Below are 57671 nucleotides of genomic sequence, written 5' to 3'. Positions count from 1 at the left end.
TTTGATAAACCGGTTGAACGTGTGAAAATGACGCGCCGTCGTCAAACAATTGCAAAAAACCTTGTAAATGTACAGCATGAAACAGCAATGCTTACGACGTTTAACGAAGTGGATATGACTGCTGTTATGGAACTACGTAAACAGCGTAAAGATAAATTCCAAGATAAAAATGGTGTAAAGCTCGGCTTTATGTCTTTCTTTACAAAAGCTGTTGTAGGAGCACTAAAAGAATTTCCATTACTGAATGCAGAAATTCAAGGTAATGAATTAGTTGTGAAGAAATTCTATGATATTGGTATTGCAGTATCTACGGAAGAGGGGCTTGTCGTTCCAGTAGTACGTGATGCAGATCGTCTTGACTTTGCAGGCATTGAAGGAGCAATTGTAGATCTTGGTAAGAAAGCCCGCGATAATAAACTAGGCTTAAAAGATTTACAAGGTGGTACGTTTACGATAACGAATGGCGGAACATTCGGTTCCATGATGTCTACACCAATTTTAAATGCACCACAGGTTGGAATCCTGGGAATGCATAATATTGTTAAACGAGCAATGGTAATGCCTGATGATTCAATTCAAGTCCGTCCAATGATGTACCTTGCATTATCCTATGACCATCGTATTGTCGACGGAAAAGAAGCTGTTCAATTCCTTGTACGCGTAAAACAGATGTTAGAAGACCCATATGATTTATTATTAGAAGGCTAATAGTTGACTAGAATAAATAAAACCTTTGCTGTGTAAAATAATGGCAAAGGTTTTATTTTTGTATCGGTCATATTAACTGGCTTCTCAGCTCATGATACAATATGAATGACTTTTTCTTTTACCCCTAAGCCCAAAATGAATTGTCCATGGCTGTAACTAATCCTAGCAAAGTTGAGTAATGCAGACTCCAGTATAATCACATTACTTCCATATTTCCTGTTTACAAACAATTCAAATTAAAATAATCCAAAAAAACAGTGACAATTAAGCTTAAAACTTAATTTAACCATTGCAAAATACAAATGAAACGAATATTATAGTAAACGTTGGTAAAAATATACGGAAAGTAAGGGGTATTATATGGAAAAAGGCTTTAAACTAAAACAAAATAATACAGATATCCGTACGGAGGTTGTTGCTGGAACAACAACATTTCTGACGATGGCCTATATTGTTGTTGTAAATCCTGCAATCTTATCTTCTGTTGGAATTCCATTTGAACAAGTATTTATGGCAACCGTTATCGCTGCTATAGTAGGTACTTTGATTATGGGCATATTCGCGAATTACCCAATAGCAATTGCTCCCGGAATGGGGTTAAATGCATATTTTGCTAGTATTGTTGCAACACAAGGTTTATCCTATCAGGTGGTATTTGGAACTGTCTTTTTAGCTGGAATTATTTTTATTATTCTTAGCTTGACAAAGCTGCGTGAAACATTGATTGGTGCTATTCCACCATCATTAAAATATGGAATAACTTCTGGTATCGGTTTGTTTATTGCCTTCGTAGGATTGCGTAATTCAGGAATTGTTGTAGCAAATCCAGAGACGATTGTAGGTCTTGGAGATTTACATGATCCGATGATTGTATTAACCTTAGTAGGCTTGTTAATTACACTGATTCTTTTTGTAATGAAGATAAAAGGTGCATTATTTATTGGAATGCTGGCCACAGCAATTATTGCCTATTTTACAGGACAGCTAACTGTGACGGGTGTTCTATCTGTACCTCCTGCACCAGTATTTTTTGATATGGATATAGGCGGCGTTTTTGCAAATGGCCTGTATACCGTCGTATTTGCCTTTTTATTGGTAACATTATTTGATACAACTGGAACAATGATTGGTGTTGCTGAACAAGCAGGTTTTATGAAAGACGGAAAAATGCCGCGTGCAAAGCAGGCACTTCTAGCAGATGCGACCGCGACGACTGTTGGCTCGGTGTTTGGGACAAGTCCTTCAACAGCTTATATTGAATCTACCTCAGGAGTTGCAGCTGGTGGGAGAACTGGATTAACATCGATTGTTGTTGCTGTACTATTTGCACTTTCGATTTTCTTTACACCAATTATTTCAGCAATCGCTGGTTTGCCAGCAATTACATCTCCAGTTTTAATTATAGTAGGATGCTTTATGATGGAAGGGTTGGCTAAAGTTAACTGGAAAGCATTTGATGAAGCATTTCCAGCTTTTGCTGTTATATTAACAATGCCGTTTACTTCAAGTATTGCAACAGGTATTGCTATTGGTTTTATTACATACCCAATACTAAAGCTTGTAAACGGAAAAGGGAAGGATGTACATTGGATTTTATATGTATTTGGAGTCATTTTTCTTATCCAAATGGCCTTCTTCCCAACACATTAATTGGAAAAAACCATCATTTACCAAGCGTTTATATATATCATGCAAATAAGTATGTTTAGACATTCTTATCTGCCAAATGAATACTGTCTCTACAACCAATGGAAGAGAGACAGTATTTTTACGGCTCAAACAGGAAATTCATATGTTAAAAAAGATAAAAATAGGGAAAAACTATTTTAATACAGTTACAAAAAGGAGGCTTTACCGCGATGGGTATACTTCTCGGTATCTTAGCAATAATTGTTACCTTAGGCTTAGCCTATTTAATGTCTAATGATAAAAAAAATATTAATTATAAGGGTATTGGCATTATGCTGGTCTGTCAGCTGTTAATAACATGGTTTATGTTTTCCACACAGATTGGAAAAGCAATCATCGATGGTATTTCTGCTGTATTTAATAAACTAATTGAATTTGGTGCAGAAGGAATAAGCTTTGTACTTGGAGGGTTTGTGTTTGAAGAAGGCAGCGGCGGTATATTCTTCTTCAATGTATTACTGCAGATTATCTTTTTCGCAACACTTCTTTCCGTGCTTACGTATTTAAAAATATTGCCGCTGATTATTAAATATATTGGCGCAGCTATTTCTAAAATTACTGGTTTACCTAAAATTGAATCTTTTAATGGCGTTAATAGTATCTTTTTCGGTCAGTCAGAGGCCTTAATTGCAATTCGCTCCCAATTCCACCACTTATCAGAAAATCGTTTGTTCATTGTCTGTGCTTCAGCTATGAGTTCGGTGTCAGCAGCTATAGTTGGGGCATATATTTTAATGCTACCGCCACAGTATATTTTAGTAGCACTTCCTTTAAATATGTTCAGCGGGTTAATGATTGCTTCAATCGTTGCACCAGTCCGAGTACCAAAGGAAGAGGATTATGTTGATATAAGTAATGTATCGCAGGATAAAAGTGTTTTTGAAGCGATGGGAAATGGTGCATTAGAAGGCGGTAAAATTGCTTTGATTGTTGCTGCAATGCTAATTGCTTTTATCGCTTCTTTATCCTTGGTTAACTGGATTATTCAATTTATCTTTGCAGGGGTAACATTGCAGCAAATTTTAGGTTATATTATTGCTCCGCTTGGTATTCTAATGGGGATTGCTCCAAGCGAAGTTATAGATGCTGGAGCAGTTATGGGTATGAAAATAGTTACCAATGAATTTGTAGCAATGCGTGAATTTCAGCCGTTTCTGGATACAATGTCAGAAAAAACAATTGGTATTGTGACAGTATTCTTAACAAGTTTCGCTAACTTTTCATCCATCGGCATTATTGCTGGGACGGTAAAAGGTATCGATGCGAAAAAAGCAGTACAAGCTTCGGGATTTGGTATGAAATTATTAGCTGGTTCGATTTTAGCTTCGATTCTATCTGCAACTGTCACAGGACTGTTTCTATAATTTAAACCTGACACTGTGACTTGTTGTGTCCAAACATCTGATGTTCTTAACAAAATATATAGACTTCGAACTAACTACTGAGGTAAGGGGAAGCCTCGCCGTCCGGGATCGTTCCGGGCGGATGCGCACCTTAGGGCACGGCTTCAGCCTCTCCGGAAGAAAACCACTTCCTACGAGCCTTCAGACACATGCTGTTCCCGCAGGACAAGGAATGCTTCGTCAGCATTTACATCCTATTTTCAAGGAGTCACCGCCCTATGCTCACCCGGACTGGTTAGAATACAATACTGTTTTTATTTTTTAATCTATATCATTTATAGTGAACCAATATTTCCGGAGCGGGTTTACGTATATTCCATAATTGCATATTAATCAGCAGTTTCTTCCAACTATAACTAAAAAACGTACGAATAAAGCCGCATTAAAAGCACATCCATTCAATTGGATGTGCTTTTTTCAGATGAAGCATATTTCTTCTGAATATAGAGAAGTCGCCATAATAATGCAACTGCACCAGATGTAAGGCCGACAATAATCCCTACCCAATAGCCAAATGGCTCCAGAACAGTGTGATTTGCTAATAGCCAGCCAAATGGAAGTCCGATGACCCAGTAGGAAATTAATGCGATAATTAGTGTCATATTTACATCTTTATAGCCACGAAGTATACCTTGAATTGGGGCACCAAATGCATCTGCCAGCTGATAGAAAATAGCAAAATAAATAAATTGCTTCGTCAGCTCAATCACTTCTGGGTCGGAATTGTATAGAGCTGCCACTGGACCATTTAATATGTACAATATTCCACCTGCAAAGAGAGCGATAAATATGCCCCCGCTCATCCCAAGGTATCCATAGGCACGTGCATCCTTATAGCGCTTGGCACCTGCTTCGAAGCCAACTGTAATTGTCAATGCCATTCCCACACTTAGCGGAATCATATATAAAACACTGGCAAAGTTCATCGCTGCCTGGTGTGCAGCAATTGTATTTGTGCTATAAACGCTCATCAATAGCGTTACAGCAGAGAATATACTTGTCTCAAAGAAAATTGCAGCACCAATTGGGATTCCAATTTTTAGCTGGTTCCGCCACGAACTTAAAGATGGCTTAAACCATCTTGCAAACACTGTAAACTTACGAAATGGCTGAAAATTTTGCAGAAAAAAGAATGCAATGATGCATACGATAAAATACGTAATTGCAGTTGCAATGCCTGCTCCAATACCACCAAATGCGGGTATTCCTAGTTTTCCGAAAATAAATATATAGTTAAAAACAACATTAAGCGGCAGGGACACAAGAATGATGATCATCGAAATACGTGTTTGTCCTAGCCCATCCATAAAACAACGTATCGTATTAAAAATAAACAAGGGAATAATACCAATTCCAAGTGTAAACAAATAATACTTCGCAACATGCCGTACCTCAGGTTCCAGATCCATCATAGATAGTATCGGATCTAATGCAAGTGCACCTGCTGTCATAATAATAATAGATAAAATAATTGCTAAATAAATACCTTGTTGAATAACTTTCGGTATTTCCTGTTCAGCTCTGCCGCCAATCAGATGTGCTATAATTGGCGTGATTGCCAGCACAATTCCATTAATCCCTGTAGAAATAGGTACCCAGAGGCTGGCACCGATTGCTACACCTGCAAGATCTTCAGCACTAGAACGACCTGACATCATTGTATCAAAAAACGTCATCAGATTCATACTGATTTGTGTTATTAAGATGGGGATTAAAATGATGATAAGTAACTTCAGTTTTTCTTTAATCGTTTTTGTTTCATACATTAAAACTCTTCCTTTTTTGCATGTTTTCTAATAGGATAGAGAGTAGTGTAATCCTAATGAGACGTAGCCTCTATTATACTTGGTTATGCTGAATTGTGAAAGAAGGGAAGTACATTTTAATGAAAAAGAAAAGAATCCTTTTTACTGGTGGAGGAACAGCTGGACATGTAATTGTCAACCTGGCGCTGATTCCATTCTATCAGGAAAAAGGCTGGGAAATTGATTATATTGGCTCTTATAATGGTATCGAAAGAGATTTAATTGGACAGGTTGAAGGGGTAACCTACCATCCAATATCGACAGGAAAGCTTCGTCGTTATATGTCTAAGGAAAATATAAAGGACCCTTTCAAGGTACTGAAAGGCACGATGCAAGCATATAAAATAATTGGAAAACGTAAGCCTTCTGTTATATTTTCTAAGGGAGGGTTTGTCTCCGTTCCCGTTGTTGCAGCTGCAAAATTGAGAGCTGTACCATCTGTTATCCATGAATCAGATTATACACCAGGACTTGCAAATAAGCTCTCCATTCCATTTACAAAAAAAGTGCTTGCGACGTTTCCAGAAACAATGCAATATCTTCCTGAGAAGAAGGCTGAATATGTTGGTGCGGTTATTCGTGATGAGCTTTTTAAAGGGGATAAGGAGACTGGCTTGGAGATTGCCGGATTATCTAAAAAATTACCTGTACTTCTAATTATGGGAGGAAGCGGGGGATCGCATAAAATCAACGAAACAGTAAGGGAAAGCTTAGATGAGCTTTTAACAAGCTTTCAAATTATTCATATTTGTGGACGCGATAAAATAGATCATTCCATTCAAAAACCTGGATATGTACAATTTGAATATATTAATGAAGAACTAAAAGATATCTTTGCAGCTACTGACTATGTGCTATCACGCGCGGGGTCGAATGCAATCTTTGAATTTTTGGCATTAGGAATACCCATGCTGCTGATTCCTTTATCAAAAGGTGCTAGTCGTGGAGACCAGATAATAAATGCCCGGTCTTTTCAGGAAAAACGCTATGCGAGGGTTTTAGATGAGGAAAAACTAACGAAACAAACATTAAAAGATGAGCTTTTGCAATTAAAGGAATACGCTCCAATTATGAAAGATACAATGAAAGAATATAAAAGTGAGAAATCACGAGATCGTGTTATCGAAATCATAAATGCGACAAGCAAATAATATACTCCCTGGTTTTTACACCAGGGAGACATTTTGTCTATATTTGTCTGCTATTGAATTGTTCCATAGTGCATTAAATCTACATTTACCTTAAAATCAACCGTAATATCTGGGAATTTCTCACGCCACTCAGCATCTGTAAATTTTCTATTCTTTATTTTCGTACGATAAACCTTCCCAAAACCTAAAGGGTCTGAATCTATTTCTTGTAGTCTGGTCAATAGAGCCTCGTATTGCCGCTTAAACTCCCTCGCTATTTCTTCTTCCAGTATGTCTGCTATTTTTTCATTTTTAACACTGAGTAACTCTGATGTTTCATATAGATCTACTTCCATTTGAACATTAGCTTCAAAGTGAAGATCATCTATATTTTTTAATGTTATATCACTTTTGCCTTTCAAGATTCTCGCTAGTATGGTCAGGTGCTCCCTATCCTCAAGTTTATCTGGATCTGCCTGCATCGTATTCGTCTCGTTATTAAAGATAAAACTTGAAAAAGGCTCTCGTGGAAGTGAAATTTCCAATGGAGTGCCTTTAACGGTCGTTAAAAAGGCATTAACTAGCATTGCTTGATGGATAGGAAGTTCACCAACCAACTTATCATCTGAAAAAGTCCCTACTCCGACAATCGCTGGTTTGTTATTTCGTAAACCAATTAATGGAACGACGGGGTCCTGCCCAATATCTGCTTCAATATGCAAAAAGTTTTGTAAGGAGGTTTTTGGTATACTATATTCTTTTACTTCTTTTTCAATTAAACTTTGGATTAACTGACCGACATCGGTCTTTAACTCTTCTTGCCCTGCCGTAAGAACTTCTTTTGCTGTCGTATTGGTTACGCCTACGAGCATTGTATCGGATACACGTGCATCACGGACTAGCGTACTTAAATATTCTAAAATTCCTTCTTCGGCAGTTTCTTTTCCGTATAATTCAAGTCGAATTTGTCCAGGACTTAATTCAAAATTTGTATTGTAGCCGGCATTTTCACGTGCTCCTTTAATCGTTTTCCCAACCCCGGTAATAGATGTTGTTATTTGTGGGTTTTGCGCGTCAAATTGGTAAGCGATGATTGTTGTTTCAACACGATTGTTTCCTGTTACGTCTACACCACGTGTATTAATGATCCCAAGCTCCTCAAGTTGTTTATAGGGTACACAGGAGGCAAGGATGACAGAGAAAGTCAGCAAGATTATCGTTTTTTTAATCATGATCACTCGGCTCCCTTTCGCTTCTTCAGCTTTTTCTTAAATAAAACAAATGGAAGTAGTACAAAAGGATACACAAATACAAGCCAGAATCCAAATTTTTCGGTAAAGTTAATAACTTGCTGCGTCTCAAAGTGCTTTTCAAAGAAGAATGTTCCTAAAAAAAACAAAATAGACGCTATATATAATGTCCATTTTTGCTTGACTTTATATACTCTTTTTATGCTGTATGTTAATCCCCACATGAGAAAGAGCAGGGATGGAACAACAACCATCATCAATTCAGCGACAACGATGTAATCAAACCGTTCAACAAAGGGAAAGCTTTGCGTTTTAAATAATACAAGAACAGCCCATTCTCTGCGTTCAAGCTGTTCGGCAGCAAAAAAGCCAATAGCAAGCATCGTTGCAGATAATACAAGTAGAGCAGACCAAGATACAGCAAAAAGGCTCGAAAGCCTAACCTTATTTTTATTTTGAATAAAGGGATAAACCAAAAATAAAATTTCAAATCCCATAAATGTATAGGAAGTTGCCCTTGCACCCTTTAGCAGATCGACAAACGAGGCTTGAAAAAGAGGCAGGTAATGGTCGAAATCGATTTGCAATGCAGGATGAATTAATAAAAATAGGATCCAATTAGCCAGGACCCCGAAGACAAAACTAACGCCTATAATAACCCGCAGGCCACCTAAGACCCCATACATAGTGAGACTCATGAGCAGCAAACCCATAACAAAATTGTTTAAGTCAGGAAATACAAATACTCTAACAACCTCGATATACGTTAATAGCACAGAGTATAAAGCAATCGCAAAGTAAAATATATAGACAGTACTGAATAATCTTCCCAGCCACTTTCCGAAAACATCGAGATGAATACCATGTATATCGGCGTTATCATATTGTTTAAGGATGAACAGCATTACGAATAATACGATGATAACGTAAGCGGCCGCAATTAATATGGATATCCAGGAATCTTGCTTCGCCTCAGTAAAAATTAATCGCGGAACGCCTAATATTCCGACTCCAATTTGCATGGAAACGATAATAAAAAATAAATAAAAAGCTTGAATACGCTGATTCATCTTTAATTTTACATTAATTTCCACAGGAGACACCTACTCATCGATATCTTTTTTCTCTTGTGCCTTACGTTTCGAATAACGAATGGAATCTTTTAAAAATAGTGATACAAAGCGTTTATACTGAAAGTTTTGTGGCAATCGATATAACGCCTTGTTTAAATCTTCAAAACGAATCGGATAGATTGGTGACAGGTATGGACGACCTAACGATGTCATTTTTAATAAATGGATAATCAGTGCACACAGGCCGAACATAATTCCAATTAAACCTAAAATACCTGCTAAAACAATCATTGGAAAACGCAGCAGTCTGATGGAAGTACCCATTTGATAACTTGGAGCTGTAAAGGAAGCCAGAGCACTTATCGTAATAAAGATAATTAAAATATTACTCGTTATTCCAGCTTGAACAGCAGCTGTTCCAACTACCACACCACCAACAATACCAATTGTTTGTCCTACCTTTGTCGGAAGCCTTGCACCAGCCTCGCGCAATAGTTCAATCATGAGTTCAAGAAATAATGCTTCAAATATAGGAGGGAAGGGAACTCCTGCTCTCGATTGTCCAATCGAAATAAGTAATTGCGTTGGTATAATTTCATAATGAAATGTAACCGCAGCAACATACATCGGCGTTAGGACGACTGAGATGAACATCGACATAAATCTTATAAACCTTAAAGGTGAACCTGAATTCCAGCGCATATATAAATCTTCAGTTGATTCAAAGAAACTAAAAAAGGTTGATGGTGCTATTAATGCCGAAGGACTGTTTTCCATTAATACAGCGATTTTCCCTTTTAAAATAGCATAAGAAGTACGATCGGGAAGCTCGGTTGTATGAAATTGCGGAAATATGGATGCGGAGTCATCCTCGATATATTGCATAAGTACATTTATATCTTCAACACTATCTACATCTAATTCATTTAAACGCTGTCTCATTGTGTTTACATCGGTTTCGTTTGCAAGGGATTTTAAATAGATTATTCGGACTTCACGTGGAGATCTGCTCCCAACTGTTACCTCTTCTGCGGCAAGATCTGGAGTACGAATATTCCAGCGAACCACATTTAAATTCGTAACCAGTGATTCTGTAAAAGCAATTTTTGGACCGATAACAACAGATTCCGTCTCGGCCCCTTCTAAGGAACGCTTTTCTTTGTTTAAAAAATCATAGGATACGACAGCTGCTTCATCCTCAATATAGATCATAACTTTACCGATTATAAGTTCTCGGAGAATTTCATCCATTTGTTGATATTCTTTACCTGAATTTAACGGTATTTCATTAAGGAGAGCAGTATTTGACCAGTCTTTATTACTCTCTAATAATGGCGTTAACAGCAGATTTTCCACTCTATCTGGCTGTACTTGATAGGGGATGAAAAATACTGCGATTTTTTTATTTTGATGTTCATATTTGCTAAAACTTAAATCTGGACTTTTTTCAAACTCACTTTTCATTATTTGCTCTAGTTCATCAATTTTCAGAGGAAACATGTTTTTGGATGAACGTTTCATTCTTTTTCTCATAGGTCGTCCCTCCATCACAGCTTAGCTTGACTTAGTATGCCGATAAATGAAAGAAATATGAGCAGCAAATAATATTTTATTTAAAAATGTTTTTCGTGGAAAAGTGAATCTGTGTATAAAATAAAACAATAAATACCCCTTTAAATCAAAATATCACCGCTGTTATCTTAATGATAACTTTCTTGCACTTGCACTTTTAATAAATTGAAGATTATCATATAGTTGTTTTAGGTTGGGTTGGATAGTTTATGATAGGACCTCTGATTTGGGGTTCTTAGTAGATAAACGTGATTAGAAACATACTATTATTCAAAAAGAGTTATTTTACATAAAATAAAAATGCTTGCACATAATAAGTCTATCATCGTTTTAGGAGGACCCGTTATGAGTGAGAAGAAAATACACCTGACATCTGGAGAAATTGCTTCGCTTTGGACTGGGTATATGAATGATAGCATGTCGAAGTGTATATTAAGTTATATGCTGAAGCATATTGAAGATCCAGATATTAAACCCGCTATTCAGCTATCCTATGATATTTCTTCTAATCATCTGGAGCAATTGGTGTCCATTTTTGAAAAGGAACAATACGCAATCCCAAATGGTTTTAGTGAACAAGACGTAAATAAAAATGCTCCATGGCTATTCACGGACATGTTTTGTTTAACCTATGTGAACCATATGGCAAAAGTAGGAATGTTAGCATACAGTGGCTTTATTGCCATGAGTGTAAAAGAGGATATACGTAATTATTTTACGAACGGTTTAATTGAAGTTACTAAACTTTATAATCAAACAATCGAAATTGCTGCTCATAAAGGAATTAATGCGAGACATCCTTATATTGAAGTTCCAAAAGAAACGGATTACGTCGACAGTAAGAAATATTTCAGTGGTTTAAATCCGTTCAGCGAAAAACGTCCATTGAACGCCGTTGAAATTTCGCATTTGTATATGAATATACTTACGAATGTAATGGGGGTAAAATTATGTCTTGCTTTTGCTCAAACCTCTCCAACCAAAGAAATACAGGATTTTATGCTGCGAGGAAAAGAAATCTCGCAAAAACATATTAAAATTTTTGTGGATACATTTTTAAAGGATAATATAGAAGCGCCGCAAGTACCTGATGTAGCTGTTAGTGATTCAACAACACAAACATTTTCAGATAAATTGATGATGTTTCATATGTCACTTATAAGTGCAGCAGGAATAGGTAACTATGCCACTGCTTCGGCTGCCAGTCAACGATTAGATTTAGCAGTCAATTATGAGCGATTATCGTTGGAAATTACTCGATTAGCCAAAAGTGGGGCTGATATCATGATTAAACACAGTTGGCTGGAGCAACCACCGGGAATAAAAGATCGGGTAAAATTATCCCGAAACAAAGAAAAAAGCTGATCAGTTTGGTTGGGATTAGCTTTTTTCAATTATTTTCATCATTTCCTGCGCTTCAAGTGTAAGACATAAAATGAAGGTCTGTCGGTAGAGAGAAGCCTTTGAACTGAGACAGAATAAAAACATTTTATCTGACAAAACCAACTATAAAGAATAAACATCTTCTAAAATTGATTTAACGACAGCAAGTTCAAGCCTTGCACTTGTTGAATCTTTTTCTTTGGCTGCTGCGATTAAATTATTAATGCTTTCATGTAAACTCTCATACTCATCTTCATCACCAAGTAACTGAATTTTCCATTTGTTATCTTTGTACATGCTTTTTAGCTCTTCAGCTTGGGTTGAGATTTTATCCCATTCCAACTTATCTATTGAATGTTCAAGCTGGTCAACGTGTTCGAAGAAATACTCACCTCCTACTTGGTTCTCGCACCCCGTAAGTATGATAGTTAAGAGCGTAAAAAATAGAATCAGTTTCTTCATTCCAACTCTCCTCGTTTTATGAATGGTTATACATAGATTGCCCCATAATATAGATATATTACATATCTGTATTCAGAAAGGTTGGGAAGTGGACATGCCTGAAATTGTGTTAATTCTCATTCGTTCAATAGCAGCATTCTTTTTATTATTCTTTATGGCAAGAGTTATGGGGAAAAAGCAAATTTCACAACTAACTTTTTTTGATTATTGTGTAGGAATAACAATCGGTTCTATAGCTGCAACCATGTCAGTTGATCAAAATGTTAAAATAGTTAATGGGTTAGTATCGTTAACTATTTGGGGAATATTTCCCATCATTCTAGCTTATTTTGGTATGAAATCAATGATTTTTTCAAAGATAACAGATGGGAAAGCAACAATTTTAATACGAGATGGAGAAGTGCTGGATAAGAATCTGAAAAAGAATCTGTTAACAATTAATGAACTATTAATGCTATTAAGAGAGAAGGGTACCTTTAAAGTTTCTGATGTAGAAATGGCTGTTTTCGAAACGAATGGTGAACTAAGTATCATGCTGAAAACAGATCAGCAGCCAGTTACCCCAAAAACATTAGGGATTACGCTGGAAAAGGAGCATGGTCCTACAGTTTTAATTATTGACGGGAAAATCCTAAAAAAGAGCATGGAGGATCTTGGCTATTCAAAGGAATGGCTTGAAGGGGAGATAGAAAAGCAGGGAGCTAAAAGCATCAAGGACGTCTTCTTTGCACAAATCGACTCTCTTGGCAATGTTTATGTGGATTTATATGAGGATGAATATTCAAAATCAGTCGTAGAAGAAAGACCACTGCTAGCGGCCACCCTGAAAAAGGTACAAGCGGATTTAGAGGGATTTTCCTTAGAAACAGATAATCCTGAAGCGAAAAAACTATATGCTGAACAGGCATCGGAGCTTCAAAAAACACTGGATACGATTTTACCTTATTTGAAATAAAAGAAAGCAATATATGGTAGTAACTACTGCTTAAAAAAGAAGCAGTAGTTATGATTTTAGACTATTCTCTTGTAACAACGTCTACTTTACCAGTATCAGGATTAATAACCAAACCATGTACTTTTACTTCTTTCGGAAGCAGTGGATGGTTTCGAATAATACCGACGCTTTGCATGACGGACTCTTCTACTGTATCAAAACCGTGAAATTCCTCGTCAAGGTTGATTCCACCATGAGTTAATGTGTTGATTTTCTCTGCATCAATTCCACGTTCAACCATTGTTTTCTTGAGTGCTTCTGTATCCACGTTGGACATTCCGCAATCATGGTGTCCGATAACGACAACTTCATCTGCCTTTAATTTAAAAACGGCAACAAGAATGCTTTTCATAATACTATCAAATGGCTTGCGGATGATTGCACCAGCATTTTTTACCATTTTTACGTCCCCATTATGAATGTTTAATGATTTTAATAGAAGCTCAATTAAACGAGACTCCATACATGTAAAAATAACCATTTTTTTGTTTGGATATGTATCCGTTGTATATGATGTATATTGCTTGTTTTCTACAAATTGTTTGTTATACTCCAGCATTTCATCTAAATGCATCTAATCACTCCTTGTATTCTTTTATAAAACTATATCAGTTTTTTGCTCAATAGGAAATAAATAAGTTGATAAAATTTAAAAGCACCATGACTAAAGTATTATTTTTCTAATAATTCGAAATTGCGATTGTTGGTTGAATAAATTTGATGTATGATGAAGATAATAGTTTAAAGGGGTGAGGAAATGAAAGAATTTGTTCGAAATTGTCGATTGTGTAAAAAGCCGATGAAAAGCAGTCCGTTTATGATGTGCCCAACATGCTTAAGAGACAGTGAACAAATTCGCAGCTTTATTCAAAAAAATCCTCATGTATCGGTTACGGAAATTTCGCGATACACTAAAGTACCTTTAGAGAAAGTAGAAAGTATGGTTTATTTAGGCTATAACAGCAAGAATGAATTAGAATCTGAATTACATTAAGCTAACCACCATCATATACACAAAGAGAATAACTCGATTTTATTGAGTCATTCTCTTTTTTCATGTAGTTGCTAGCAATCTGTTGTCACATTTATAAAATCTGTTTAAAATACGACAACCGCTCTATTTCCGATCTCCACCTAATAAATCAAACAGTCCACCTGCAATACTGCCTTCCCCTTTTGATTCAGAGCCTGTTCGTTGAGGAGCTGCTGCAAATACTCTGCTTGCAAGTCTGCTAAATGGCAAGGATTGTACCCAGACAGTTCCAGGGCCACGTAAAGTAGCAAAAAATAAACCTTCACCACCAAATAATGCCGTTTTAACACCACCAACATATTCAATATCATAATCTATATTGCCTGTCATTGCGACAAGACAGCCAGTATCTACTCGAAGAACCTCGCCAGGTTCTAAATCTCTTCGATGAATGGTCCCGCCTGCATGGACAAATGCTAGTCCATCACCTTCAAGTTTTTGCATAATGAATCCTTCTCCACCAAAGAAGCCAGTCCCGATTCGACGTTGTAATGCGATTCCAACAGAAACGCCCTTGGCAGCTGCTAAAAAAGCATCTTTTTGACAGATTAATTTTCCATCTAATTCACTGAGGTCCATCGGAATAATTTTCCCTGGATATGGAGAAGCAAATGAGACATGTTTTTTACCAGTTCCTTCGTTGGTGAAAGTTGTCATAAATAGGCTTTCTCCCGTAACCAATCGTTTTCCAGCGCCGATCAGCTTACCCATAATTCCGCCGCTTTGCTTGGAGGAACCGTCTCCAAAGATGGTCTCCATCCGTATTTGATCATCCATCATCATCAAGCTTCCCGCTTCTGCAATAACTGTTTCACTAGGATCTAACTCTACTTCTACAAACTGCATGTCATCGCCATATAACTTGTAATCAATTTCATGGTTGTTCAATTTGTCCACTTCCCTTTTTTAATGAGTTAACTATAATACATCTTAGGATACAAAAAGGATTCATAAAAATGAGATTAAATTAGTTTTAAACAAATTATATAAATTAATACTGCCAAAAATAAAAAACTATTGACGAACAACTTTCTAAATATTATAATTACTTGAGAATCAAAAATGGAACGGAAAAGGAGGTCACGACAATGGAAAAGGTAAAGATCATGAACCAAATGAATTGTATATGTACTGTGACCTTCATAAAAGATGCAAGCTAATTTTGCTAATGCATATTGAATGGTTACAGCTGTCTGTGACCATTTGTATTATAATAGGGAGTTCATATCAGAGGGAGAGTTGGATTGATTCTATCTGCATCCGGTTAACCGGGTCGTTTTCCAGCTTCTTGAAGCCTGAGCTTTTCAGCCCATTTATATGCACACGTCATAGGCGTGTGCATTTTTTTGTGTCTTTATCTTGCATAAACGGGCTGTAATATCCTCCCCTCTATATGTGAGGAGGTAAACGCGTGAAGGTGGGTGGACCTTGTATCATAGCCTTGTAGTATAAATAGCTCGTAATTTCCTGATTCTGTTCAAGGGCCTGCGGGTCTCCCTTGCGGTGGTAGCATTTAGTGGCGGTAAATGGAATCTCCGCTAAATGAAGTTTTATTTTATGAAAAAGTAGATGAGAAGGTGAAGAGATGTTTCAGGTATTCAAGAAGTTGGATTGGTTTTTTAAGCTTTATTGGAAGCGATATGTAATAGCAATTAGCTTTTTAATTATTGCAAGTGCGATAGAACTTATCCCGCCAAAGCTTGTCGGGTTTACAATCGACCAAATTCAATTTGGTTCTTTGACGATGCAATTACTAGTTGCGCTTATTTTAGGGTATCTTGCTCTTACGTTTCTCCTTTACGCAGTTACCTATTTATGGGACTACACGTTGTTGGGAGGAGCTGTCATTTTAGAACGCTGGATGCGAAGTCAATTAATTTCACATTTTCTGTGCATGACGCCAACCTTTTATGGAAAGCATCGAACTGGAGACTTAATGGCAAGATCAACGAATGATTTGAAAGCAATTAGTCGGACTGCTGGCTACGGTGTACTGACACTAGTTGATTCAAGTATTTTTATGTTAATGATTATTGCAGTTATGGGCTTTACGATCAGCTGGCAGCTAACATTGGTGGCATTGTTGCCACTTCCGGTAATGGCGGTTGTTATGAATAAATACGGATCAGCCATTCACGCTCGTTTCACAGAGGCACAAGCAGCTTTTGGAGAAATGAACAACGAAGTACTAGAATCCATTCGAGGAGTGCGTGTCATTCGGGCATTTGTTCAGGAAAAACAGGATGCAGATCGATTTGAATCCAGAACAAATCATGTATACGAGAAAAACATTGAAGTTGCAAAAATTGATGCTTTATTTGAGCCAACGATGAAAATTTTAGTTGGATTATCTTATACGATTGGAATCGGCTATGGTGCATTTCTTGTGTTCGAAAGCATCATAACGCTTGGTGATCTCGTTACATTTAATGTGTACCTAGGTATGCTCATTTGGCCAATGTTTGCTGTCGGAGAATTAATTAATATTTTGCAGCGCGGTAATGCATCATTAGACCGTGTAAACGCAACTCTCTCCTATGAAGCAGATGTAAAGGAAGTGGATGAACCTAAATCCGTCTCCACTGTTGCTTCCATTGATTTTAAGAATGTATCTTTTTCCTATCCGTCTGTTGAAAGAAAGCAATTAAGTAAAGTCGTTTTACATGTAAAAAAAGGCCAAACAATTGGCGTCGTAGGAAAAACTGGAGCTGGAAAAACAACATTATTTAAGCTGCTGCTTCGTCAATATCCTGGAGTAGAAGGAGAGATTAAGGTTTCCGATATCAATTTAAATGATATTCGCTTGGAGCAAATTAGAGACTGGATTGGTTATGTTCCACAAGACCAAATGATGTTTTCCAAATCAATTCGGGAAAATATTCAGTTCGGTAAAGCCGATGCAATCGATGAGGAGATTTTCCGTGTGATGGAGCTAGCCTATTTTCTCGATGATATAAAGCAATTGCCGAATGGTCTAGACACACAGGTCGGGGAAAGTGGGATCACACTATCTGGTGGTCAGAAACAACGTGTAGCACTTGCACGAGCTTTTATTAAAGATCCAGAGATTTTAATTTTAGATGATTCGATGTCTGCGGTAGATGGAAAAACAGAAGCGAAAATTCTAGAGCATTTAAGAAAAGAAAGACAGCATAAAACAACCTTCATCGCTGCTCATCGTCTATCTGCAGTGACACATGCAGATCATATTATCGTGTTAGAGGATGGAAGAATAGCCGAAGAAGGAACGCATGAACAATTAATGAAGTTGAATGGCTGGTATAAAAAACAGTACCAACAGCAGCAACTGGAGGAAGGGGAGGTGGCGATGTAATGAAAAAGCCATCAACTGAAAAGCGATTATTTAACTATGCTTTGCACTATAAAAAAGGAATTTTAATTGGTTTGTTCTGCTTAATGATAGCTGTTGCACTGGAATTAGCTGGACCGTTCATTGCAAAAATAGTCATTGATGACCACATACTTGGTGTTGAAGGCTACTGGCAGGAAGTTACGGAAAATGATGATCGATATACGGTGGATTATAACGGTCAATCATACAAGCGGGTAGATCGCTTAACTGCTTCTGATGAGACAATAGGAGAGGCAGTTACATTGTTTCAAATTGGCACAGCCTACCATTTTATTCATGACAAGGTCCCATTAGATGGTAAACCTGAAGCTAATGGGAATCAAATTAGCATTACAACAACAGAAGGAACGTTTCATTATGAAGGTGAACGACTCGCGTTAGCAGAAGCCTATCCTTTCTTTAAACCAGAACAGAGGCCAATTTTAATGTTGCTTGGATTGTATGTGGGATTGCTTGTAATTGCAGGGGTATTTCAATTTTATAAAACATTCCTTTTACAAAAAGCTGCAAATCAAATCGTTAAAAAGATGCGAACTGATTTATTTGCACATACACAACGAATTCCAATCGATTATTTTGTTGATCAGCCTGCTGGTACAATTGTTGCTAGAATTACAAATGACACGGAAGCTATCCGTGATTTATATGAAAGGGTATTAGCTATTATTGTGACGAGTGCGGTATACATGGGAGGTATTTTTATTGCCCTCTTTATCCTCGATGCTAAGCTTGCCACAATGTGTCTGTTTATCTTGCCGCTATTATATGGTTGGATGAAGGCTTATAAATACTTTGGAACGAAATACAATAAGGTTATCCGGAAAACGATTAGCCAAATAAATGGGAATATTAGTGAAGCAATTCAGGGAATGCCGGTAATTCAAGCGTTTAATCGTGAGAAGAAGACAAAAGAAGAGTTTGAAGTATTGAATGAACGCAATTATACGTATCAGAAAAAGCTGATTAAATTGAGTGCGTTGACTTCCTATAATCTTGTAACCGTCATTCGTAATTTAACCTTTGTTGGTTTTATTTGGTACTTTGGTTCTTCATCTCTTGAACTGACAAGTGTTATTTCCATCGGTATGCTCTATGCATTCGTCGATTATATTACAAGATTGTTTGAACCAGTTACAGATATTGTGAACCAGCTGCCACTCTTAGAGCAAGCGCGTGTTGCTGGAACGCGTGTATTTGAATTATTGGATCATGATGGGGAAACGGTCGAGAATAAGCAAATTGAAAAATACCGTGGGAAGATTGTCTTTGATCATGTTTCATTTGCCTATAATGAAACAGATTATGTTCTGAATGATATTTCATTTGAAATAAACGAAGATCAGACAGCTGCCTTTGTCGGTCATACAGGATCAGGGAAAAGCACGATCATGAATTTATTATTTCGCTTTTATGATGCACAGAAAGGTTCAATTAGAATCGATGGTTACAGCACAAAAGAATGGTCGAGACAGCAAGTGAGAAGTCATATGGGAATTGTATTACAGGATCCATTTTTATTCTCGGGTACGATTATTTCCAATGTAACGATGAACGATCCGGAAATCAGTAAAGAAGCCGCAATAAAGGCTTTACAAGCTGTCGGAGCCAACCGGTTTATTGATAAATTACCGAACACTTATGATGAGGTTGTTACAGAAGGAGGCAACACGTACTCACTAGGAGAACGTCAGCTTATATCATTTGCACGTGCACTCGCTTTTGATCCGGCTATTCTTATTCTAGATGAAGCAACTGCAAATATTGATACAGAAACCGAGAATATTATTCAGGAAGCATTAGAAGTGTTAAAGAAAGGACGTACAACACTTGTCATTGCGCACCGTTTATCAACAATCCAACAGGCAGATATCATTTTTGTTCTTGACCGTGGAACTATCAAAGAGCAAGGAAATCATGATAAACTAATTAAACGGCAAGGTTTATATTATCAGATGTACCAGATGCAGCAAGGAAAGGTCAAAACGGCTGTATAAGTTTAGCCTTATGCGCTCTTAACTACGTTTCATGCGAGGTGGCTTATGGATCATAAACAAGATAAAAATGATGATAGACTTGATGCGGACTTATATGAAGAGTTTGATGATGAAGAATTATATGAGCTTGTCCAAGAAGAACGTAGAAAGGCTTTAGAGCGAGCACGTCGTTCTGACGAAGAAACAGCACCGAAGCGTCCATTTCCAAAATGGGCGTTTTGGCTGATTGCTTTTGCTTTAGTGTTTAACCTTTTTGCCTTAATACCGCAAACCTTTTCGATACCTGCAATTGATTTTCTTATTACATCTGCTAAGCTATCAGCTGAAGAAGATATTCGAACGTTTAAAGAAGCTGTTGTCGTTGTAGAAACAGATGACAGTAAGGGAACCGGATTTTCTATTTCTGCAAATGGCACCATTTTAACAAATCATCATGTTATCGAAGGGGAAGAGCAAGTAACTGTTGCATTTCCTGAAGATGGTTTATTCACGGCAGAAGTTACGGAACTATATCCAGAAATTGACTTAGCCGTTCTTGAAGTGAATGAACAAGGACTGCCATCCTTATCATTAGCTGAGCATGCGAATATTGAAGAAAATGAACCCATTCGATTCATTGGTAATCCTTTGCGATTTAATGGAATTGCAAATGAGGGGACCATTATTGGTGACACTCAATTATCCGGTTGGAATGAACGTGTCTTTATGTTAGATGCTCCAGTCTATCGCGGAAATAGTGGAAGTCCTGTTATGAATCAGAATGGTGAAGTAATTGGTGTTATATTTGCAACGCTCGATCATGAGAACCACGGTAAGGTTGGACTGTTTATATCAATTGATCATTTCCCACGCATTAACGGGCTTTAATACCCCCACCTCTAAGCGTGAGAACTATAAATGATTTGGTGGGGATAAACACCCCGTAAATTCCTGATTCTGTTCAACTAACATTCAGTTAACCCCCCACTGAATGAAGTTTCACTTTACACAAGCATGCCCAGGAATAAGTATTCCTGGGTTTTATTGTTTTTTAGAAAGGGTATGTACCTTATAAAACCTTTATGGGGGTGCACGAAATGATGCGTTTAACATCTCAGGCTAAGCATTATAATATTCACGCAACAGACGGTGAACTTGGAAAAATTAAAGACTTTTATTTCGATGATCATAACTGGGAAATACGCTATGCTATTGTGGATACAAGAAAATGGCTTCCAGGCAGAAAGGTTCTCCTGTCACCAAATGCCTTTTTCGAGGTAGATGAAGCTAATGAAAGCGTTAATGTGGAATACGATAAGCTGATGATCCGAAATAGTCCGCCTGTACCAGAAAATGAGGATTTAACCAAGGATAAGGAAAATCACTTAATTAATTATTTTGGATGGAACAGCTATACGGATAATGCATTGCCTCACGCAGGACGTGGACTTTTGGGGACGTTCCCGGTTACAGGGGTCGAGAATGGCCCGCCTCCAGAAGAGCCGCACTTGGATCGAAATGAAGGATACCATGAACAAGATAACTATTTGCGTAGTGAAGACGAAACGATCGATTTTAAAGTGCATGCAAAAGATGGCAAGATAGGACGAATTGCAGATATGATCTATGATACGTCAAAATGGAAAATCGAATATATCGTCGTTCGAAGCAGTAGGAGTATTGTTGAAAATGAGTTTTATATTTTTCACACAAGACAAATAAACACGGCGGATTGGTTTGAAAAAGATTTGTATATAAATGATTCCATTGCCGGTATTTTAAACAACAAGCCGTTTCATCAGAAAGATGAGATTTTAATGAGCTTTAATTAAGGTAATCTATAGCGGTAACGATCAAATAACGCCTCCTAATCTAAAAATACATGGAGGTGTTTTAATATGCCTTACATTACTTATGAATTATTTAGATTAATTTTAAAAATTTAATTAGTGTATTTAATTTCTTTAGTTACTGTTTTTTAAAGGAACTGTAATGGAATTGAGATAGCAACATAATCGGCATTACGTTAACATGGATGTACTGAAAATATTAGCGTTATTTGTCGATATATAACTAAAAAAGACAATTTGAGTAATATGGATGACTGATGCGGGTAAAAAAAGGCAGTAGAAAATCCCTATTTTAAGTGTCCATTTCTGCGGACTTTGAACAACCGTTTATAAAATAAAAATGAAAATGGTGGGAACATCATATGATATATATACAATACAATAGAGTTTTAAATCGTACGCCCAAAAAGAGTATTTTACATACGTATTTTATAATGGACGGAGGTGCTTTTAAATGATAGCAAGCACTTCAGTTCAAGAACAACCTCTTGAAGAGTTGGTAGCATCAATTCAGCAAGGGGATACGGCAGCGCAAAATTATTTACTGCGTACATATCAACCATTTATTGCAAAATGTGTTTCGGAAGTATGCAAACGATACATAGATCCAAAGAGAGATGATGAATTTAGTATAGGGCTTTCTGCGTTTAATGAAGCTATCTTTTCTTTTTCCGCAGACCGGGGAAGTTCTTTTTTATCCTTTGCTAAGCTTGTTATAAAAAGAAAAGTAATTGATTACATTCGCTATAATCAAAAAAGACCTTCATCTATTTCACTTGATGAGAATTTTGACGAGGAGCTTATGGAAAATCCATTAGAAGTTGCCGTTGTAAAGGATAAGTATAATCAGGAATTAGATGCTGTTTATCGTAAAGAAGAAATCATGGAGTTTAAGGAAAAGCTGCGTGAATATAAGTTGACATTGGTTGAACTGACAGAGGTCTCTCCCAAACATAGAGATGCACGGGATTCTGCAGTAAGGACTGCTAGAATTCTTTATCATGATAAGCATTTAAATGAATATGTTTGCCGCAAAAAGAAACTTCCGATTAAAGAGCTTGTAAAAAAAGTAGATGTCAGCAAAAAGACATTGGAACGGAATCGGAAATTTATTTTAGCAATATTCATTGTGTTAAGTGGAGACTACATCTATCTTAAGGATTATCTTAAGGGAGTGGGGCAATGAAAAAAGGAATTGTGATGGAGCTCCATCACAACTATACGATTATTATGACCAAGGAGGGTTCCTTTTTAAAAGCGAAGCCATGTGAAAAAGGTGTAATAATCGGGGAGGAAGTCGCCTATGAACCGCTGGAACTCAATAAGGGGCATATTTCCGTTTTTTATTCTTGGAGTATGTTGAAGACACCGGTTAAAATATTTCTCATGACATGTGTCATATTGTTACTTATACTACCTTTTTATTTGCTTTCAGGTGAAAGTGAATCTTATGCATACGTGACATTGGATATGAACCCTAGTATTGAGATGGAAGTAAATGATAAATTTAATGTGCAATCGATACGGGCTCTAAATGATGAAGCCTTGATAATTGTGGAAGAGCTGACAAATTATCAAGATGAATTCCTGGAAGAGGTAATTGGGCGTATATTAGCTATCAGTGAGCAAACAGGATTAGTGAATGATGAAAAAAATATGGTAGTCGGCTTTAGCTTTGTTGATGGAGTACCTGATCGAAACACCTTTATACCACTGGAATTGGAGAACTTCTTTGAAAGTATACCTGAATGGGAAATAGCTACATTGTTAATTCCGCAAAAAATCAGGGAGCAAGCAAAGGAAGAATCAGCTTCAATGAATGAAGTAATGGCTTTAGAAATCCTGGATGAGGATACAGCTGCAGATGATTTACCATCAATTTCTTCTGATGATAGAGCAATTATTGATACTTTTTTTAATGAGGAAGATTCAGATGATAAAAATTCGTCGCGGTTAGAGAATAAAAAAAACTTTACCAGAATTTACGATATTGTAATTACCAAAATATGATTAAAAAGGAAAAGCACTTGAAGCCGTGCTTTTCCTTTTTTATATTTCCATCATGACTGGTGGGGTATATTTCATCGCATGGTCTATATAATAAAGCAATGTATCATGCGTGTTAATTACTTTAGACTCATCGAGTGAATAGTGATAAGCATTTAAAAATTGTTCAATCTTTTTGGAAAGAATATCATCCTTTGTTCGAACCATTAGTACGAGTAGATCATCCCATTGGCCCCACAGTGTATAATATAAAGCTTTGTCATAGTCTGGAATCAACTTTTCCCCCTCCTTCATTTAAAGGGTTACTAATTAGGCTTCCCGCTTTTTATATATAATGCGTGTCATTTATTTGGTGTGAATGCCAATTAAAGGATGCAGGAATTCAAGCATAGGAATGCATCTCCGTTACATACTAAGAGCAAATGCATAAGGAGGAATTCATGATGAAATGGAAACTCATAAGTATCGCTGCTGCGACTTTTTTTACTTTAACAGCTTGCCAAGCAACAGATAATAATGCTCGAGATAATGCAACAGGTCCCAATGACAATATTGAACAAACAAGGTTTTACAACAATGCTGGTGAAGGAATGACGAATGTTCGAAATTATGCATTGGATCGTGATTCCGAACGGTTCCAGAATCGGGATAACGATGGAAACCGAGCAAATGAGCAAAACCAATATGATATTTCAGAAGAGGCTGCAGAGCGAATTACGAACGAGATCAAAGGTATTGACCGCGCATATGTACTAACAACAGATAATAATGCATATGTAGCTGCAACTCTTGACACAAACCGCGATACAAATCGTGGAACACGTGATAATGGTGAAGAACTTACGGATGAAGTAAAAGAAAAAATTGGAGATGTTGTAAAGTCTGTGGATCGTGACATTGATAATGTATATGTATCCACGAATCCTGATTTTATTGATTTAACGAATAATTATGTTGATGATGTTAACAACGGCGAGCCAGTTGAAGGGTTTTTCGATCAGATGGGAAATATGATTGAACGACTTTTTCCGCAGAATAGACGATAATAATAAAGGGTGTTCCATAAATGGAGCACTCTTTTCTTATGGTTTTTAATAAAAGCTTTGTCACAAATCGGAACCTGTGGTATAGTACATACATATAATCCTTAGTAATCTTAGTTAGTTACTTTGATTTAATAAACTTCGGAGTTGATAAAAAATGGGGAGAGAGTTTATTGAGTTATTTGAAGAGTGGGCGGAGGATTATGATAAAAGTGTAGTTGGGGAAGATCCGCAATATGCTGAGGTTTTTGTTAATTATGATGCAATCCTGAATGAAGTAGTGGAACAGAGTGTTGGCAGGGTATTGGAATTTGGGGTTGGAACAGGAAATTTATCCAAGAAGCTTTTACAGGCCGGGCACGATATTATTGGAATTGAACCTTCGAAAGAAATGAGAACCATTGCAAAAAAGAAAATTCCAGGTTTGACTATTCTTGATGGTGACTTTTTAATCTATCCGACACCTGCTGAAAAGATTGAGACGATTACAAGTACGTATGCCTTTCATCATTTAACAGATGAGGAGAAGGCGATTGCGACTAAACAATTTGCAGAATTACTACCACCAAATGGAAAAGTTGTTTTTGGAGATACGATGTTTAAAACGGAAGCTGATAAAGAAATGCAAATAAAATACGCTATGGAAAAAAGACATTATGACCTGGCTGAAGATTTAAATCGTGAATACTATCCCACATTGGATACAATGAAGAATGCTTTTGAAAAGCATGGATTTGATGTATCATTTAGGCAAATGAATAATTTTGTTTGGGTATTAACCGCAAGCAAAAAATAAAAATGTGGGGAGTAATGAAATAATGACAAAAAAAATGAATGTGGAAAGCTTTAATCTTGATCACACAAAAGTAAAGGCGCCATATGTAAGATTAGTTGGTATTACAGAAGGTTCAAATGGTGATAAAGTTCACAAATATGATATCCGTTTTAAACAGCCAAATAAGGAGCATATGGAAATGCCAGGCCTTCATTCTTTGGAGCATTTGATGGCTGAGAACATTCGGAATCATGCAGATAGTGTTCTTGATATTGGACCAATGGGATGCCAGACTGGCTTTTATTTATCATTAATCAATCATGACAATTATGATGACGTATTAACGATGCTTGAAAAAACGCTAACGGATGTACTTGAAGCGACTGAAGTACCTGCATGCAATGAAGTGCAATGCGGCTGGGCTGCAAGCCATAGCTTGGAAGGTGCAAAAGAAATCGCTAAGGAAATGTTAAGCAAGCGTGACGAATGGCATGAAGTATTTTAATAACCTCTAAAATGTAATGTGAGGCGAAACGAAATGGCTCTGTATAAATCCATACATGAACTGATTGGGGATACCCCGTTATTAGAGATTAGAAATTTTAATTTGCCAGAAGAAGTACGTTTATTTGCAAAGCTTGAATATTTTAACCCAGGTGGCAGTGTGAAGGATCGATTAGGTGTTGCTTTGATTGATGATGCAATAAAACGTGGGGCATTACCAGAAGGCGGTGTAATTATTGAGCCAACTGCAGGTAATACCGGTATTGGACTTGCGATTGCAGCCCTTAATAAAAGAATTTCTGTCATATTTTGTGTTCCAGAACATTTTAGCAAAGAAAAACAGCAACTGATGCAAGCATTAGGAGCGGAAATTGTTCATACACCGCGTAAACTGGGAATGAAGGGTGCTATTGAAAAGACAGAACAATTACTAAATGAAATTCCAAATAGTTTTTCACCAAGACAGTTCTCAAATCCAGCTAACCCAATGACGTATTATCAGACACTTGCTCCAGAAATCTGGAGGGAGCTTGATGGGGAATTGGATGTATTTGTTTCTGGTGCTGGGTCTGGTGGAACATTTACAGGTATAGCATCATTTCTAAAGGAAAAAAATCCTGACGTTAAAACGGTCATCGTTGAGCCGGAGGGTTCTATTATCAATGGCGGCCAATCAGGTCCACATTTAACGGAAGGGATTGGGATGGAATTTCTTCCAGATTATATGAATCGCGAGCATTTTGATGATATTTATACGATTACAGATAAGGATGCTTTTACGATGGTGAAGAAGCTTGCAGCAAAAGAAGGACTTCTTGTTGGAAGTTCTTCAGGTTCTGCGATGGCTGCAGCCCTAAATGAGGCAAAAAATGCTAAACCTGGAACCACAATTGTTACAATCTTTCCTGATTCGAGTGACCGTTATCTAAGTAAGCAAATATATGAACAATTTTAGAAATTAAGGGGGAATAATCATGCGAGCAAAAACGAAAATGATTCATGGTGGTATAACGGGGGATGAACAAACAGGAGCTGTTTCTGTGCCGGTTTATCAAGTAAGTACGTATAAGCAGGAGGAAGCAGGTAAGCATCGAGGGTATGAATATTCAAGAACAGGCAATCCTACTCGCCATGCCCTGGAGACAGTGATTGCCGACCTTGAAAATGGCAAAGCAGGCTTTGCCTTTGGTTCAGGAATGGGTGCTATGACATCTGTTATGATGTTATTTAACGCTGGAGATCATGTTGTATTAACTGACGATGTCTATGGTGGCTCTTATCGTTTGATGTCAAAAGTGCTTAATCGTTTTGATTTAGGGCACACGTTTACTAACACAAGCTCTGCTGAAGCAGTTGAAGCTGCCATACAAGAGAATACAAGGGCAATATTTGTAGAAACACCTACAAATCCATTATTGAAGATTACGGATATTCGAAAAATGGCAGAGATTGCAAGAAAGCATGATGTACTTTTGATTGTGGATAATACGTTTGCAACACCGTATTGGCAGCGTCCATTAGATTTAGGTGCAGATATTGTACTTCACAGTGCAACGAAGTATATCGGGGGACATAGTGATGTTGTGGCTGGGTTAGTGATTGTAAACACAGAAGAGCTTGCAGAACAGCTTCATTTTATCCAAAATTCAGTTGGTGCTGTACTTGGACCGCAGGATTCCTGGCTCATTATGCGAGGGATTAAAACACTGGCTATTCGGATGGAAGCAATTGAGGCAAATACGAAAAAAATCGTTTCGTTTCTGGAAAAACACGAAAGTGTCTCCACTATTTATTATCCGGGACGTGAGCGTCACCCAGGACATGAAATTGCTAAGGAGCAGACAACTGGGTTTGGCGGAATGGTGTCATTTGATGTTGGAAGTGCTGAAAAAGCAGATGAAGTACTTGGTAAGGTAAACTATTTTACATTAGCCGAAAGTCTTGGTGCTGTCGAAAGCTTGATTTCTGTCCCAGCTAAAATGACACATGCTTCAATTCCCGCTGAGCGGAGAAAAGAGCTTGGAATTACAGATGGATTAATTCGTATATCGGTTGGAATTGAGGATGCTGATGACTTAATTGATGATTTAAAATTTGCATTAAGCAATAAACAGGAACAGCTCATTTAAGGAGCTGTTCTTTTTCTTTTCCATTATGCTAAAATAGGCTATATATTAATTTGATTGTGGAGGAATGTCTAATGAGTGAAAAAGCTTTGGACTATTTGAAGGACAACCGAGAACGTTTATTAAACAAATTAAGTGATTTCCTGGCGATTCCGAGTGTAAGCACCGATAGCGCATATAAAGAAGATGTCAATCGGGCGGCAGACTTTATTGTTACATATTTAAAGGAGATTGGCTTTGATGAGATAGAAAAGCAGGAGACAGAAGGACATCCGCTTGTATATGCTGCCTACAATGGAGCAGGGGAAGATGCGCCAACAGTACTTTTTTATGGACATTATGATGTTCAGCCAGTGGATCCGATAGATCAATGGAAAAGTGATCCTTTTCAGGCAGAGGTTAGAGATGGCCGCCTGTATGCACGTGGTTCAAGTGATGATAAGGGACAAGTATTTATGCACTTGGCAGTATTTGAAGCGTACATGAAAACAGAAGGAAAATTGCCTCTCAATGTAAAAGTTTGTATTGAAGGGGAAGAAGAAATTGGAAGCGAGAATTTATATAACATTTTACAAAAGAAAAAAGAGCAATTCCAAGCAGATTTTGCAGTTATTTCTGATTCCGGTATGGCTGCGAAAAATCAGCCTACGATACTATATGGGTTAAAAGGATTTACAGGCATTGAAATCACTGTAAATGGACCTGACCATGATTTGCATTCTGGGATGTATGGTGGGGCAGTAAGGAATCCAATTATCGCATTAAGCCATATCCTCGCATCGATGAAGGATGAAAATGAAGTAATCACAGTAGATGGCTTCTATGACGATGTAGAGCCATTGAGTGATGCGGAAAGAAAATTAATGGAACAGGCTCCTAGTGAGGATTTTGCAAAAGCAACTGGTATACCTGAAACTGTATCTGAAAAAGGATATACGGCAAAAGAACATACGATGGGGCGTCCGACATTTGAAATAAATGGAATTTACGGAGGGTATCAAGGGGAAGGAACGAAAACAATCATCCCGTCTTCTGCAACTGCAAAAATAACTTGCAGACTTGTTCCAGGACAAGACCCGAACGAGATTCAAAGCTTACTGGAAGCACATGTAAATAAGGTTGCTCCAGCAGGCGTGACAGTAGAAGTGAAAAAAGAAAAACTATCATCTAAAGCATATAAAGTGGAGCCAAATCATCCGCTTATTAAAAAGGCAGCAACTAGCTATACGAAGGCTTTCGGCAAGGAAACCATATTCATTCGCATGGGAGGTTCGATCCCTGTTGTCGAATGGATAGAAAAAATCTACAATATGCCAATTGTTTTATTAGGGTTTGGAACACCAGAAGATCGATTGCATTCACCAAATGAAAGCTTCCCATTAGATAGCTTTGATAAGGGGATGGAAACACTCGTATACTATTGGCATGAAATTAATAAGTAATAACAAAAGTGCAGATTAGCAACATACAGACTGTGTCCCGTACTGTAGGGGAGTTTGACATGCCGAACATGCTTTTCGCTGGGAGTGGATGTCTGATCCGGTATTAAGCTATACACAGAATACGCTAAGCATTAAAAAAGTTACCCCGTTTCTCAATTTCGGATCCGGGGTAACTTTGTAGTAAAGACAAATTAAATGAGGGGACAGCCTCTGCAAAGGAGAGAGTGGAAATGAAATATGCTATTGTTACTGGGGTTTCTAAAGGACTTGGGGAATCGATTGCTAAGCTGTTCATGGATTTAAACATTCATGTGATAGGTCTTTCTCGAAGTGTTAATAAACAGTTGGAGAATCATGGGGATTTATTCACGCATATCTCATGTGATCTGGCTAACGTTGATACATTGGATTCCGTATGTGATGAAATCAGCGATATTATCTTTTCGGAAGAAACGACAACGATTTATTTAGTAAATAATGCTGCTACAGTAGAGCCGATTGATCAATCGATGCATATAAAGACAGCAGACCTTACAAAGCATGTGAAGCTTAATACGATTGCTCCGATGGCAATAACGAATTATTTTCTCCAGAAGACAACTGAAAAAGGGTTACAGTTAATCAGTGTTGCAATTACTTCTGGGGCAGCCGAAAAACCATCCTATGGGTGGAGTGCCTACTGTTCAACAAAAGCCAGTCTGAATATGTATATAAAAACCGCAGCACTTGAACAAGAAGAATTGGCGACTGGTCATAAAGTAATCGCATTCAGTCCAGGAATTATGGACACAGATATGCAAGAAAAAATTCGATCAAGCTCTGAAGATGCATTTGCCGATGTGGAGCAGTTTAAAGGATTTAAAGATCAGAATCTGCTGAAGGATACAGACTTAGTTGGCGGTGTTGTTGTTGATATTTTAATGGATGATGATGTGGAAAACGGCAAAATTTATCATGTTAGGAATTATATTTGACAATATTACAGGAAAAATAATGAGTAAATAGCCCTCCCAATTTAATCGACGCTGCATAAAGTAAAGTAGTCTTGAAAATAGGGAGGGGAAAAAATGGGTAAAGATGTTGGTGGAGAAAGCAAAGGTTTCGGCTCTGGCGGTTTCGCTTTGTTAGTCGTATTATTCATTTTATTAATAATCATTGGCACCGCTTATACAGGCGGAGGCAATGGTGGGTACTGTTGCTAACAATTGAGTAGAGTTAGATGAAAGGCTTTGGCATGACATCATAAAAAAAGCTGGGACATAACTAAAGTGTTTTATGTTAAAGACGAACGATGCAAACTTAGCGCAGGAAATATATATAGACTTCAGCGGGAGGAAAAGCATTGGTGAGGCTCCTCCATGTGATAGCACAAAGGGGCTCGCCAGCCAACTCTGGATGTGCGAAGTATATATTTCCGGAGCGGGTTAATTGCAACATTTCGTAAAAATACTTTTGTCCCAGCTTTTTTTTACATAGAAGAATCTGTCATGTAATTTACATTTGTTGATTACTTATGAATAGGATGTTAGGGTAGACTGTTACTGAAAGTAATTTCATTTTATGATAAACTTTATTTTGGCAGATAAGAAAGTATAAAACTTTTCTACCTGCATTAATTGCAACTAAGGCATCCGCTTAGGAGGCTGGCACTACAAAGTATAAGGGCTTCTAAGAAAGCAAAGAACGCTTTTGTAAGATACCTTTTAACGAATGCCAAGTTTTCTAATATATTTCCTGTGGTTAACTTTAATTACATTATAAAAGTGTTGGAATTTTGACGATAGAAGAGAGGAAGATAAGCAATGATTACAAGAAAAAGTAAACGTGAGATCGAGCAAATGCAAGCTGCAGGTGATGTACTTGTTGCATGTCATAAAGCTTTAGCCGAAATGATAAAGCCCGGTGTTACAACAATGGAAATTGATGAATTTGTTGAAAAGTTCCTGGCTGAACGAGGCGCCACACCAGAACAAAAAGGCTATAATGGCTACCCGTATGCAATCTGTGCATCGATTAATGATGAAATATGCCATGGCTTTCCAAGGGACGAAAAATTAAAAGATGGAGATATCGTTACCATTGATATGGTTGTCAACCTCAATGGCGGCTTAGCTGATTCAGCATGGACGTATGCAGTTGGAGAAGTCGATGGTGTAGGAAAACGTCTTATGGAGGTTACGAAAACAGCGCTATATAAAGGAATTGAACAAGCACAGGTAGGAAATCGTATTGGGGACATTGGTCATGCGATTCAAACGTACGCAGAAGGAGAGGGGTTTTCTGTGGTTCGTGACTTTACGGGACATGGAATTGGACCAACCATTCATGAGGATCCGCATATTCCGCATTTCGGCTTGCCTAATAAAGGGTTACGCCTTAAAGAGGGCATGGTTATCACCATTGAACCAATGATCAATGAGGGAAGCTGGGAAAGTCAAATGGATGCGAATAACTGGACGGCGAGAACAATCGATAAAGGTCGCTCGGCACAATATGAGCATACGATTGTAATTACAAAGGACGGACCGCTGTTAACAACGGATCAAGACAAGAAATAATACGTTCCAGGGAGTGGATTGGGTATGCGTGTTGTATCTCTCTGTCCGAGCAATACAGAGGTTTTAGCATATTTAGGAAAACTTGATGTGTTAGTTGGTGTAGATGATTATTCAGACTGGCCGAATATGGTATTGGATTTACCGAAAGTCGGTCCAGATCTCTCAATTGATATGGACAAAGTGGAAGCATTGCAGCCAAACCTCATATTAGCGTCTTTGAGTGTTCCTGGGATGGAAAAGAATATCGATGGGTTGAATGCTAGAAAGCTTCCTTATATTATTTTGAATCCAAATTCTTTAGAAGAAATAGCAAATGATATTCGAGTAGTTGGAGAAGCACTAAATGACGCAAGGCTTGGAGATAAAAAAGCTGGAGAATTTCTTGCAGAAGTGAAAGCTTTTAAAGAAAAGGCATTTGAAGAAGATCATACACCATCATTATATTGGGAATGGTGGCCAAAACCAGTATTTACCCCAGGGCGTGTAAACTGGCTAACAGAAATAAGTCAATTGGCAGGAGCGGAAAACATCTTCGCAACCGAGCATGTTGCTAGCTTTCAAACAGACTGGGAAGATGTAAGAAAAAGAGACCCAGACCATATTTGTATGGTTTGGGTAGGGATAAAAGAAGAAAAGATGCGACCGGAATTAGTAAAGATGCGTCCCGGTTGGAATGAAATGAAGGCAATACGAAATAACAATATACATGTTTTAGAAGAATCACTTTTTTGCAGACCATCACCAAGGCTGCTTGAAGGCTTGAAAAAGTTATCTGATATAATCTGAGGCTTTTCCTTATTGGAAAAGCCTCTATTTTTATTGAATCAGCGAATCTGTATATCCAAAACCTGAAAAAACAAGTATTCAAAAGTATAACAGAGCGCTACTTATCAAAAAAAGCGAACAAGGTCTTGAACTTCTCTAGCAGCGAGCACCCATCAAAGTATCCGATAATCTCAAATGACTGAATTCAAGATATTGAGTCACAGCTCTTTAGCTGATATTTACATCTGTTTTTTCAATGTCGCTGTTTTTGCTCCAAATAAAACAGTTATTACAGGGCTAAGCAGGCAGAAGAATGCAAATGGCAAATATTCAAGAACAGAAACACCGAGTACATCTGCAATAAATACACCGCAAACACTCCAAGGAACGAGTGGATTAATCACAGTTCCTGCATCTTCCAAAGATCTAGAAAGAGCTTTTTTAGTCAGACCAGCTTTTTCATAGACCGTTTTAAATGTTTCGCCAGTTAACAAAATAGATAAATATTGTTCACCGATCAGAACGTTTACTCCAATTGCTGTTGCGGCAGTTGCACCGATAATAGATCGTGCTTTACGTAATTTTTCCTGAAAAGCTGCTAGCATAGCGGGAATAATCCCAGTTACAAATAATAGGCCACCAAAGCTTAATGCCAAAATAACGAGTGAAATCGTAAAGAGCATACTGTCTATGCCGCCTTTGGACAGCAGTTCATTAACCGGTTCAAAATTTGTAGTTCCTGTGTAGCCATTAAACCAATACGCCCAAATTTCTGACCAAGTATGTTCACTTATTATTCGAGCTAAAAATGTTGCCGTTAAGCTGCTGATGGTTAATGCAATAAATGCCTGGACTTTAATAATCGTGCAAATAACGAGAACAATTAATGGAATCCAAGATAACCAGTGAATTAAGCCAGAAGCCTGTAACGCCTCTTGATAAGTCGCGATGCTTTGTAACGAGGTGCTTTGTTCTGGTGATAATAAAATAAATAAAATAAACGAAATAATAAAAGCTGGTATCGTTGTTAGACTGATATGCCTGATATGCTCGAATAAATCCACTCCAACAATACTGGAGGCAAGATTGGTTGTATCGGACAGCGGTGACATTTTATCACCGAAAAAAGCACCAGAAACGATTGCTCCTGCTGTAATAGCTAAGGAAACTTCCATGGCTCCTGCCATTCCAATAAAAGCAACTCCGACTGTTGCAGTAGTCGTTAGTGAACTACCGAGTGCTACTCCTATAATTGCAGTTACTGCAAAGACAATTCCATAAAACCAAGTACCTCCAATGATAGTGAACCCAGCATTAATTAATGCTGGAATAGTGCCACTAACAATCCAACTGCTGATTAGAATACCAATTAGGAAGAATAAGAAAATAGCTCCCATTCCCGATTGTGAACCTGAAATCATGGCATTTTGCAGATCTTTAAATGAGATTTTTTTAAGTAAACCGTATGCGATCAGTATAAATATACCGATTAAAATAGGGATATGTGGCACAGTCTTTAATCCAATGATAAAGTAGCTGATTAAACCAATGATAAGTATAAAAAAGAAAATGGCTTCAATAAATAAAGGCTGATGTTTTGGGTTAATGGGAATCATGATGTATTACTCCTTCTGAAAAATAATATTGAACGAAAGGGACGCAGCAATTAGATATGATGCTGATTTTCCAAAACAAAAAAGCTCCGTCCCTAATAAAAGGGACGAAGCTATGCTCCGCGTTACCACCCTGATTGGTGAAAATAAATCCACCCGCTCATTGTATGCCATCCATAGAATTGTACATGCTAACACATTCTGCATGTACAAAACAGGATTTGTAATTCAACTATTTTCCGCCAAAGCTCGCACCATCCGCTTTGTCTCTGTTCCTTGCTGAAAAATAATCTACTGCGAATCCCTAGGATAAATTACGTAATTCAATTATGTAATATTGACTATACATGCTCCATTCTTCATTTGTCAATACCTCCTATAAGATAGAATCCTTCCATTTTATAGAAGATTCAGTTATAATATAAAGAATTTTAGCTCGAGGGGGTGCAAGAAATTGTGTTAAAAGAAGAACAGCACACATTTACTTCTATACATATGATTCGAAAAGGATTTACAACTGGATTTCCAATAATTCTCGGTTATTTACCAGTTGCGATTACATATGGAGTTCTTGCCAAACAGGCAGGGATGTCACTAACAGAATTAACCTTAATGAGTGCCTTGGTATATGCAGGTGCCAGTCAGTTTATGGCAGTAAATATGTTTGCAGTTGGGACGGGTGCATTGGAAATTATTATTGCAACCTTTGTCCTGAATTTCCGGCATTTTGTCATGAGTCTATCCTTTATGAATCAGCTCAAAAAAATTAACCTAAAATGGAAAATACCGTTAACATTGGGGTTGACCGATGAATCGTTCGCAGTCTCTGCAATGAATCCGAAAGAAGCAAGCATGAAAAAGGGAGCATTATTTTATGGCACCATTCTTGCGAGTGCATATATATCGTGGGTTCTTGGTTCTCTGCTGGGAGGTTTGCTTGGAGATGTAATTCCTGAAAAGCTTAGTCAAAGTATGGGGATTGCCTTGTATGCAATGTTTATTGGCCTGCTTATCCCATCCATTAAACAGGAAAAAAGAGTAGCTGCAATAGCGATTCTTGCAATGCTGATTAACGCAGGATGTGTTCAGCTGGGTATGAGTACAGGCTGGGCGATTGTTGCTGGGACGATCATTGGCGGGTTTAGCGGGATTTATTTCTTGAAGGAGGGGCGAGCATGATTATTTTGATGATTGTTGGCATGTCAATAGCTACGATGCTCCCAAGAGTTATTCCGGCAGCTATCATTGAAAAAATGCAGTTTCGCCCCTGGATTAATAAATGGCTCAGTGCAATTCCATATGCAGCTTTGGGTGCTTTAATTTTCCCTGGTATTATGTCAGTTAAACCGGATGAGCCGCATCACGGGATTATTGGTGGGCTTGTGGCAATCATTTTGGCATACCTTGGATTAAATGTTATTTTAGTTGTCATAGGGGCAATTCTTACTGTATTTCTGCTGTCATTTTAAACCAGAAGAGGCATAGGTGAGACACCGATGTGCGTAGCGCAAGAGGGCTCACCAGCTGCCGGTGGATCGGCGAAGATATTTCCTTAGCCGAGTATAATCGGATTTTTTTCTATGTTTCAACAATATTATATGTCTTCATTTTTCTTCATATGGTTCTATATGAATATGAGCATGTGTGATACGATGTTTTTTATATAAATACGCTTCAATTCTTTCCGTAATACGGTGACTCTCAGCTACGTTCAACATTGGATCAACTAAAATAGTGATCTCAATTAATGCTTGATTACCATGGACTCTCCCTTTTACATCAACGACTTTTATAACCTCCGGAACTTTTATAATGCTTTTTTTAATCATTTCCAGCTGTTCTTCATCGAACCCATCTGTCAGGGTATGTGTGGCATCCTTGAAAATATCCCATGCTGTTTTGCAAATAATAATTCCGACAATCATTCCAGCTAATGGATCGAGCCAGAAAAGTCCAAACTGTGCTCCGAAGATGCCGATAAAAGCACCGATACTTACAAGAGCATCTGAGCGGTTATCTTGTGCAGCAGCATGTAAAGAGCTGCTTTCAATCCGTTTAGCAAGCTTAGCATTATAACGATATACAAGGAACATAACTGCTGCAGAACCTAAAGCAGTCCATGCTGTTAACATGCTTGGCTGTGCATCCTCAACAGCGATCATACTTTTAAGAGTATCATATATTACTTGTACACCGATAAACATCATTACAAATGCTGCAAATAATGCTGCAACGGTTTCCGCACGGTAATGTCCATAACGATGATTCTCATCTGGTGGCTTCCTGGAAATTTTTAATCCGATTAACACAGCAATGGAAGCAATTACATCTGTCGTATTATTTAATCCATCTGCATAAAGGGCAGCTGAGTCACCAATTGTAGCGATATATAGTTTAATAATGGCAAGCGAAATATATGCAAAAATGCTTAGCCATGCACCTTTTTCGCCCATTTTCAGGTTTTCTGAATGATTCATCCTAAATGCCTCCACATTTAATTATTACCATTTCTCGTAGCTTTAACAGTCTATCAGAGCAAGTTATGGTGGGTCTAGAGAAACATTCAAGCATCTGGTTATATGTATTGAATGATGTGAAGGATGTTTACAGAGGGAAAATTATGAGCAAAAACACTGGAGCATGACTTGTCTGTTATCCATTATTTCCTGGCAGTAGAAACAATTAGCCTAAAAAAGGTTATTTTAGTTGAAATTATTCTAAAAATTTAGGATAATAGTAAAAAGGGAACAAAGGGGGCATGTTCCATGAAGAAGGAAAAAATAGTTTATCGATTTTATCGTTATGAAGGTGAAAAACTGCAAGCAAAAAGGGAAATTCCTTATGAATTAAGACTCTTTTCCCGATTGATTTTGGATGAGCTTTGTTTTAACTGGAATAAAAATCGATTAGAAGAAGACATCAATAGCTCCATTGAAAAAGGAAATAAAGAAGAATTTATTAAAGCAAGTGAAGCTTACAGACATTTTATATGGGAATAACAATACCAAGTCTTACCGTTATGGTAAGGCTTTTTCTTGCTGCTTAACTGGACTTGTACGATAATAAACAGCTCGGAATCTCTCTTTTAACCTGTAATTATTATTTTTGTAAATTTTGCAATGTTGTTATCTATGGAGAGGAAAAGTTTGGTATGCTAACAAAAGGGGTGAAAATATTGGTTTACAAAAAGAAAATACAACGCAGCTGGATGTTATATGATTTTGGTAATTCAGCTTTTGCAACAACAATCATGGCAGCTGTACTTCCAGTTTATTATTCGAGTGTAGCTGCTTCTGGCTTGGAAGATGGATTAGCTACAAGCTATTGGGGCTATTCACAATCCATTTCCGTTTTAGTTGTTGCTGTGCTGGCACCGATATTGGGAGCTATCAGTGATTTCTCTGCAGCAAAGAAGAAATTTCTTCAGTTTTTTGCATTTATGGGTATTATAGCAAGTATTTTACTGTTCTTTGTTGGGGAAGGGGATTATATATTAGCTTCTGTATTATTTATTGTTGGTTCAATCGGTTTTTCTGGTGCGAATGTCTTCTATGATGGCTTTCTTCCAGAAATCGCATCGAAGGATGAAATTGATCGTGTTTCATCCGGTGGATTTGCCTATGGATACATAGGTGGGGGAATATTATTAGCGATTAATGTTTTAATGATTCTGAACCCTGGCTGGTTTGGGCTGCCTGATACGGAGATGTCTACTCGTGTTGCTTTTATTACTGTTGGAATCTGGTGGTTGGTCTTTTCCATTCCACTTATTAAAAACATACGTGAAGAAAAGAAAGTTGATGTAAAACGGGACCAATCATATATTGCGATTGGCTTTTCCCGAGTGGGAAATACATTTAAAGAAATAAAGCAATATAAACAGCTGCTTATTTTTCTGCTTGCTTTCTGGCTTTATAATGATGGGATATCAACGATTATCCGGATGGCTACTGTGTATGGCAGTGAAATTGGAATAGCGCAAAATGATTTGATTATCGCCTTATTAATTACACAATTTGTTGGTATTCCATTTACATTTTTCTTTGGCTGGCTAGCTTCTAAAATCACAGCAAAAAAAGCATTAAACATTACGTTATTTGTCTATCTTGGCATTGTTATTATTGGCTACTTTATGACATCTGCATTGCATTTTTATATTTTGGCTATTGTAGTCGGAATGGTACAAGGTGGAGCACAATCATTGAGTCGCTCCATTTTTGGACGGATGGTTCCAGCAAACAAACACGCTGAATTCTTTGGTTTTTATGGAATATCCTCTAAGTTCGCAGCTGTGATTGGTCCATTCATGTTTGCATTTGTAGGTCAAATAACTGGAAGCAGCCGACTTGGAATTGTTTCACTTATTGTTTTCTTTATTGCAGGTCTGATTATACTTAGGTCTGTTGATATTGAAAAAGGAATCCAGGATGCAGAACGGATGACAAATCTAAAAGGGAAAGTCGAAGTTAAACCGAAGTAACCCAATACTGTCTGTTACATTAGGAAAAAAATTTAGCTGGGCATAAACAGGTTATTGTTTATGCCCAGCTATCTATATATAACCTTTGAGCTTGTTTGCTCGAAGAATTAATTGTAGTAGTGTAAATGTAAGCTTAATGGTATACGAATAGCTAAACAATTGGATCACTATATTTATTTTCCAGCCTAAAGCATAACGGCTTACCGGTATCATAAGAAATATCATCAATAAGTTCAGTTAATCGCTGTTCGGAAAATCTATCATTGTTTTTCCAATAGTTTTGCAGTTGTGACAAAATTTCAATTCCCTCTACTCGCGCTTTATCGTATAATTCAATAAAACTCTGTTTTGAGATCTCATTTGTTGCAGGATGATACCACACTGTATGATTTAAATTTAAGTAATCAATATCCGTTTTTACTGGTTGATGTGAATAGGATGAAATCAATGAGCGCAGAAGGAAATTTTTCCACCCATATGGATCCGAAAGAATCTTCAGTGCAAGCAGCATATCTCGATATGCTTTTTGAATATATTCAGATGTATTTCGATTTAATTCTGGGTAATGCTTCATAATTGTCTCATGAAGCAGCTCCCGCACTTCGATGTTTAGTGTCCTGCCAACGTCTAACTCTTTATATACAGGCGTTTTCCAGGTTTTTAACTTATGGTATTTTTCCATCATTAATGTATCAATAATAATCTCCAGCTTTTGATGTTTACTTCCTTCATAGCCAGCATGATAATGGATATATGGATGTGTATTGCGATCTAGGATATGATGAGTGATAAATCCGATAACAAAGGCCTTTACTTCGCTGCATTGATCCTTCGCTTTGCGAATCAATTCCATCAGGAAATTGCCACATTGTTTTGTATGAAGGGTCATACCGACATCATGGACAGGTTCATCCTTTATCCACGGCCAAAAGTTATAATAGAAAAATGGATCTGGACCTTGAGCGCCTAGTTTCATATAAGGTTCATACTGTGAAAATGGGTAAGGCTGTTTGACAGAATCAATCACGTCTTCACAGAATAAAATATGTGTCCATGTATTTGGCATAGCGACATCCTCCTTTTTGAAATATTAGGAAGATCTTTAGTGCAATACTCTTCCTTAAATTACAGCTATGTAAGGTATTATATCGAAATATTAGTTGTTGTGGCGGGGATAGTAGTACAATTTTGTGTCATTACATATAATTTCCAGGATGATAAGGCTAGTACTAAACTAAAAAGAAAATAAGGATGATTGGATAGATGAATCAAGTAAAGCGGCTTTCCGATAATATAGCAGAAGATATTTTATCAATGATTACAATTGAAGAAAGATTTTTACCAGGTGATAAATTGCCAAATGAAGTGGAATTATCAGAGGAGCTTCATATTAGCAGGACGACATTGCGTGAAGCGATTCGAATTCTGGTCACAAATGGTGTGTTAGAAATAAAGCGAGGAAAAGGTACATTTGTTAAGCAGGATATTGATTTAAGTCATACGATGCAATCATTGAATGATTTTACACATGCAAGAATAGATGCGAAAGATTTGTATGAAATGCGCCTCATCTTTGAACCAGAAGCTGCCTATTATGCGACGATACGAGCTAGTGATGCGGAGCTAAAGCGTATTTTAGAGTATGGAGAGCAAATCGAAGAGAAAATTAACCGAAGACAGGATCGAACAGATGTAGAGCAGAAGTTTCATAAGGAGATTGCAAAGGCTACCCATAATGAGTTAATTGACAAGTTGATGCCTGTTATTTTTCAGTCAATTGATAAAGGTGTCTTATTATCACAGCAAAATGAGCTGGTAATAAAAGACACACTGAATGATCATAAAATGATTATGGAATTTATGAAAGCACGCAATCCAGAGGGTGCGAGAAGTGCAATGAAAATTCACATTTTACATGCGATGAAGGATTTAAGAATTGAATAAAAAGGTTTTTGAAGGATGAAGTTCAAAGAGATCGGTGAAAATGATACATCAAGACCAGTAGACCTTCGTTTAACAGCTAGTCCAGGTGCTTCTCAACCACCTTCTGAATATGCACTTAAATAATTATTTTTCAACTTGTCTTACAACTCTATTGACAGCAGACATCTTAGGATTTAAAATAGATTTAAAATTTTAAATTATGGATGTGTTGTTCAGATGAGAAGTGATATGATTAAAATCGGAGTTGATCGTGCTCCGCACCGCAGTCTTTTGTATGCAACTGGAAAAGTTAAGCCAAGAGATTTTGAAAAACCTTTTATTGGTGTTTGTAATTCATACATTGATATTATTCCTGGTCATGTTCATTTACGAGAGTTTGCAGACGTTGTAAAAGAAGCGATTATTGAAGCGGGTGGTATTCCGTTTGAATTCAATACAATTGGTGTAGATGATGGGATTGCAATGGGACATATTGGAATGCGTTATTCCTTACCGAGTCGTGAACTTATTGCTGACTCTGCTGAAACGGTAATCAATGCGCACTGGTTTGATGGCGTGTTTTATATTCCGAATTGTGACAAAATTACACCAGGCATGCTTATGGCAGCTGCACGCACGAATGTGCCTTCTGTTTTTGTATCAGGTGGACCGATGGAAGCTGGTGTAAGTGCAACAGGAAAACAAATTTCTTTAACATCTGTATTTGAAGGTGTTGGTGCCCACAAATCCGGACAAATGTCTTCAGAAGAGCTGTTAGATATTGAAATGAATGCATGTCCAACATGTGGTTCATGTTCAGGTATGTTTACAGCCAATTCAATGAACTGCTTAATGGAAATGCTGGGAGTTGCACTTCCTGGTAATGGTACAATCGTTGCTACAAGTGAAAGGCGTAAAGAATTAGTACGCGAAGCAGCCAAACAATTAGTTCGTATGATTAAAGAAGATGTTAAGCCTCGTGATATCATCACAAAAAAAGCGATTGATGACGCTTTTGCACTTGATATGGCAATGGGTGGATCAACAAATACCGTACTACATACATTGGCGATTGCTCATGAAGCTGGAATTGAGTACGACTTAGAAGATATAAATAAAGTTGCAGAAAGAGTCCCGTATTTAGCAAAAATTATGCCAGCATCAGATCTTTCAATGGATGATATCAATAAAGCTGGTGGAGTAGAAGCAATTATTAATGAATTAACAAAAATCCCTGGGGCAATTCATCCAGAAAGAACTACCGTTAGCGGTAAAACAATGGGTGAGCTTGTGAAGGACCATCACATTACTAATCCAGAAGTGATTCGCACGAAAGACAATCCATATAGTCCAGTTGGAGGTCTATCTGTATTGTATGGAAATATTGCTCCAGAAGGTTCTGTGATTAAAGTAGGCGCAGTTGATCCATCAATAAAAACATTTATTGGTGAAGCAATTGTCTTTAATTCACAAGATGAAGCTCAGGAGGCGATTGATGATGGAACAGTGCAAGCTGGTCATGTCGTAGTCATCCGTTATGAAGGACCTAAAGGCGGTCCAGGTATGCCTGAAATGCTTGCGCCGACATCAGCTATTATGGGACGTGGCCTTGGGACAAAGGTTGCACTTATTACAGATGGCCGCTTTAGTGGTGCGTCTCGCGGTATTTCAATTGGACATATTTCACCAGAAGCTGCAGAAGGCGGTCCAATTGCTTTAATTGAAAATGGCGATATAATCGAAATCGATTTACCAGACAGGACAATGAATGTAAAAGTTTCGGCCGAACAATTAACAGAACGACGTAAAGAGTTAAAACCATTTGAGCCAAAAATTAAAACTGGATGGTTAGCAAGGTATTCCAAGCTTGTCACAAATGCATCTAAAGGCGGTATTATGAGTATATAATTTAAGTATCACCCCTTTCTCAGCTGTTGAGAGAGGGGTGTTTAACTGATAAGTCGGTAATTGGACTAAAAAATATGTCGATAACTATTAATTTATTTAAAAAATTTGTTACAATAGAAGAGGGTTTGAGTAATACATATTATTAGGGAGGAATAAGGATGGATTACCGTGTGGAAAGAGATACAATAGGGGATATACATGTACCAGCTGAGAAATATTGGGGAGCGCAAACACAGCGAAGCAAAGAAAACTTTCCAATTGGTTCGGAACGTATGCCTGCTGAAATTATTAAAGCGTTTGCAATTTTAAAGAAAAGTGCGGCAAAAGCAAACAGTGATTTAGGCTTATTGGATAGCCAGAAGGCAGCGGCAATTTCTTATGCTGCTGATCTTGTTTTAGCTGATGAATTGAACGAACATTTTCCATTAGTTGTGTGGCAAACAGGAAGCGGCACACAATCCAATATGAATGTGAATGAAGTTCTAGCATTTGTTGGTAATAAGTGGCTTGAAGAAAAAGGAAGCGAGCTTAGGCTCCATCCGAATGACGATGTTAATAAATCACAAAGCTCTAATGATACATATCCGACTGCGATGCATGTAGCCTCTGTATTGAAGCTGGAGGATACAGTGATTCCAGCTGTACAGCAATTAAAAGCTACACTTAAAGAAAAAATGGAGGCATTTTCCGGTATTGTGAAAATTGGACGAACGCATTTACAAGATGCAACACCATTAACACTTGGGCAGGAGATTAGTGGCTGGCATCGCATGCTTGAAAAATCGGAAAAAATGATTACGGAAAGTGTAGATTATTTAAAGGAATTAGCTATTGGCGGTACTGCGGTAGGTACAGGTTTAAATGCACATCCGGAATTTTCCGAACGTGTTTGTGAGGCGATTAGTTCGTATACCGGAAAGAAATTCGTTCCTGCACCGAACAAATTTCATGCGTTAACAAGTCATGATGAAACTGTATATGCACATGGTGCATTAAAAGCATTAGCTGCAGATATGATGAAGATTGCGAATGATGTACGTTGGTTAGCAAGTGGTCCGCGCTGTGGGATTGGTGAAATTACAATACCTGCAAATGAGCCTGGAAGTTCGATTATGCCGGGTAAAGTAAATCCAACTCAAAGTGAAGCTGTTACAATGGTTGCCACTCAGGTTATGGGGAATGATGCTGCAATTGGTTTTGCAGCGAGTCAGGGGAATTTTGAATTAAACGTATTTAAACCAGTAATTGCATATAACTTCTTACAATCAAGCCAATTATTAGCGGATAGCATCATTTCATTTGATGAACGCTGTGCAATAGGTATCGAGCCAAATCATGAACAGATTGAAAAATACCTTAATGATTCTTTAATGCTTGTTACGGCATTAAATCCGCATATCGGATATGAAAATGCAGCAAAAATTGCAAAGAAGGCATTTAATGATAACTCAACACTAAAGGCAACTGCAATAGAATTAGGTTTATTGACAGAGGAAGAATTTGATAAATATGTGATCCCGAAAGAAATGACAACCCCAAAATAAGTTGAACAAAGAAAACGCGCTGCAAATGATGCAGCGCGTTTCTTTTTAACTGGAAAGAATCCTACAATTTACCAGTAAATAAAGCTTATAAGTTTTTAGATAGTGCAAACAATAGAATTACAGGAGGTGATAAACATGGCTAACAGCAACTCAAATCAATTAGTTGTCCCTGGAGTACAACAAGCTCTTGATCAAATGAAATACGAGATTGCTCAAGAATTTGGTGTTAACTTAGGACCAGACTCAACATCACGTGCTAATGGTTCTGTAGGTGGAGAAATCACAAAACGTCTTGTACAAACTGCACAACAACAATTACACGGACAATAAGTTTCATAATATGGACGGAGGAAAGCCTTATGGGCTTTCCTCTTTAGCATGTTCATGAACCTAAAAAATTAAGTAGCATTGATTTATACTTTGGAGTTAGTCTTTTGACCTGTGAACCGACTCAAAGTTTCGAGCACAGTCTTTACGCTTTTCTGCCCTTTAGCGTATGCGTTTTTCTGTTTCTTTATCAAAGAAATGCACTTTATTCATATCAAAGGCAAGCTCTAAACTGTCGCCACCTTTAACGTCAGAGCGGGAATCAACACGTGCTACAAAATCCTGTGAGCCTAATTTAGAGTAGAGGATGGACTCAGCTCCCATTAATTCAGCTACTTCAATATGTGCGTTTATTTTGGATTCTGGTGAAGCTTCAATAAATAATAACTCATCATGAATATCTTCCGGTCGAACACCTAAAATAACTTCCTTGTTCAAGTAATTTTGTTCCCTGAGGATCTTCATTTTGCCTTCTGGAACGTTTAATTTTTTATCATCTACTTCAAAATATCCTTCTGTTAGTTTACCGGAGAAAAAGTTCATGGATGGTGATCCAATAAAACCACCAACGAAAACATTCTCAGGGTGATCATACACTTCTTTCGGTGCTCCAACCTGCTGAATAACGCCATCCTTCATTACGACAAGTCGGGTTGCCATTGTCATTGCTTCAGTTTGGTCATGGGTTACATAAATTGTTGTTGTTTGCAATCGTTGATGCAGCTTTTGAATTTCTGCACGCATTTGAACACGTAATTTTGCGTCCAAGTTCGATAAGGGTTCGTCCATTAAGAATACTTTCGCATCCCTTACAATTGCTCGTCCAAGCGCTACACGCTGACGCTGACCGCCTGATAGTGCTTTCGGCTTACGGTCTAAATATGCTTCTAACCCTAAAATTTTTGCTGCATTTTGAACACGCTGATCGATTTCGTCCTTTTTAAATTTGCGCAGCTTTAATCCAAATGCCATATTATCATAGACATTCATGTGCGGATATAATGCATAGTTCTGGAAAACCATCGCTATATCGCGGTCTTTTGGAGCAACATCATTCATTTTTTTGTCATCTATATAGAGCTCGCCATCTGTAATCTCTTCTAAACCAGCAACCATTCGTAATGTTGTTGATTTTCCGCAGCCTGATGGGCCAACAAAGACAATAAACTCTTTATCTTGAATATGTAGATTAAAGTCTGTCACAGCAACCACATTTTTGTCGTATGTTTTTTGAATATGCTCCAAGCGTAATTCGGCCATTCTAATCCCTCCATAAATGTAAACGTTTTATATACTGATTGTATATAAAGAAAGCATTTTACATAATGGGGAACGTGCACAAAATTAGACATACTCTTTGTGCATGGTTGCCAACAGTGCCAGGTATACTGTTAATGCTTGGTTAAACTGGCGGACATCAATCCCTGTTTTCTCGAAAAATTTATCAATGCGATATTGTAAACTATTCCGATGCATATAGAGTTTTTTGGCAGTAAGAGAAATATTAAGGTTGCATTGGATGAACGTTCGAATGGTTTGCAGCATTCCTTCATCGTTTTTAAATTCCTTTAAAATCAGACTGCTAATCTGTTTACATTGTTCCAAAGGTATTTGGTTGACAAGTTGGAACGGTATCGCATCGACATATGTAATGACAGGGTGGTCTGAATAGCTAGCTGATATTTTTGCTAATTGCATAAAAGCAGCATATTGACTAGAAAGATCTTGGAAGCTTTCTAAGTATGGACCAATAAAAAACTTAGCCTTCACATACAAATCACTCATTAGTGTATCAACGATTTGGTCAAAGGTCAGTGAATCCTCCAGCTGAATTCCTTCCTGCTCAATAAGAATTCCTTCATGTTCATTATCCCACAAAATAGGCATTGGATTTGAAAAAAATTCATACATAGCAGTTCTGAAAGTGCCAGGTTCCATCTGGTTCCTTGGAAAGGAAAAATAAACAAAACGAAACTTTTCATTCGAAATTTGGGACATATCGCCGGGATGATGGATTCGTTTTTTCCAAAATTTCTCTAAATCAGTAGGCTTAGGGATAGCAAACTGGTATGGAGTTAAAAATGTTGAAAGCATGGCAGTATCTTTTGAGTTTAATTCGCGTTTATCTATGCCAATTATTTCATTTGTATCTGTTAAAAACCATTCATAGTTATCGGGTATTTCAGAATTATTTTCATCATAAATTAAAAAAGAAGGAAAAAATTTTTTAAGCATTTTGTGCATGATAAAATCCCCTTTTTCTTGTACTTCTTTTTAATTATAACAGTCAAATACAGGCGTAAAAATGTTTTTTCAAAAATAAGGTTTTGTCGTTGAGGGTATACATGGGATAAAAGCTTTGTTATAGTTACGTTAGTAATGATACAAAAGGAGGAACATCATGCCTAATATTTATGATAGCGCATATGAGCTGGAAAAAGCTATTCGTGAGAGCGAAGAATTTAAAAACCTGAAATCATCCTATGAAACGGTAATGAATAATCCGAGTGCCAAGCAAATGTTTGATGATTTCCGTGATACACAACTGAATCTGCAAGAAAAGCAAATGCAAGGTATGGAAATTACAGAAGAAGAGGTTGAAAAAGCGCGTGCGGTCGTTGAGGCTGTACAAGAACATCCCGATATCTCTAAATTGATGGAAGAGGAACAACGTTTGAACCTTGTAATCAATGATATTAGCCGTATTATTACAAAGCCGCTGGAAGAGCTATACGGCAACGGAGAAGAAACAAACTAAGTTATTTTGATACATAAGAAGTCCGCAGTTTATTACTGCGGACTTTTTTGCAGGGATTTCAAAATTAATTCCATTTTTCTCATTCAAGAAAGGTAATTAAATGTTAAGAGAGAGAATGGAGATCCTACCTATGGAATAAGACAAGCTTTGCTTCAGGACTTACACAGCGATGGGTATGTTCGCTGTACCCTTCCTTTTCCAAGCGTGACATTCCAATCTCTTTGGCTTCCGCATCATTTTCAGCAGTAAATGATGCATCCAGCAGTTTTTCTCCTGCTGAGTCAAATACAGTTAAAGCATAATCTCTCATAGAAAATCTCCTCCCATTATTTATGTAGCCTACATACTCAACTTTTGTTTAAGTTGAATTGTTAGTTGGCAACAGGATACACATTGACCTATATCGAGCGTGTGATTGTCATAGTTGAAAGAAACTGCGAACTAACTTCTCGGCTGTTTTCTTCAAGTATGTGCAATAATCGCCGTCCGGGATCGCTTCGGGCGGATGCTTTCCGCGGGCACGGCTTCAGCCTCTCCGGAAGAAACCCACTTCCTACGAGTCTTCAGACACGTGCTGTTCCCGCAGGAGTCACCGCCCTTCACTCACCCGAACTGGTTAGAGCAACGACCTTGTTCACTGTATTCTTCTAATAATAGGTGGTGAGCCAGTTTTAGCGGAGGGAACACACGGAGACTTCTGCGGGATACGTGGCCAGAGTGAGACTCTGAAGAACGGAGTTCGAAGAGGCTCACGGGTCACCCGCGAAAAGCGTAGTGTGTTTCCGAAGCGGGTAAACGCACGATCCCTCATTGCGCATTAGTTCGAAGTTTATATATACCACGCATAATAAGTCCACCCTATATTCATTATAATCTAAATTTTAATACAAGTGAAAGAAAAAGGTGTAAAGTGTGATTGACATTGTATAGAGTGTAAAGTAAACTATACGTAAAGTTAACTTTACTAAAAATGTAGGAGATAGCATGAAAACACTAATAAGGGAAAAACGCAAAGAGCTGGATGTCACACAAGAAGAACTATCACAGAAATTAAAGGTTTCCAGGCAGACAATTATATCCTTGGAGAAAGGCAAGTATAAGCCATCATTAATATTAGCCCATAAGCTAGCTCAAACGTTTGGCTGCACAATTGAGGAATTATTTATTTTTGAAGGGGATGAGAACATTGAGTGAGGATTTTTTGGCAAACCCATCAGGAATTTTGGGATTAATTGCTGCAGTATTTGTATTAATTATTGTATTTTTTGTTAATCGGCATATTGGTCGAAAGAAGCATTTATTTGATGAGCGTTACCAGCAGACAAATAATCGTGCGAAGGCAAGGGCCTGGGATACGATGATTGTAATATACCTAGTCGCCTGGTTTATAGTTATTCTATTTGATGGTATAGGCTTCAGTTTTTTTCTGCTAACTGCACTCTATGTGTTGCATAACGTAACTGCTATTATTACGAATTTCTACTTTTCTGCAAAGGGAGAATAAAAAGTGAATCATTTTTCATATAAAATCGTAAGAATGGGAAGGGAAGGGAGAGATTTTTTTGACATTAGTATTAAATGAGGTTACGAAACGATTTCAAGGGCACACGGCAGTAAACCGACTTTCGCTTGAAATTCCTGAGAGGGAAATGTTCGGTTTTTTAGGAGGAAATGGTGCTGGTAAGACAACCACCTTCCGAATGATTCTTGGACTGTTGGATAGTACAGAAGGGGAAATTTCCTGGAATGGCAAGTCTATTGATTACGATAAGAGTCATTTAATTGGTTATCTTCCTGAGGAAAGAGGACTTTATCCAAAATTAACTGTAAAGGAACAGCTGATTTACCTAGGGAAGTTAAGAGGGATGAAAAAGCAAGCAGTTCTTACAGAGCTTGACTATTGGCTGGAGCGATTTAAAGTACCTGAATATATGACAAAGAAAGTAGAGGAATTATCGAAAGGGAACCAGCAAAAGATCCAATTTATTTCAGCTGTCATTCATAAGCCGAAACTGCTTATTTTGGATGAGCCATTTTCGGGATTGGATCCTGTCAATGTTGAAATGATGAAGGAGGCTGTAATTGATTTGAAAGACCAGGGAACTTCAATTGTCTTTTCCTCCCATCAAATGCACCATGTAGAGCAGCTATGTGAGAATTTGTGCATTTTGCGAAAAGGGACACCGGTTGTTCATGGATCATTAAAAGATATTAAACGTTCATACGGTAAGAAAAACTTAATAATTCACGGAGATCTCGACTTCAGCTTCTTGAAGGATTTCCAAGGGGTTTCAAGTTATCAAAAAGGAGCCCAAGGCTGTAAACTGCAAATTGATAATGAACTAGTATCCCAGGATATTCTCTCTGCAATCCAAGGCAAAGGCTTTGTTCGTAAATTTGAACTAGAAGAACCATCGCTAAATGATATTTTCATTGCGAAGGTAGGTGAATCATATGAATAAATTTTGGACGATATTATCTCATACATACATCACAAAGGTGAAGACAAAGTCATTTATTTTCAGTACGCTCATTACATTGCTTGTTATCGCAGGGCTTGCAAATTTTCAATCCATTATTGACTTGTTTTCTGGAGAGGATACTAATGAAATAGCGGTTGTGGATGAATCGGGAGTTTATACAGAAGCATTGCAACAAAGTCTTACAGCAGCAGACGAGGACATTGTAATAGTTCCATTTGACGGTACGATTGATGAGGCGAAAGATGCTGTGGAAGTTGATGAATATGGCGCAGTGGTGGAACTGGCCGTAAGTGAAGAACAAATTTTCGATGCAACGTATTTTGCGAATAATATTACAGAGTCCGGAAATCAAATGGTCATTGAACAGCATTTGCAGCAATTAAAGATTGCTATTGCAACGCAAGCATCTGATATTGATGAAGAGTCGATTGCGGAAATCTATGCACCAATTGCGTTTGAAACAGTTGCTCTTGATGAATCAGCAAAAACAGAGGAAGAACTCAATCAAGCACGCGGAATTGTCTATGTCATGCTATTTGTCCTCTATATGACTGTTATTATGTACGGTCAGATGATTGCAACGGATGTCGCTACAGAGAAATCATCACGGGTTATGGAAATACTGATATCGAGTGCGCCGCCGATTACACATATGTTTGCAAAAATAATTGGTATTGCGTTAGTTGGACTGACACAGATTGGCTTATTTATTATAGTTGGTTATACACTGATTCGTTCGAAACAGGAAGAATTAGTCGGTGGAGTCTTTGAGTTATTTGGTGTTCAGGATACATCGCCAATGATTTTTGTTTACGCAATTGTATTCTTTATTCTCGGTTATTTACTTTATGCAACCTTAGCAGCAATGCTCGGTTCACTTGTAAGCAGAATTGAAGATGTTGGTCAATTAATTACACCGATGATTATGCTGATTGTGATTGCATTCCTTATCGCTATGTTTGGGTTAAGTACACCTGAGTCAACATTTATAACAGTAACTTCCTTTATTCCATTCTTTACGCCAATGATTATGTTTTTACGAGTGGGAATGCTCGATATTCCAATTTGGGAAATTGCATTGTCGCTCGGAATTATGGTAGGAACAATTGCCATACTTGCTTATATCGGTGCGAAGGTCTATAGTGGCGGCGTACTGATGTATGGTCGGTCAGGATCATTAAAAGATTTAAAAAAGGCGCTTGTATTAGGAAAGAAAGAGAAATAGGTTTATATAAAAGACCATTAAATCAACTCTAAGTGATTTAATGGCCTTTTTTGCGTGAATTAGATGGTTTATTGAAATGCTGACTCTAACTCTACACTGTCTGGGAAGTCGCAATAAAAATCAGTCTTCCTTACTTAATCAATTACTAAACTATCTTTCGATCCCAATGACGGTGTGCTGCAATAGCTTCGATGAATGCCTCCAGAAACGGTTTTCCGTTTCCTTCCACCACACCCGGAGTGTCAATCATCTCATTCTTTTCTAGCCATTCAATTCCATCAGCTGTTGCGCCAATAGCTTTATAATGCTTATAAGTCTCTTGCACAAATTCATTTGCATTTTTATAGAAAGCTTCGTCCACATTGCTTCCACCAACGATATAAACAGCATCATATAATACTGGATGGGTTGTTGTAAAAGTATGATCTACTTGAAGATCCACTTTATTTTTGCCAGTTACGAAGCCTTGCTTATCGCTAACAATTTCGTATGCAACTCCTGCTAAATTCAAACCTTGTAAGATCTCTTTTACTTCTGTATCTTGAAAACCGTTGTATAAAATTACAGCAATTTTACGACCAAGCTGAGTCTTAACTGTATTTTCTTGGCTAAGTGCTGGGGAAGCCTTTGTTACAGATGATCCTTCTGCAGCTGGCGGTGTTACTCCGATGTTGTTCGCAACTGCTTTTGCCATTGCCAGGTCAACGTTTGCAAACATATCAACTACTTGCTGTCTGACCGATTTATCTTTTACACGTCCAACCTCAAAGCTAAAGGCATCAATAATATGCTGTTTTTCGTGAGGACTCATACTGTTCCAAAATAGTTTTGGCTGAGAAAAGTGGTCATTGAAGCTTTCACTCCTATCTCGAATGATACTGCCTTCAACCTTTTCTTGGTAATGAGCAAATCCACCCTCTTCTTCCGTTGCTGGAGCAGGTGTATTTGCAGCCATTGAATTATTATGATAGGCAACTCTGCCTTTATTGATCGTTTGTCTGTGATATCCATCTCGCTGGTTATTATGGAATGGACAGACTGGCTTATTTATCGGAATCTCATGGAAATTTGGTCCGCCTAATCGAATAAGCTGTGTATCTGTATAGGAAAATAAACGTCCCTGTAACAGTGGGTCATTTGTAAAATCAATACCTGGTACAACATGTCCAGGATGAAACGCGACTTGTTCTGTTTCAGCGAAAAAGTTATCGACGTTGCGATTTAATGTAAGCTTGCCAATTATTTTTAATGGTACATCCTCTTCAGGCCAAAGCTTTGTAGAATCAAGAATATCGAAGTCAAAGGAAAACTCATCTTTTTCCTCAATAATTTGCACACCTAATTCATACTCAGGGAAATTCCCCATTTCGATTGCATCAAATAAATCTTGACGATTAAAATCTGGATTTTTACCTGCAATTTTTTGTGCTTCATCCCAAACGAGTGAATGTACACCAAGCTTTGGCACCCAATGAAACTTTACAAAATGTGCTTTTCCTTGTTCATTTACAAATCGGAAGGCGTGAATCCCGAAGCCTTGCATCATTCGAAAGCTTCTCGGTATCGCTCTATCAGACATAAGCCACATAACCTGATGTGCTGATTCCTGGTTATTTGCAACAAAATCCCAAAAGGTATCATGCGCTGCAGAAGCCTGTGGAATCTCATTATGGGGTTCAGGCTTGATTGCATGAACAATATCCGGAAATTTAATACCATCCTGGATGAAGAAAACAGGCATATTGTTAGCTACTAAATCATAATTGCCTTCTTCTGTGTAAAATTTTGTAGCGAAACCACGAACATCCCGCACTGTATCTGCTGAACCACGAAAACCGACAACCGTTGAAAAACGGACAAAAACGGGCGTTTTTACATTTGGATCCTGCAAAAATTTTGCTTTTGTGTATGGTTTCATGGATTCGTAAAGTTCAAAAATACCATGTGCAGCTGTTCCTCTAGCATGTACAACACGTTCAGGGATACGTTCATGATCAAAATGGGTTATTTTTTCCCGAAAATGAAAGTCTTCCATTAGGGTAGGACCACGTTTTCCGGCTGTTAAAGATAATCCATCCTCAGAAACCTTTAGTCCTTGGTTGGTTGTCAGTTTTTTATTCGTATCATCTACACGGAATTGTTCTAATTGATCTTGTTTGCTATTTTCATTAATCTCAGGTTTTTCATTCATTGACAGACTCCTTTCCTTTAGTGGCTAGTAAGTAATATACCCAAAAGATGGCATTCTATCATATTCTTATTTATCAAAAAGGTAAAGATATCTTTACATCAAATGCTCATTATGTTATAAATTAAGTAAAGATATCTTTACTTAATTAGAAGGTGAAATGATGCCGGTTAAAAATAACATACGGAAAATAAGAGTAGAGAGAGGGATAAAGCAAATACAAATGGCTGAGGATTTACAGGTAACAAGACAAACGTTTACAGCAATTGAAAAAAATAAATATAATCCCAGTCTCGAGCTTGCACTTAAGATTGTTAAGTACTTTTCTGTTCCGATAGAAGAAGTATTTACGTTAGTGGAGGAGGGAGAAGAATGAAAAAAAGAAAAATGCATAAATGGATGTTTACATTTGCAGCAGTTGGAGGGGTGATTGGAATGACGTTTGGTCAGTTGCTCAAAGGGAATTTAGACTTTGCTGGTATACTAGGATCGTTGACTGGATTATTATTGATGGTAGGAATTGATTTAGTCCGAATGCGCTGGAAAAAAGACAAGACACCAGATTTTGATGAACGGACAGTCCATAACATGTTAAAGTTTTACGCATATGCAGCAAATGTTTTTATCGGTATTCTTTTTGCAGGTTTGGCTGTTATCAGCTTCTTAGAAATAGAAAGCATTGCAGTTTCTTATTTAATGATACCATTTATGGTATATCTATTTATTAGTGGGATTGGAGCATTTGCCGTAAGTCGTAAATAGCTGTGTTTTAAAGAGGGGGGGAAACAATGGTATATATACAAAAAGCAACTGCCAGCCATGTAGCCGGAATTTCCAAAGTTTGTAATGCAGGCTATTGGGCCACTTATGGGAAAACGCATTCCAAAACGTACATTGAGAGAGTGATTCGTGAATTTTATCATCATGATCGAATTTTAGATGAGGTAACTGTGGAAAGTCGATCATGGGGGTGGTTATTTCGCAGCAATTGAAAACGATGTGGTGATTGGTGCTGGAGGTGGTGGAATGATTGGGCAAACAACAGGAGAAATATTTGTTTTATGCATAGACCCAAATAGAAGGAATGAAGGAATTGGCTCGATGTTATTGGATGCGATTACAAAGCAGCAAAAACAATACGATGCAACTGAACAATGGGTCTCAGTTCAGAAGGGTAATGACAAGGGAATTCCTTTTTATGAAGCAAGAGGTTTTCAACTGGAACATGAACAGGATGGATATGGCAACGGGGAAAATGATGCATACATTTCATTGAGATATCGCCGTCCGCTTTAGAATGAAGACAAGGAGTGATCAGATGGAGCAATACTGGAAAAAGGAAATCCCTTTCTTGCAAAATATGACTGAAATTGTCCCTGTGACTAAAGGGTTTTCTTATGATAAAAAGTTCATGATTGATAATCAGTATCTGCTGCGCGTTTTTCAGCGTAAAGCAATAAAGAATCGAAAAGCAGAGTATATTACGCTGAGCAAATTAAGTGCCTATTCAAATGCCATTCCAGAAACAATTGAATTCGGTGTGATAAAAAATACCAATTTGGCCTATATGATTCTCACCTATCTACCTGGAACAGATGCTGAGATTGCGCTAAAAAACTTAACAAATGACGAGCAATATAAAGCTGGTGTTTTAGCAGGAAAGGAATTAAAAAAATTGCACTGCTTGTCAGCCCCTTCTGATTACCCGTCTTGGTATTCCACGAAAAAACAAAAGAGTGACAGATACTTGCTGGAGTTACAGAACATCAATGTAGATAAGCGAATAAAAAAAAGGCTGGAAACTTATATTCAAGATAATGAAATGCTGTTAAAGGGAAGACCAAACACATTTCAGCACGATGATTTTCATCCATCTAATATTCTGATTCATAACAGAAATTTTTCTGGAATTATTGATTTTGGAAGAATGGATTGGGGAGACCCGATTCATGATTTACAGAAGCTCGGCTTTTTCTCCAAGCGCATTAGTATTTCATTTACAAATGGAATTATCAATGGCTATCATGATGAGCAACTGATATCTGATTCATTTTGGGAATTATATGGATTATACAGTGCCATGCACATTGTTTCTTCGCTTGTATGGGGATTAAAAATAAGCCGAGAGCAGTACGAAATCATGCTGGAATATTCGCTTGATGTAATTGGTGATCACGAGAATTTTATTTGTACGATCCCGAAATGGTACAGGACCGATAAAAGTACATCAAACTAAATAAAACTTAAGGAAAGTTTAAAAAAATGTACAGATGCCCAATAGTTATTTTAGGCACATGCATAGGATGATGAAGAAGGCTATTAAGAAATGAGGGAGATAAAATGAGTAATGAAGAAAACGGGGCCCTTGTAACATCTGATTCCAATATGTATCCTTATCCGGCATATGTACATTACCCTTACTATAGAAGTGAGCACGATCATGATGGCCATCTGCGTTTTCCTTTTTTACCTTTTCTAGGTGGGATAGCGGGCGGACTTCTTGCTGGAGCATTAATCTATCCATCAGGTCCAGCATATTACCCTGTATATCAACCTTATCCAGTATATACGCCGTACCCTTACCCTCCATATCCACAATATGGTCCTTACCAATCAGGATATAAATGGTGAAAAATAGGTGATTCATGCGCCCATACAATTCAAAACGTATGGGCGTTTTTCTATATGGTATAGAACGTGCATTCTGTTTCGTGGTTTGGTAAAATGGAATTAATCATATAAACATTAAGAAGAATAATACTTGACATAAAGGAGATTCCAAAATGGCAAAGGAAATATCATTTATCCATGCAGCAGACTTGCATTTGGACAGTCCTTTTAAAGGATTGAGCAATCTGCCAGAATCAATTTTCCGGCAAGTTCGTGAAAGTACATTTACTGCATTGGATCGATTAATTGATGCAGCAATTGCAAAGCAGGTAGACTTTATATTAATCGCCGGAGATTTATTTGATAATGAGAAGCAAAGCTTAAAAGCGCAAATCAGATTGCGAAAGGCTTTTGAAAAATTGCAGGAACATGCAATTTCTGTCTATTTATCATATGGCAATCATGATTACATGAGTGGCAACCGTTATCCGGTAACATATCCAGAAAATGTATTTATTTTTCCGACTGAAGAAGTAAGCAGCTTTACGTTTGTTAAAGATGAAATAAAACTGGCGCAAATCTATGGCTTTAGCTATGAAAACCGTGCTGTGTATGAAAGGAAAGCGAAAGCGTATAAAATTAACAATCAAACAATCCCTTACCATATTGCGATGCTGCATGGAAGTATTATTAGCAACACGGAGCATGACGTATATGCCCCATTTCAAATTTCTGATTTAGTAGAAGAAGATTTTAATTACTGGGCCCTTGGACATATTCATAAACGGGAAATACTAAAAAATTCTCCGCCAATCGTATATCCAGGGAATCTTCAGGGGCGAAACAGAAAGGAAACAGGTGAAAAGGGGTGCTACCATGTTGTCTTGAAGGACAAGCAGGCTGATCTGTCCTTTATCCCGCTGCAGTCCATTGAATTTCAATCAAAAAAAATTGATGTGTCTTCATGTAAACAGGTCCATGATTTAGAAAAGTGTATCCTAACTGAAATCACTGAGACAAAAGCTCCCCAATTAATTGACCTTACCTTAACAAGTGACAACCTAAGTTTAAAGGAATGGGAACGACAAAAGCATGTGGAAGATATCATTGAGCTTATCAATGAAACAACTGTTGCTGAAACGGACTGGAAATACATATTTCGTGTCTCCGCAAACGTAAAGCAAGCAGTTTTCCATGAAGCATTTGAAACAGATAGTCCTTTTATAGCTGAACTGTCACAGTATTTGGAAGAGGCAGATATACTTCCATACACAAGAGAATTGTATCAGCATAAACAGGCTAGGAGATATTTGGAGACCTTGTCAAATGAAGAAGAACAAGAAATAAAAGAAGAAGCAAAGCAGCTCCTAATTCAGGAACTGCTGAAGGGGTGACTAATTTGAAAATCCTCGATGCAACAATCTATGGCTTTGGAAAATGGGTTGACTATAAAATTGATTTTTCAGATGCAACGTGTATTTATGGAGAAAATGAATCCGGTAAATCAACAATTCAAAAATTTATTCTTTTTATGCTGTTTGGTCTCACGCCAAAGCAGCGCGAATTTTATCGGCCAAAAACGAGCGGAAAAATGGGTGGAAAAATGACGATTCTTCATCCAGCGGTCGGTGAATTCAGGATTGAACGTCTGGATGAATTGAATAATGGTGCGGCAGCATGCTTTACGAAAGATG

Annotated in this window: 59 protein-coding genes (2 of these 59 running past the window's edge); 44 read left to right on the top strand and 15 right to left on the bottom strand. The window is 37.6% G+C overall.

Annotation, left to right across the window (positions count from 1 at the left end; translation table 11 throughout):
* The 3 genes from odhB to NSQ77_RS03805 all read left to right on the top strand — a co-directional run.
* On the top strand, positions 1–708 hold the 3' portion of the coding sequence (odhB, locus tag NSQ77_RS03815; RefSeq protein WP_339228904.1) for a 2-oxoglutarate dehydrogenase complex dihydrolipoyllysine-residue succinyltransferase. The gene continues 561 nt to the left of window position 1, outside the view; the window shows 708 of its 1269 coding nt (coding positions 562–1269); the start codon falls outside the window, past its left edge; its stop codon occupies positions 706–708.
* Positions 709–1068: 360 nt separating this feature from the next.
* Positions 1069–2358, top strand: a complete 1290-nt coding sequence (locus tag NSQ77_RS03810) for an NCS2 family permease (RefSeq protein WP_339228903.1) — start codon at positions 1069–1071, stop codon at positions 2356–2358.
* A gap of 209 nt (positions 2359–2567) precedes the next feature.
* Entirely contained in the window at positions 2568–3761 is a 1194-nt protein-coding gene (locus NSQ77_RS03805; RefSeq protein ID WP_339228902.1) for a nucleoside transporter C-terminal domain-containing protein, read from the top strand.
* A gap of 437 nt (positions 3762–4198) precedes the next feature.
* On the opposite strand, the gene NSQ77_RS03800 is transcribed toward NSQ77_RS03805, so the two are convergent.
* Positions 4199–5566, bottom strand: coding sequence for an MATE family efflux transporter (locus NSQ77_RS03800; RefSeq protein WP_339228901.1), 1368 nt, complete (start codon positions 5564–5566; stop codon positions 4199–4201).
* Between the two features lie 119 nt (positions 5567–5685).
* On the opposite strand from NSQ77_RS03800, the gene NSQ77_RS03795 reads away from it, so the two are divergent.
* The gene (locus NSQ77_RS03795) at positions 5686–6756 is read left to right on the top strand and encodes an undecaprenyldiphospho-muramoylpentapeptide beta-N-acetylglucosaminyltransferase (RefSeq protein WP_339228900.1); all 1071 of its coding nucleotides are present in this window, start codon (positions 5686–5688) and stop codon (positions 6754–6756) included.
* Between the two features lie 50 nt (positions 6757–6806).
* Here NSQ77_RS03795 and NSQ77_RS03790 read toward each other — a convergent pair whose 3' ends face one another.
* Genes NSQ77_RS03790 through NSQ77_RS03780 form a run of 3 tightly spaced genes read right to left on the bottom strand, consistent with a single transcriptional unit; the run spans position 6807 to position 10591 of the window.
* Positions 6807–7967, bottom strand: coding sequence for a Ger(x)C family spore germination C-terminal domain-containing protein (locus NSQ77_RS03790; RefSeq protein ID WP_339228899.1), 1161 nt, complete (start codon positions 7965–7967; stop codon positions 6807–6809).
* A gap of 2 nt (positions 7968–7969) precedes the next feature.
* Positions 7970–9079: a GerAB/ArcD/ProY family transporter gene (locus NSQ77_RS03785; protein ID WP_339228898.1), complete on the bottom strand. Its 1110-nt coding sequence runs from the start codon at positions 9077–9079 to the stop codon at positions 7970–7972.
* A gap of 9 nt (positions 9080–9088) precedes the next feature.
* Entirely contained in the window at positions 9089–10591 is a 1503-nt protein-coding gene (locus NSQ77_RS03780; RefSeq protein WP_339228897.1) for a spore germination protein, read from the bottom strand.
* A 384-nt stretch (positions 10592–10975) separates the two neighbouring features.
* Between NSQ77_RS03780 and NSQ77_RS03775 the strand changes: the two genes are divergently transcribed.
* Positions 10976–11995 (top strand): DUF3231 family protein, encoded by a 1020-nt coding sequence (locus NSQ77_RS03775; protein ID WP_339228896.1) that lies wholly within the window; start codon positions 10976–10978, stop codon positions 11993–11995.
* 141 nt (positions 11996–12136) lie between these two features.
* Here the strand turns inward: NSQ77_RS03775 and NSQ77_RS03770 are convergent, their stop codons facing one another.
* Complete coding sequence (locus tag NSQ77_RS03770; RefSeq protein ID WP_339228895.1) at positions 12137–12475, bottom strand: DUF4363 family protein; 339 nt, start codon at positions 12473–12475, stop codon at positions 12137–12139.
* Positions 12476–12569: 94 nt separating this feature from the next.
* Between NSQ77_RS03770 and NSQ77_RS03765 the strand changes: the two genes are divergently transcribed.
* Entirely contained in the window at positions 12570–13430 is an 861-nt protein-coding gene (locus tag NSQ77_RS03765) for a DUF421 domain-containing protein (protein WP_339228894.1), read from the top strand.
* Positions 13431–13491: 61 nt separating this feature from the next.
* On the opposite strand, the gene NSQ77_RS03760 is transcribed toward NSQ77_RS03765, so the two are convergent.
* Positions 13492–14043 (bottom strand): carbonic anhydrase, encoded by a 552-nt coding sequence (locus NSQ77_RS03760; protein ID WP_339228893.1) that lies wholly within the window; start codon positions 14041–14043, stop codon positions 13492–13494.
* Between the two features lie 183 nt (positions 14044–14226).
* Between NSQ77_RS03760 and NSQ77_RS03755 the strand changes: the two genes are divergently transcribed.
* Positions 14227–14463, top strand: a complete 237-nt coding sequence (locus NSQ77_RS03755; protein ID WP_339228892.1) for a hypothetical protein — start codon at positions 14227–14229, stop codon at positions 14461–14463.
* A gap of 123 nt (positions 14464–14586) precedes the next feature.
* Here the strand turns inward: NSQ77_RS03755 and NSQ77_RS03750 are convergent, their stop codons facing one another.
* A complete protein-coding gene (locus NSQ77_RS03750; RefSeq protein WP_339228891.1) occupies positions 14587–15390 on the bottom strand; it encodes a TIGR00266 family protein in 804 nt (267 codons plus the stop codon).
* Between the two features lie 697 nt (positions 15391–16087).
* Here NSQ77_RS03750 and NSQ77_RS03745 point away from each other — a divergent pair.
* The 6 genes from NSQ77_RS03745 to NSQ77_RS03720 all read left to right on the top strand — a co-directional run bounded on the left by NSQ77_RS03745 (position 16088) and on the right by NSQ77_RS03720 (position 23708).
* The gene (locus NSQ77_RS03745; protein WP_339228890.1) at positions 16088–17836 is read left to right on the top strand and encodes an ABC transporter transmembrane domain-containing protein; all 1749 of its coding nucleotides are present in this window, start codon (positions 16088–16090) and stop codon (positions 17834–17836) included.
* Positions 17836–19869: an ABC transporter ATP-binding protein gene (locus NSQ77_RS03740; RefSeq protein WP_339228889.1), complete on the top strand. Its 2034-nt coding sequence runs from the start codon at positions 17836–17838 to the stop codon at positions 19867–19869. The genes NSQ77_RS03745 and NSQ77_RS03740 overlap by 1 nt, the downstream gene beginning before the upstream one ends.
* A 45-nt stretch (positions 19870–19914) precedes the next feature.
* A complete protein-coding gene (locus tag NSQ77_RS03735) occupies positions 19915–20736 on the top strand; it encodes a serine protease (protein ID WP_339228888.1) in 822 nt (273 codons plus the stop codon).
* Positions 20737–20945: 209 nt separating this feature from the next.
* Positions 20946–21680 carry a PRC-barrel domain-containing protein gene (locus tag NSQ77_RS03730; RefSeq protein WP_339228887.1) on the top strand — a complete coding sequence of 245 codons (735 nt, stop codon included), beginning with the start codon at positions 20946–20948 and terminating at the stop codon, positions 21678–21680.
* Positions 21681–22152: 472 nt separating this feature from the next.
* Entirely contained in the window at positions 22153–22884 is a 732-nt protein-coding gene (gene sigI / locus NSQ77_RS03725; RefSeq protein WP_339228886.1) for an RNA polymerase sigma factor SigI, read from the top strand.
* Entirely contained in the window at positions 22881–23708 is an 828-nt protein-coding gene (locus NSQ77_RS03720; protein ID WP_339228885.1) for an anti-sigma factor domain-containing protein, read from the top strand. The genes sigI and NSQ77_RS03720 overlap by 4 nt, the downstream gene beginning before the upstream one ends.
* A 39-nt stretch (positions 23709–23747) precedes the next feature.
* Here NSQ77_RS03720 and NSQ77_RS03715 read toward each other — a convergent pair whose 3' ends face one another.
* Positions 23748–23999, bottom strand: a complete 252-nt coding sequence (locus tag NSQ77_RS03715; RefSeq protein WP_339228884.1) for a YhdB family protein — start codon at positions 23997–23999, stop codon at positions 23748–23750.
* A 149-nt stretch (positions 24000–24148) separates the two neighbouring features.
* Here NSQ77_RS03715 and NSQ77_RS03710 point away from each other — a divergent pair, with 149 nt between their 5' ends.
* From NSQ77_RS03710 to NSQ77_RS03665, 10 genes are all read left to right on the top strand, one after another.
* Positions 24149–24751 carry a YhcN/YlaJ family sporulation lipoprotein gene (locus NSQ77_RS03710; protein WP_339228883.1) on the top strand — a complete coding sequence of 201 codons (603 nt, stop codon included), beginning with the start codon at positions 24149–24151 and terminating at the stop codon, positions 24749–24751.
* A gap of 154 nt (positions 24752–24905) precedes the next feature.
* Entirely contained in the window at positions 24906–25544 is a 639-nt protein-coding gene (locus tag NSQ77_RS03705) for a class I SAM-dependent methyltransferase (protein ID WP_339228882.1), read from the top strand.
* 22 nt (positions 25545–25566) lie between these two features.
* Positions 25567–26028: an S-ribosylhomocysteine lyase gene (locus NSQ77_RS03700; RefSeq protein ID WP_339228881.1), complete on the top strand. Its 462-nt coding sequence runs from the start codon at positions 25567–25569 to the stop codon at positions 26026–26028.
* Between the two features lie 33 nt (positions 26029–26061).
* Positions 26062–26982, top strand: coding sequence for a cysteine synthase family protein (locus NSQ77_RS03695; protein ID WP_339228880.1), 921 nt, complete (start codon positions 26062–26064; stop codon positions 26980–26982).
* Between the two features lie 19 nt (positions 26983–27001).
* Positions 27002–28156, top strand: a complete 1155-nt coding sequence (locus tag NSQ77_RS03690) for a bifunctional cystathionine gamma-lyase/homocysteine desulfhydrase (RefSeq protein ID WP_339228879.1) — start codon at positions 27002–27004, stop codon at positions 28154–28156.
* Between the two features lie 71 nt (positions 28157–28227).
* Positions 28228–29595 carry a dipeptidase gene (locus NSQ77_RS03685; protein WP_339228878.1) on the top strand — a complete coding sequence of 456 codons (1368 nt, stop codon included), beginning with the start codon at positions 28228–28230 and terminating at the stop codon, positions 29593–29595.
* Positions 29596–29825: 230 nt separating this feature from the next.
* Complete coding sequence (locus NSQ77_RS03680) at positions 29826–30569, top strand: (S)-benzoin forming benzil reductase (RefSeq protein ID WP_339228877.1); 744 nt, start codon at positions 29826–29828, stop codon at positions 30567–30569.
* 93 nt (positions 30570–30662) lie between these two features.
* Positions 30663–30797 carry a YjcZ family sporulation protein gene (locus tag NSQ77_RS03675; protein WP_339228876.1) on the top strand — a complete coding sequence of 45 codons (135 nt, stop codon included), beginning with the start codon at positions 30663–30665 and terminating at the stop codon, positions 30795–30797.
* 600 nt (positions 30798–31397) lie between these two features.
* Entirely contained in the window at positions 31398–32153 is a 756-nt protein-coding gene (gene map / locus NSQ77_RS03670) for a type I methionyl aminopeptidase (RefSeq protein ID WP_339228875.1), read from the top strand.
* 24 nt (positions 32154–32177) lie between these two features.
* Positions 32178–32939, top strand: coding sequence for a cobalamin-binding protein (locus NSQ77_RS03665; protein ID WP_339228874.1), 762 nt, complete (start codon positions 32178–32180; stop codon positions 32937–32939).
* A 218-nt stretch (positions 32940–33157) separates the two neighbouring features.
* Here NSQ77_RS03665 and nhaC read toward each other — a convergent pair whose 3' ends face one another.
* Positions 33158–34534 carry a Na+/H+ antiporter NhaC gene (nhaC, locus tag NSQ77_RS03660; protein WP_339228873.1) on the bottom strand — a complete coding sequence of 459 codons (1377 nt, stop codon included), beginning with the start codon at positions 34532–34534 and terminating at the stop codon, positions 33158–33160.
* A gap of 492 nt (positions 34535–35026) precedes the next feature.
* On the opposite strand from nhaC, the gene NSQ77_RS03655 reads away from it, so the two are divergent.
* Together NSQ77_RS03655 and NSQ77_RS03650 are read left to right on the top strand one after the other, a co-directional pair.
* The gene (locus tag NSQ77_RS03655) at positions 35027–35710 is read left to right on the top strand and encodes an AzlC family ABC transporter permease (RefSeq protein ID WP_339230929.1); all 684 of its coding nucleotides are present in this window, start codon (positions 35027–35029) and stop codon (positions 35708–35710) included.
* On the top strand, positions 35707–36000 hold the full coding sequence (locus NSQ77_RS03650) for an AzlD domain-containing protein (protein ID WP_339228872.1): 294 nt from the start codon (positions 35707–35709) through the stop codon (positions 35998–36000). Before NSQ77_RS03655 ends, NSQ77_RS03650 begins: the two co-directional genes overlap by 4 nt.
* A 135-nt stretch (positions 36001–36135) precedes the next feature.
* On the opposite strand, the gene NSQ77_RS03645 is transcribed toward NSQ77_RS03650, so the two are convergent.
* Positions 36136–37008, bottom strand: coding sequence for a cation diffusion facilitator family transporter (locus NSQ77_RS03645; RefSeq protein WP_339228871.1), 873 nt, complete (start codon positions 37006–37008; stop codon positions 36136–36138).
* Between the two features lie 288 nt (positions 37009–37296).
* Between NSQ77_RS03645 and NSQ77_RS03640 the strand changes: the two genes are divergently transcribed.
* Both NSQ77_RS03640 and NSQ77_RS03635 read left to right on the top strand, forming a co-directional pair.
* Positions 37297–37530 (top strand): hypothetical protein, encoded by a 234-nt coding sequence (locus NSQ77_RS03640; RefSeq protein ID WP_339228870.1) that lies wholly within the window; start codon positions 37297–37299, stop codon positions 37528–37530.
* 176 nt (positions 37531–37706) lie between these two features.
* Positions 37707–39011, top strand: a complete 1305-nt coding sequence (locus NSQ77_RS03635) for an MFS transporter (RefSeq protein WP_339228869.1) — start codon at positions 37707–37709, stop codon at positions 39009–39011.
* 151 nt (positions 39012–39162) lie between these two features.
* Here the strand turns inward: NSQ77_RS03635 and NSQ77_RS03630 are convergent, their stop codons facing one another.
* Positions 39163–40077 (bottom strand): zinc dependent phospholipase C family protein, encoded by a 915-nt coding sequence (locus NSQ77_RS03630; protein WP_339228868.1) that lies wholly within the window; start codon positions 40075–40077, stop codon positions 39163–39165.
* A gap of 197 nt (positions 40078–40274) precedes the next feature.
* On the opposite strand from NSQ77_RS03630, the gene NSQ77_RS03625 reads away from it, so the two are divergent.
* The 4 genes from NSQ77_RS03625 (at position 40275) to NSQ77_RS03610 (ending at position 44716) form a co-directional block, all read left to right on the top strand.
* Positions 40275–40955, top strand: a complete 681-nt coding sequence (locus NSQ77_RS03625) for a FadR/GntR family transcriptional regulator (RefSeq protein ID WP_339228867.1) — start codon at positions 40275–40277, stop codon at positions 40953–40955.
* A 216-nt stretch (positions 40956–41171) separates the two neighbouring features.
* Entirely contained in the window at positions 41172–42842 is a 1671-nt protein-coding gene (gene ilvD / locus NSQ77_RS03620; protein ID WP_339228866.1) for a dihydroxy-acid dehydratase, read from the top strand.
* A gap of 158 nt (positions 42843–43000) precedes the next feature.
* Entirely contained in the window at positions 43001–44386 is a 1386-nt protein-coding gene (gene fumC / locus NSQ77_RS03615; protein WP_339228865.1) for a class II fumarate hydratase, read from the top strand.
* Positions 44387–44521: 135 nt separating this feature from the next.
* Positions 44522–44716, top strand: a complete 195-nt coding sequence (locus tag NSQ77_RS03610) for an alpha/beta-type small acid-soluble spore protein (protein ID WP_339228864.1) — start codon at positions 44522–44524, stop codon at positions 44714–44716.
* 159 nt (positions 44717–44875) lie between these two features.
* Here NSQ77_RS03610 and ugpC read toward each other — a convergent pair whose 3' ends face one another.
* Complete coding sequence (gene ugpC, locus NSQ77_RS03605; RefSeq protein WP_339228863.1) at positions 44876–45973, bottom strand: sn-glycerol-3-phosphate ABC transporter ATP-binding protein UgpC; 1098 nt, start codon at positions 45971–45973, stop codon at positions 44876–44878.
* A gap of 84 nt (positions 45974–46057) precedes the next feature.
* Complete coding sequence (locus NSQ77_RS03600) at positions 46058–46957, bottom strand: helix-turn-helix domain-containing protein (RefSeq protein ID WP_339228862.1); 900 nt, start codon at positions 46955–46957, stop codon at positions 46058–46060.
* A gap of 157 nt (positions 46958–47114) precedes the next feature.
* Here NSQ77_RS03600 and NSQ77_RS03595 point away from each other — a divergent pair, with 157 nt between their 5' ends.
* Positions 47115–47471: a YlbF family regulator gene (locus tag NSQ77_RS03595; RefSeq protein ID WP_339228861.1), complete on the top strand. Its 357-nt coding sequence runs from the start codon at positions 47115–47117 to the stop codon at positions 47469–47471.
* A gap of 124 nt (positions 47472–47595) precedes the next feature.
* Here the strand turns inward: NSQ77_RS03595 and NSQ77_RS03590 are convergent, their stop codons facing one another.
* Positions 47596–47781 (bottom strand): YhzD family protein, encoded by a 186-nt coding sequence (locus tag NSQ77_RS03590; RefSeq protein WP_339228860.1) that lies wholly within the window; start codon positions 47779–47781, stop codon positions 47596–47598.
* 674 nt (positions 47782–48455) lie between these two features.
* Here NSQ77_RS03590 and NSQ77_RS03585 point away from each other — a divergent pair.
* Genes NSQ77_RS03585 through NSQ77_RS03570 form a run of 4 tightly spaced genes read left to right on the top strand, consistent with a single transcriptional unit; the run spans position 48456 to position 51179 of the window.
* The gene (locus tag NSQ77_RS03585) at positions 48456–48665 is read left to right on the top strand and encodes a helix-turn-helix transcriptional regulator (RefSeq protein WP_339228859.1); all 210 of its coding nucleotides are present in this window, start codon (positions 48456–48458) and stop codon (positions 48663–48665) included.
* Complete coding sequence (locus NSQ77_RS03580; RefSeq protein WP_339228858.1) at positions 48658–48975, top strand: DUF3796 domain-containing protein; 318 nt, start codon at positions 48658–48660, stop codon at positions 48973–48975. Before NSQ77_RS03585 ends, NSQ77_RS03580 begins: the two co-directional genes overlap by 8 nt.
* Positions 48976–49033: 58 nt before the next feature.
* Positions 49034–49933, top strand: a complete 900-nt coding sequence (locus tag NSQ77_RS03575; protein ID WP_339228857.1) for an ABC transporter ATP-binding protein — start codon at positions 49034–49036, stop codon at positions 49931–49933.
* The gene (locus tag NSQ77_RS03570) at positions 49926–51179 is read left to right on the top strand and encodes an ABC transporter permease (protein WP_339228856.1); all 1254 of its coding nucleotides are present in this window, start codon (positions 49926–49928) and stop codon (positions 51177–51179) included. The genes NSQ77_RS03575 and NSQ77_RS03570 overlap by 8 nt, the downstream gene beginning before the upstream one ends.
* 145 nt (positions 51180–51324) lie before the next feature.
* On the opposite strand, the gene NSQ77_RS03565 is transcribed toward NSQ77_RS03570, so the two are convergent.
* Positions 51325–53370, bottom strand: a complete 2046-nt coding sequence (locus NSQ77_RS03565; RefSeq protein ID WP_339228855.1) for a catalase — start codon at positions 53368–53370, stop codon at positions 51325–51327.
* 160 nt (positions 53371–53530) lie between these two features.
* On the opposite strand from NSQ77_RS03565, the gene NSQ77_RS03560 reads away from it, so the two are divergent.
* The 8 genes from NSQ77_RS03560 to NSQ77_RS03525 all read left to right on the top strand — a co-directional run.
* Positions 53531–53743 carry a helix-turn-helix transcriptional regulator gene (locus NSQ77_RS03560; RefSeq protein WP_339228854.1) on the top strand — a complete coding sequence of 71 codons (213 nt, stop codon included), beginning with the start codon at positions 53531–53533 and terminating at the stop codon, positions 53741–53743.
* A complete protein-coding gene (locus NSQ77_RS03555) occupies positions 53740–54129 on the top strand; it encodes a hypothetical protein (protein ID WP_339228853.1) in 390 nt (129 codons plus the stop codon). Before NSQ77_RS03560 ends, NSQ77_RS03555 begins: the two co-directional genes overlap by 4 nt.
* Before the next feature lie 26 nt (positions 54130–54155).
* On the top strand, positions 54156–54359 hold the full coding sequence (locus NSQ77_RS03550; RefSeq protein WP_339228852.1) for a hypothetical protein: 204 nt from the start codon (positions 54156–54158) through the stop codon (positions 54357–54359).
* Positions 54360–54366: 7 nt separating this feature from the next.
* The gene (locus NSQ77_RS03545) at positions 54367–54663 is read left to right on the top strand and encodes an N-acetyltransferase (RefSeq protein ID WP_339228851.1); all 297 of its coding nucleotides are present in this window, start codon (positions 54367–54369) and stop codon (positions 54661–54663) included.
* 22 nt (positions 54664–54685) lie between these two features.
* Positions 54686–55603: an aminoglycoside phosphotransferase family protein gene (locus tag NSQ77_RS03540; RefSeq protein ID WP_339228850.1), complete on the top strand. Its 918-nt coding sequence runs from the start codon at positions 54686–54688 to the stop codon at positions 55601–55603.
* 104 nt (positions 55604–55707) lie between these two features.
* Positions 55708–55998 (top strand): hypothetical protein, encoded by a 291-nt coding sequence (locus NSQ77_RS03535; RefSeq protein WP_339228849.1) that lies wholly within the window; start codon positions 55708–55710, stop codon positions 55996–55998.
* A gap of 152 nt (positions 55999–56150) precedes the next feature.
* Positions 56151–57371 (top strand): DNA repair exonuclease, encoded by a 1221-nt coding sequence (locus tag NSQ77_RS03530; RefSeq protein WP_339228848.1) that lies wholly within the window; start codon positions 56151–56153, stop codon positions 57369–57371.
* 5 nt (positions 57372–57376) lie between these two features.
* Positions 57377–57671, top strand: partial view of an AAA family ATPase gene (locus tag NSQ77_RS03525; protein ID WP_339228847.1) — the beginning only. 2651 nt of this gene lie beyond the right edge of the window; 295 of the gene's 2946 nt are visible here — the first part of the coding sequence; it begins with the start codon at positions 57377–57379; its stop codon lies off the right edge, out of view.

This window comes from Oceanobacillus sp. FSL K6-2867, from assembly GCF_037963145.1.
Classification (GTDB): domain Bacteria; phylum Bacillota; class Bacilli; order Bacillales; family Amphibacillaceae; genus Oceanobacillus.
Note: the sequence above shows the minus strand (reverse complement) of the source record. Positions and strands in the feature narration are given on the sequence as shown.

Bases quoted from the DNA above. Each gene is read 5' to 3' on its own strand.
- NSQ77_RS03680 (WP_339228877.1), top strand. From the start codon at position 29,826: ATGAAATATGCTATTGTTACTGGGGTTTCTAAAGGACTTGGGGAATCG.
- NSQ77_RS03740 (WP_339228889.1), top strand. From the start codon at position 17,836: ATGAAAAAGCCATCAACTGAAAAGCGATTATTTAACTATGCTTTGCAC.
- map (WP_339228875.1), top strand. From the start codon at position 31,398: ATGATTACAAGAAAAAGTAAACGTGAGATCGAGCAAATGCAAGCTGCA.
- NSQ77_RS03530 (WP_339228848.1), top strand. From the start codon at position 56,151: ATGGCAAAGGAAATATCATTTATCCATGCAGCAGACTTGCATTTGGAC.
- NSQ77_RS03730 (WP_339228887.1), top strand. From the start codon at position 20,946: ATGATGCGTTTAACATCTCAGGCTAAGCATTATAATATTCACGCAACA.
- NSQ77_RS03690 (WP_339228879.1), top strand. From the start codon at position 27,002: ATGCGAGCAAAAACGAAAATGATTCATGGTGGTATAACGGGGGATGAA.
- NSQ77_RS03705 (WP_339228882.1), top strand. From the start codon at position 24,906: ATGGGGAGAGAGTTTATTGAGTTATTTGAAGAGTGGGCGGAGGATTAT.
- NSQ77_RS03645 (WP_339228871.1), bottom strand. From the start codon at position 37,008: ATGAATCATTCAGAAAACCTGAAAATGGGCGAAAAAGGTGCATGGCTA.
- NSQ77_RS03735 (WP_339228888.1), top strand. From the start codon at position 19,915: ATGGATCATAAACAAGATAAAAATGATGATAGACTTGATGCGGACTTA.
- NSQ77_RS03640 (WP_339228870.1), top strand. From the start codon at position 37,297: ATGAAGAAGGAAAAAATAGTTTATCGATTTTATCGTTATGAAGGTGAA.
- NSQ77_RS03755 (WP_339228892.1), top strand. From the start codon at position 14,227: ATGAAAGAATTTGTTCGAAATTGTCGATTGTGTAAAAAGCCGATGAAA.
- NSQ77_RS03585 (WP_339228859.1), top strand. From the start codon at position 48,456: ATGAAAACACTAATAAGGGAAAAACGCAAAGAGCTGGATGTCACACAA.
- sigI (WP_339228886.1), top strand. From the start codon at position 22,153: ATGATAGCAAGCACTTCAGTTCAAGAACAACCTCTTGAAGAGTTGGTA.
- NSQ77_RS03610 (WP_339228864.1), top strand. From the start codon at position 44,522: ATGGCTAACAGCAACTCAAATCAATTAGTTGTCCCTGGAGTACAACAA.
- NSQ77_RS03790 (WP_339228899.1), bottom strand. From the start codon at position 7,967: ATGATTAAAAAAACGATAATCTTGCTGACTTTCTCTGTCATCCTTGCC.
- ilvD (WP_339228866.1), top strand. From the start codon at position 41,172: ATGAGAAGTGATATGATTAAAATCGGAGTTGATCGTGCTCCGCACCGC.
- NSQ77_RS03650 (WP_339228872.1), top strand. From the start codon at position 35,707: ATGATTATTTTGATGATTGTTGGCATGTCAATAGCTACGATGCTCCCA.
- NSQ77_RS03570 (WP_339228856.1), top strand. From the start codon at position 49,926: ATGAATAAATTTTGGACGATATTATCTCATACATACATCACAAAGGTG.
- NSQ77_RS03780 (WP_339228897.1), bottom strand. From the start codon at position 10,591: ATGAGAAAAAGAATGAAACGTTCATCCAAAAACATGTTTCCTCTGAAA.
- NSQ77_RS03810 (WP_339228903.1), top strand. From the start codon at position 1,069: ATGGAAAAAGGCTTTAAACTAAAACAAAATAATACAGATATCCGTACG.
- NSQ77_RS03720 (WP_339228885.1), top strand. From the start codon at position 22,881: ATGAAAAAAGGAATTGTGATGGAGCTCCATCACAACTATACGATTATT.
- NSQ77_RS03665 (WP_339228874.1), top strand. From the start codon at position 32,178: ATGCGTGTTGTATCTCTCTGTCCGAGCAATACAGAGGTTTTAGCATAT.
- NSQ77_RS03590 (WP_339228860.1), bottom strand. From the start codon at position 47,781: ATGAGAGATTATGCTTTAACTGTATTTGACTCAGCAGGAGAAAAACTG.
- NSQ77_RS03800 (WP_339228901.1), bottom strand. From the start codon at position 5,566: ATGTATGAAACAAAAACGATTAAAGAAAAACTGAAGTTACTTATCATC.
- NSQ77_RS03625 (WP_339228867.1), top strand. From the start codon at position 40,275: ATGAATCAAGTAAAGCGGCTTTCCGATAATATAGCAGAAGATATTTTA.
- NSQ77_RS03560 (WP_339228854.1), top strand. From the start codon at position 53,531: ATGCCGGTTAAAAATAACATACGGAAAATAAGAGTAGAGAGAGGGATA.
- NSQ77_RS03555 (WP_339228853.1), top strand. From the start codon at position 53,740: ATGAAAAAAAGAAAAATGCATAAATGGATGTTTACATTTGCAGCAGTT.
- ugpC (WP_339228863.1), bottom strand. From the start codon at position 45,973: ATGGCCGAATTACGCTTGGAGCATATTCAAAAAACATACGACAAAAAT.
- NSQ77_RS03765 (WP_339228894.1), top strand. From the start codon at position 12,570: ATGCCTGAAATTGTGTTAATTCTCATTCGTTCAATAGCAGCATTCTTT.
- NSQ77_RS03630 (WP_339228868.1), bottom strand. From the start codon at position 40,077: ATGCCAAATACATGGACACATATTTTATTCTGTGAAGACGTGATTGAT.
- NSQ77_RS03760 (WP_339228893.1), bottom strand. From the start codon at position 14,043: ATGCATTTAGATGAAATGCTGGAGTATAACAAACAATTTGTAGAAAAC.
- NSQ77_RS03565 (WP_339228855.1), bottom strand. From the start codon at position 53,370: ATGAATGAAAAACCTGAGATTAATGAAAATAGCAAACAAGATCAATTA.
- NSQ77_RS03655 (WP_339230929.1), top strand. From the start codon at position 35,027: ATGATTCGAAAAGGATTTACAACTGGATTTCCAATAATTCTCGGTTAT.
- NSQ77_RS03775 (WP_339228896.1), top strand. From the start codon at position 10,976: ATGAGTGAGAAGAAAATACACCTGACATCTGGAGAAATTGCTTCGCTT.
- NSQ77_RS03595 (WP_339228861.1), top strand. From the start codon at position 47,115: ATGCCTAATATTTATGATAGCGCATATGAGCTGGAAAAAGCTATTCGT.
- NSQ77_RS03600 (WP_339228862.1), bottom strand. From the start codon at position 46,957: ATGCACAAAATGCTTAAAAAATTTTTTCCTTCTTTTTTAATTTATGAT.
- NSQ77_RS03685 (WP_339228878.1), top strand. From the start codon at position 28,228: ATGAGTGAAAAAGCTTTGGACTATTTGAAGGACAACCGAGAACGTTTA.
- NSQ77_RS03770 (WP_339228895.1), bottom strand. From the start codon at position 12,475: ATGAAGAAACTGATTCTATTTTTTACGCTCTTAACTATCATACTTACG.
- fumC (WP_339228865.1), top strand. From the start codon at position 43,001: ATGGATTACCGTGTGGAAAGAGATACAATAGGGGATATACATGTACCA.
- nhaC (WP_339228873.1), bottom strand. From the start codon at position 34,534: ATGATTCCCATTAACCCAAAACATCAGCCTTTATTTATTGAAGCCATT.
- NSQ77_RS03550 (WP_339228852.1), top strand. From the start codon at position 54,156: ATGGTATATATACAAAAAGCAACTGCCAGCCATGTAGCCGGAATTTCC.
- NSQ77_RS03805 (WP_339228902.1), top strand. From the start codon at position 2,568: ATGGGTATACTTCTCGGTATCTTAGCAATAATTGTTACCTTAGGCTTA.
- NSQ77_RS03795 (WP_339228900.1), top strand. From the start codon at position 5,686: ATGAAAAAGAAAAGAATCCTTTTTACTGGTGGAGGAACAGCTGGACAT.
- NSQ77_RS03745 (WP_339228890.1), top strand. From the start codon at position 16,088: ATGTTTCAGGTATTCAAGAAGTTGGATTGGTTTTTTAAGCTTTATTGG.
- NSQ77_RS03715 (WP_339228884.1), bottom strand. From the start codon at position 23,999: ATGAAGGAGGGGGAAAAGTTGATTCCAGACTATGACAAAGCTTTATAT.
- NSQ77_RS03535 (WP_339228849.1), top strand. From the start codon at position 55,708: ATGAGTAATGAAGAAAACGGGGCCCTTGTAACATCTGATTCCAATATG.
- NSQ77_RS03710 (WP_339228883.1), top strand. From the start codon at position 24,149: ATGAAATGGAAACTCATAAGTATCGCTGCTGCGACTTTTTTTACTTTA.
- NSQ77_RS03675 (WP_339228876.1), top strand. From the start codon at position 30,663: ATGGGTAAAGATGTTGGTGGAGAAAGCAAAGGTTTCGGCTCTGGCGGT.
- NSQ77_RS03700 (WP_339228881.1), top strand. From the start codon at position 25,567: ATGACAAAAAAAATGAATGTGGAAAGCTTTAATCTTGATCACACAAAA.
- NSQ77_RS03695 (WP_339228880.1), top strand. From the start codon at position 26,062: ATGGCTCTGTATAAATCCATACATGAACTGATTGGGGATACCCCGTTA.
- NSQ77_RS03540 (WP_339228850.1), top strand. From the start codon at position 54,686: ATGGAGCAATACTGGAAAAAGGAAATCCCTTTCTTGCAAAATATGACT.